Source organism: Pseudomonas frederiksbergensis (assembly GCF_003732705.1).
In the GTDB taxonomy this organism is placed as follows: Bacteria; Pseudomonadota; Gammaproteobacteria; order Pseudomonadales; family Pseudomonadaceae; genus Aquipseudomonas; species Aquipseudomonas frederiksbergensis_F.
This window is the reverse complement of record NZ_MOBR01000007.1, coordinates 114312-171982: the sequence shown is the minus strand read 5'-3', so window position 1 is coordinate 171982 and position 57671 is coordinate 114312. Positions and strand designations below refer to the sequence as shown.

50 protein-coding genes and 1 pseudogene (2 of these 51 cut by a window edge) are annotated in these 57671 nt (G+C 61.7%); 14 read left to right on the top strand and 37 right to left on the bottom strand.

The features are described from left to right. Positions 1-142, top strand: partial view of a curlin gene (locus BK667_RS08595; RefSeq protein WP_123597343.1) — the end only. It extends 1307 nt beyond the left edge of the window; the window shows 142 of its 1449 coding nt (coding positions 1308-1449); its start codon lies beyond the left edge, outside the window; the stop codon is at positions 140-142. 1376 nt (positions 143-1518) lie between these two features. On the opposite strand, the gene BK667_RS08590 is transcribed toward BK667_RS08595, so the two are convergent. The 20 genes from BK667_RS08590 to BK667_RS08495 all read right to left on the bottom strand — a co-directional run bounded on the left by BK667_RS08590 (position 1519) and on the right by BK667_RS08495 (position 24023). Beyond that, positions 1519-2379: a CsgG/HfaB family protein gene (locus tag BK667_RS08590; protein WP_123513776.1), complete on the bottom strand. Its 861-nt coding sequence runs from the start codon at positions 2377-2379 to the stop codon at positions 1519-1521. 30 nt (positions 2380-2409) lie between these two features. Then, a complete protein-coding gene (locus tag BK667_RS08585) occupies positions 2410-2829 on the bottom strand; it encodes a curli assembly protein CsgF (RefSeq protein WP_123513778.1) in 420 nt (139 codons plus the stop codon). Further along, entirely contained in the window at positions 2826-3215 is a 390-nt protein-coding gene (gene csgE, locus BK667_RS08580) for a curli production assembly/transport protein CsgE (RefSeq protein WP_123597342.1), read from the bottom strand. Before csgE ends, BK667_RS08585 begins: the two co-directional genes overlap by 4 nt. Beyond that, positions 3212-3751, bottom strand: a complete 540-nt coding sequence (locus BK667_RS08575) for a type II secretion system protein (protein WP_123513782.1) — start codon at positions 3749-3751, stop codon at positions 3212-3214. The genes csgE and BK667_RS08575 overlap by 4 nt, the downstream gene beginning before the upstream one ends. After that, positions 3726-4100, bottom strand: a complete 375-nt coding sequence (locus BK667_RS08570) for a type II secretion system protein (RefSeq protein ID WP_123513784.1) — start codon at positions 4098-4100, stop codon at positions 3726-3728. Before BK667_RS08570 ends, BK667_RS08575 begins: the two co-directional genes overlap by 26 nt. 4 nt (positions 4101-4104) lie before the next feature. Continuing rightward, positions 4105-4578 carry a type II secretion system protein gene (locus tag BK667_RS08565; protein ID WP_123513786.1) on the bottom strand — a complete coding sequence of 158 codons (474 nt, stop codon included), beginning with the start codon at positions 4576-4578 and terminating at the stop codon, positions 4105-4107. Positions 4579-4580: 2 nt separating this feature from the next. Next, on the bottom strand, positions 4581-6413 hold the full coding sequence (locus BK667_RS08560; protein ID WP_123597341.1) for a secretin GspD/PilQ domain-containing protein: 1833 nt from the start codon (positions 6411-6413) through the stop codon (positions 4581-4583). Beyond that, entirely contained in the window at positions 6410-6916 is a 507-nt protein-coding gene (locus BK667_RS08555) for a hypothetical protein (protein WP_123597340.1), read from the bottom strand. The genes BK667_RS08560 and BK667_RS08555 overlap by 4 nt, the downstream gene beginning before the upstream one ends. Further along, positions 6916-7464, bottom strand: coding sequence for a type IV pilus inner membrane component PilO (locus tag BK667_RS08550; protein WP_123597339.1), 549 nt, complete (start codon positions 7462-7464; stop codon positions 6916-6918). Before BK667_RS08550 ends, BK667_RS08555 begins: the two co-directional genes overlap by 1 nt. Next, on the bottom strand, positions 7451-7996 hold the full coding sequence (locus BK667_RS08545) for a PilN domain-containing protein (RefSeq protein ID WP_123513794.1): 546 nt from the start codon (positions 7994-7996) through the stop codon (positions 7451-7453). The genes BK667_RS08550 and BK667_RS08545 overlap by 14 nt, the downstream gene beginning before the upstream one ends. Position 7997: 1 nt before the next feature. After that, positions 7998-8801 carry a hypothetical protein gene (locus tag BK667_RS08540; RefSeq protein WP_123597338.1) on the bottom strand — a complete coding sequence of 268 codons (804 nt, stop codon included), beginning with the start codon at positions 8799-8801 and terminating at the stop codon, positions 7998-8000. Then, positions 8782-10488 carry a GspE/PulE family protein gene (locus tag BK667_RS08535; RefSeq protein ID WP_123597337.1) on the bottom strand — a complete coding sequence of 569 codons (1707 nt, stop codon included), beginning with the start codon at positions 10486-10488 and terminating at the stop codon, positions 8782-8784. The genes BK667_RS08540 and BK667_RS08535 overlap by 20 nt, the downstream gene beginning before the upstream one ends. Positions 10489-10572: 84 nt before the next feature. Beyond that, positions 10573-11103, bottom strand: coding sequence for a response regulator (locus BK667_RS08530; RefSeq protein WP_123513799.1), 531 nt, complete (start codon positions 11101-11103; stop codon positions 10573-10575). A 220-nt stretch (positions 11104-11323) separates the two neighbouring features. Then, complete coding sequence (locus BK667_RS08525) at positions 11324-12271, bottom strand: peptidylprolyl isomerase (protein ID WP_123597336.1); 948 nt, start codon at positions 12269-12271, stop codon at positions 11324-11326. Positions 12272-12286: 15 nt separating this feature from the next. Continuing rightward, positions 12287-13828, bottom strand: a complete 1542-nt coding sequence (locus tag BK667_RS08520) for a cytochrome c/ABC transporter substrate-binding protein (RefSeq protein ID WP_123597335.1) — start codon at positions 13826-13828, stop codon at positions 12287-12289. Between the two features lie 9 nt (positions 13829-13837). Further along, on the bottom strand, positions 13838-14458 hold the full coding sequence (locus BK667_RS08515) for an SCO family protein (RefSeq protein ID WP_123597334.1): 621 nt from the start codon (positions 14456-14458) through the stop codon (positions 13838-13840). Beyond that, entirely contained in the window at positions 14455-15108 is a 654-nt protein-coding gene (locus BK667_RS08510; protein WP_123597333.1) for an SCO family protein, read from the bottom strand. The genes BK667_RS08515 and BK667_RS08510 overlap by 4 nt, the downstream gene beginning before the upstream one ends. 13 nt (positions 15109-15121) lie before the next feature. Next, the gene (locus BK667_RS08505; protein ID WP_123597332.1) at positions 15122-17074 is read right to left on the bottom strand and encodes a YncE family protein; all 1953 of its coding nucleotides are present in this window, start codon (positions 17072-17074) and stop codon (positions 15122-15124) included. A gap of 351 nt (positions 17075-17425) precedes the next feature. After that, positions 17426-23209: a manganese-oxidizing multicopper oxidase MnxG gene (gene mnxG / locus BK667_RS08500; protein WP_123597331.1), complete on the bottom strand. Its 5784-nt coding sequence runs from the start codon at positions 23207-23209 to the stop codon at positions 17426-17428. A gap of 205 nt (positions 23210-23414) precedes the next feature. Next, positions 23415-24023, bottom strand: a complete 609-nt coding sequence (locus BK667_RS08495) for a lytic transglycosylase domain-containing protein (RefSeq protein WP_123513815.1) — start codon at positions 24021-24023, stop codon at positions 23415-23417. A 197-nt stretch (positions 24024-24220) separates the two neighbouring features. On the opposite strand from BK667_RS08495, the gene gspG reads away from it, so the two are divergent. The 3 genes and pseudogenes from gspG to BK667_RS33820 all read left to right on the top strand — a co-directional run. After that, positions 24221-24655 (top strand): type II secretion system major pseudopilin GspG, encoded by a 435-nt coding sequence (gene gspG / locus BK667_RS08490; RefSeq protein WP_123513817.1) that lies wholly within the window; start codon positions 24221-24223, stop codon positions 24653-24655. Between the two features lie 14 nt (positions 24656-24669). Beyond that, a complete protein-coding gene (locus tag BK667_RS08485) occupies positions 24670-25857 on the top strand; it encodes a type II secretion system F family protein (RefSeq protein ID WP_123597330.1) in 1188 nt (395 codons plus the stop codon). Between the two features lie 138 nt (positions 25858-25995). Next, positions 25996-26592: pseudogene (locus tag BK667_RS33820) on the top strand (hypothetical protein); the annotation flags it as partial. Between the two features lie 386 nt (positions 26593-26978). Here the strand turns inward: BK667_RS33820 and BK667_RS08470 are convergent. After that, positions 26979-27875: a LysR family transcriptional regulator gene (locus tag BK667_RS08470; protein ID WP_123597328.1), complete on the bottom strand. Its 897-nt coding sequence runs from the start codon at positions 27873-27875 to the stop codon at positions 26979-26981. 128 nt (positions 27876-28003) lie between these two features. Between BK667_RS08470 and BK667_RS08465 the strand changes: the two genes are divergently transcribed. Both BK667_RS08465 and BK667_RS08460 read left to right on the top strand, forming a co-directional pair. Further along, positions 28004-29023 carry an alpha/beta hydrolase gene (locus BK667_RS08465; protein ID WP_123597327.1) on the top strand — a complete coding sequence of 340 codons (1020 nt, stop codon included), beginning with the start codon at positions 28004-28006 and terminating at the stop codon, positions 29021-29023. 160 nt (positions 29024-29183) lie between these two features. Then, the gene (locus BK667_RS08460; protein ID WP_123597326.1) at positions 29184-30611 is read left to right on the top strand and encodes a mechanosensitive ion channel family protein; all 1428 of its coding nucleotides are present in this window, start codon (positions 29184-29186) and stop codon (positions 30609-30611) included. Between the two features lie 228 nt (positions 30612-30839). On the opposite strand, the gene ycaC is transcribed toward BK667_RS08460, so the two are convergent. From ycaC to BK667_RS08440, 4 genes are all read right to left on the bottom strand, one after another. After that, positions 30840-31466, bottom strand: a complete 627-nt coding sequence (ycaC, locus tag BK667_RS08455; RefSeq protein ID WP_123513827.1) for an isochorismate family cysteine hydrolase YcaC — start codon at positions 31464-31466, stop codon at positions 30840-30842. A gap of 69 nt (positions 31467-31535) precedes the next feature. Beyond that, complete coding sequence (locus BK667_RS08450) at positions 31536-33374, bottom strand: amidohydrolase (protein ID WP_123513829.1); 1839 nt, start codon at positions 33372-33374, stop codon at positions 31536-31538. Continuing rightward, positions 33374-33988: an antibiotic biosynthesis monooxygenase gene (locus BK667_RS08445; protein WP_123597325.1), complete on the bottom strand. Its 615-nt coding sequence runs from the start codon at positions 33986-33988 to the stop codon at positions 33374-33376. Before BK667_RS08445 ends, BK667_RS08450 begins: the two co-directional genes overlap by 1 nt. Further along, positions 33981-34397: a DoxX family protein gene (locus BK667_RS08440; RefSeq protein WP_123513850.1), complete on the bottom strand. Its 417-nt coding sequence runs from the start codon at positions 34395-34397 to the stop codon at positions 33981-33983. The genes BK667_RS08445 and BK667_RS08440 overlap by 8 nt, the downstream gene beginning before the upstream one ends. Before the next feature lie 235 nt (positions 34398-34632). Between BK667_RS08440 and trxA the strand changes: the two genes are divergently transcribed. Next, positions 34633-34965 (top strand): thioredoxin, encoded by a 333-nt coding sequence (gene trxA, locus BK667_RS08435; protein WP_123597324.1) that lies wholly within the window; start codon positions 34633-34635, stop codon positions 34963-34965. Between the two features lie 538 nt (positions 34966-35503). Here trxA and BK667_RS08425 read toward each other — a convergent pair. Together BK667_RS08425 and BK667_RS08415 are read right to left on the bottom strand one after the other, a co-directional pair. After that, complete coding sequence (locus tag BK667_RS08425) at positions 35504-36427, bottom strand: LysR family transcriptional regulator (protein ID WP_123597323.1); 924 nt, start codon at positions 36425-36427, stop codon at positions 35504-35506. Between the two features lie 206 nt (positions 36428-36633). Further along, entirely contained in the window at positions 36634-37617 is a 984-nt protein-coding gene (locus BK667_RS08415; RefSeq protein ID WP_123597409.1) for an MBL fold metallo-hydrolase, read from the bottom strand. A gap of 278 nt (positions 37618-37895) precedes the next feature. Between BK667_RS08415 and BK667_RS08410 the strand changes: the two genes are divergently transcribed. Further along, the gene (locus BK667_RS08410) at positions 37896-38357 is read left to right on the top strand and encodes a helix-turn-helix domain-containing protein (protein WP_123597321.1); all 462 of its coding nucleotides are present in this window, start codon (positions 37896-37898) and stop codon (positions 38355-38357) included. A 364-nt stretch (positions 38358-38721) separates the two neighbouring features. Here BK667_RS08410 and BK667_RS08400 read toward each other — a convergent pair whose 3' ends face one another. Both BK667_RS08400 and BK667_RS08395 read right to left on the bottom strand, forming a co-directional pair. Further along, a complete protein-coding gene (locus BK667_RS08400) occupies positions 38722-39546 on the bottom strand; it encodes an alpha/beta fold hydrolase (protein ID WP_123513837.1) in 825 nt (274 codons plus the stop codon). 28 nt (positions 39547-39574) lie between these two features. Further along, on the bottom strand, positions 39575-40150 hold the full coding sequence (locus tag BK667_RS08395) for a flavodoxin family protein (RefSeq protein ID WP_123513839.1): 576 nt from the start codon (positions 40148-40150) through the stop codon (positions 39575-39577). A gap of 320 nt (positions 40151-40470) precedes the next feature. Between BK667_RS08395 and BK667_RS08390 the strand changes: the two genes are divergently transcribed. Then, a complete protein-coding gene (locus BK667_RS08390; RefSeq protein WP_123597320.1) occupies positions 40471-43308 on the top strand; it encodes an ATP-binding protein in 2838 nt (945 codons plus the stop codon). Here BK667_RS08390 and BK667_RS08385 read toward each other — a convergent pair. Continuing rightward, the gene (locus BK667_RS08385) at positions 43273-44742 is read right to left on the bottom strand and encodes an ATP-binding protein (protein ID WP_123597319.1); all 1470 of its coding nucleotides are present in this window, start codon (positions 44740-44742) and stop codon (positions 43273-43275) included. The two genes, BK667_RS08390 and BK667_RS08385, sit on opposite strands and share 36 nt — an antisense overlap. A gap of 186 nt (positions 44743-44928) precedes the next feature. Next, positions 44929-45879 carry a GlxA family transcriptional regulator gene (locus tag BK667_RS08380; RefSeq protein WP_123597318.1) on the bottom strand — a complete coding sequence of 317 codons (951 nt, stop codon included), beginning with the start codon at positions 45877-45879 and terminating at the stop codon, positions 44929-44931. Positions 45880-46192: 313 nt separating this feature from the next. Between BK667_RS08380 and BK667_RS08375 the strand changes: the two genes are divergently transcribed. Next, positions 46193-46915: a pirin family protein gene (locus BK667_RS08375; RefSeq protein WP_123597317.1), complete on the top strand. Its 723-nt coding sequence runs from the start codon at positions 46193-46195 to the stop codon at positions 46913-46915. A 138-nt stretch (positions 46916-47053) separates the two neighbouring features. Here the strand turns inward: BK667_RS08375 and BK667_RS08365 are convergent, their stop codons facing one another. Beyond that, positions 47054-47929 (bottom strand): LysR family transcriptional regulator, encoded by an 876-nt coding sequence (locus BK667_RS08365; RefSeq protein WP_123597316.1) that lies wholly within the window; start codon positions 47927-47929, stop codon positions 47054-47056. A 113-nt stretch (positions 47930-48042) separates the two neighbouring features. Here BK667_RS08365 and BK667_RS08360 point away from each other — a divergent pair, with 113 nt between their 5' ends. Both BK667_RS08360 and BK667_RS08355 read left to right on the top strand, forming a co-directional pair. Continuing rightward, positions 48043-49266 carry a YbfB/YjiJ family MFS transporter gene (locus BK667_RS08360; protein ID WP_123597315.1) on the top strand — a complete coding sequence of 408 codons (1224 nt, stop codon included), beginning with the start codon at positions 48043-48045 and terminating at the stop codon, positions 49264-49266. A gap of 102 nt (positions 49267-49368) precedes the next feature. Next, complete coding sequence (locus BK667_RS08355) at positions 49369-50370, top strand: NAD(P)H-quinone oxidoreductase (RefSeq protein WP_123597314.1); 1002 nt, start codon at positions 49369-49371, stop codon at positions 50368-50370. Here the strand turns inward: BK667_RS08355 and deoC are convergent. Continuing rightward, positions 50364-51047 carry a deoxyribose-phosphate aldolase gene (gene deoC, locus BK667_RS08350; RefSeq protein ID WP_123597313.1) on the bottom strand — a complete coding sequence of 228 codons (684 nt, stop codon included), beginning with the start codon at positions 51045-51047 and terminating at the stop codon, positions 50364-50366. The genes BK667_RS08355 and deoC overlap by 7 nt on opposite strands. A 127-nt stretch (positions 51048-51174) precedes the next feature. On the opposite strand from deoC, the gene deoR reads away from it, so the two are divergent. Next, on the top strand, positions 51175-51939 hold the full coding sequence (deoR, locus tag BK667_RS08345) for a DNA-binding transcriptional repressor DeoR (protein WP_123512927.1): 765 nt from the start codon (positions 51175-51177) through the stop codon (positions 51937-51939). Here the strand turns inward: deoR and BK667_RS08340 are convergent. From BK667_RS08340 to rbsK, 3 genes are read right to left on the bottom strand one after another with little or no spacing between them, the layout of a single operon-like run. Next, a complete protein-coding gene (locus BK667_RS08340) occupies positions 51932-52990 on the bottom strand; it encodes an aldose 1-epimerase family protein (RefSeq protein ID WP_123597312.1) in 1059 nt (352 codons plus the stop codon). The genes deoR and BK667_RS08340 overlap by 8 nt on opposite strands. After that, complete coding sequence (gene fucP / locus BK667_RS08335; protein ID WP_123512923.1) at positions 52987-54318, bottom strand: L-fucose:H+ symporter permease; 1332 nt, start codon at positions 54316-54318, stop codon at positions 52987-52989. Before fucP ends, BK667_RS08340 begins: the two co-directional genes overlap by 4 nt. Positions 54319-54339: 21 nt before the next feature. Further along, positions 54340-55269, bottom strand: coding sequence for a ribokinase (gene rbsK / locus BK667_RS08330; RefSeq protein WP_123597311.1), 930 nt, complete (start codon positions 55267-55269; stop codon positions 54340-54342). Positions 55270-55619: 350 nt separating this feature from the next. Between rbsK and BK667_RS08325 the strand changes: the two genes are divergently transcribed. Next, positions 55620-56570, top strand: coding sequence for an alpha/beta hydrolase (locus BK667_RS08325; RefSeq protein ID WP_123512919.1), 951 nt, complete (start codon positions 55620-55622; stop codon positions 56568-56570). A 3-nt stretch (positions 56571-56573) separates the two neighbouring features. On the opposite strand, the gene BK667_RS08320 is transcribed toward BK667_RS08325, so the two are convergent. After that, a protein-coding gene (locus BK667_RS08320; RefSeq protein WP_123597310.1) for an ABC transporter ATP-binding protein crosses the window boundary here: on the bottom strand, positions 56574-57671 show its 3' portion. The gene runs 714 nt beyond the window's last position; 1098 of the gene's 1812 nt are visible here — the last part of the coding sequence; its start codon lies off the right edge, out of view — the gene reads right to left on this strand; the stop codon is at positions 56574-56576.

Genomic DNA, 57671 nt, shown 5'->3' with positions numbered 1-57671 from the left:
GCAGGCTGACACGATGAACGTGGCCTATGTCACCCAGGGCGGGACCGGGAACATTGCCAATGTCGATCAGAGCGGGATGACGCAAATGGCGACGGTGCAGCAGTTTGGGTCGGCTAACCAGGCGACGGTGTTGCAGCAATAATCGCGGGGCATGAAAAAGCCGCGACCCGGGGTGGGGTCGCGGCTTTTTGCTGCGTGATGGATAGGTTGGGGCGGCGGATTCGGGCGCGGGGCTGATCGCTGATTTTGATGGCGGCTGTCAGGGCCTCTTCGCGGGCAAGCCTCGCTCCTACAGGGATTGGTGGTGAACACAGGTTTTATGTACAACGCCCCCCCTGTAGGAGCAAAGCTTGCTCGCGAAGAACGATAACGCGGTCCATCTGACTGCACGCTTATTGTAGCGAGGGAGCTTGCTCCCGCTGGGCTGCGCAGCAGACCCAAACCCCGCAACCACATTTCCACTGATGCATCGCAGTCTGATCGTTCCCACGCTCTGCGTGGGAATGCCGCCAGGGACGCTCCGCGTTCCGCTTTCGGGTGTGACGCAGAGCGTCACGGGATGCATTCCCACGCGAAGCATGGGAACGATCGGGGGGTATTTATCCGGCGCATGCATCCGCAAGAAACTGGTCAGCTGTCAGGCCGCCTTCGCGGGCAAGCCTCGCTCCTACAGGGGGGCGTTGTACATAAAATCTGCGTTCACCACCGATCCTTGTAGGAGCAAAGCTTGCTCGCGAAGAACGATGACGCGGTCCATCTGACTGCACGCTTATTGTGGCGAGGGAGCTTGCTTCCGCTGGGCTGCGCAGCAGACCCAAAACCCGCAACCACATTTCCACTGATGCACCGCAGTCTGATCGTTTCCACGCTCTGCGTGGGAATGCCGCCAGGGACGCTCCGCGTTCCGCTTGCGGGTGTGACGCAGAGCGTCACGGGATGCATTCCCACGCGGAGCATGGGAACGATCGGGGGGTATTTATCCGGCGCATGCATCCGCAAGAAACTGGTCGGCTGTCAGGCCGCCTTCGCGGGCAAGCCTCGCTCCTACAGGGGGGGCGTTGTACATAAAATCTGCGTTCACCACCGATCCTTGTAGGAGCAAAGCTTGCTCGCGAAGAACGATGACGCGGTCCATCTGACTGCACGCTTATTGTGGCGAGGGAGCTTGCTCCCGCTGGGCTGCGCAGCAGACCCAAAACCCCGCACCACATTTCCACTGATGCACCGCAGTCTGATCGTTCCCACGCTCTGCGTGGGAATGCCGCCAGGGACGCTCCGCGTTCCGCTTTCGGGTGTGACGCAGAGCGTCACGGGATGCATTCCCACGCGGAGCATGGGAACGATCGGGGGGTATTTATCCGGCGCATGCATCCGCAAGAAACTGGTCGGCTGTCAGGCCGCCTTCGCGGGCAGGCTCGCTCCCACAATGGGTCTGAGTACATTCGCTGGAGATGGGCTGCCTGACACTCAGCCTTCGCGAGCAAGCCCGCTCCCACAGGGGATTGCGGGCGGTCGCGGTTATTCGCTTTCGGGATCCACTTTGTTCTGGCTCAAATACCGCCCCAGCGTCTCGTCCTGCACGGGCGTGGAGTTGTCTCCCGCCACTTGCCACAAATGCCGCTCGATCCCCTGGGCCAACAGATGCCCAACGGCTGATTCAATCGCCGACAGCACACACAACTGCGCTGGTTCGTTGGTGGTGTAGCCCACTTCGGCCTCAAGCAATTTCTTGAACTCGATAAACTTGAACACCCCGGCACTGCGGCCCACCGAGTAGATGGTCTTGCTGGTCATGACATTCGCCAGCACCTGTCCACTGCGCACGTCCACCGCCCGCAGGTTCACTGAGACCTGGTCCACCCGATATTCCCGGGAGAGGTCGATCCCCAGATACCGCGCCCCTTCCCCGCCACTGCGCACGTTGGTGTCGTAGGCGATGATCCCGCCTTCAAGCATCAGGTTCGCCGCTTGCAACGGTGGAAGTTCGCCCTGGATGTTCACCGGTGTATTGGGCTTTTTCTGCGAGGCGCGGATGATTTTGCGTTCGGTCAGCAGGTTCTGCAGCCCTTCACGTTCGAGCACCACAAACCAGCCGCTGGCCTGCAGCGCATCCATCAACATGCTCGCGGCACCTTGGGTCACGCTGGTGGAAAACGAGCTGGCCGGGGTCGGTTTATATTGCCCGGTCTGGTCCCGGAAGCCGTATACAACGGCCATCAACCGGCCTTTGGGCCGTGGCATTTTCAGCAAGTCGTAATAGGTCGACGCCCGTGGTGTGAGGGTCGGTGATTCGGTGTCCTGTTCGGCCGGCATGGTGTCGCGCAGACTGCAACCTTGTAATGCCGCCAACATCAGCCCTAGCACAATTATATTTTTCATGTCCTTTACTCCCCGTCAGCCCGAATCCCGTCATGGGTTGAGGCCATTCACTTTGATTTCCGACACTTCACCACTCGCTCGGTCGGTCACTTCAATGCTCAGTGCGCCGGAGTCGTCGATGACGTTGACGATAAAACTGTCGGTGGACAGGCTCCCCGTATTGCCGGTGGAGATGTTGTCCAGCAACTGCCCCAGCAACCGCGACTGCAATTGACTGGTGAAGCGTTCAAGGGCCGAGGTACCTGGCACCGCAGCGCGGTTTTTCAGGTCGGGGTCGTCGAAGTCGTTTTGCGCCTGGGCGTTGTTGAGCAGCCAGGTGCCGTTCAATGGGTTGCCGCCGAACGACGGGTTGATCGGTGTGTAGACCAGCTCTGTGGCGTGGACCAGGCCGCAACTGCCCAACCCGAGGAGCCAAATGCCGGTGCGCTGTGAGAACGTTTTCTTGTTCATAATTCGTCCTTCTCCAGGTCGGTGGTGTCCTGCAATAACGTTTCCAGCTTGCGCTGGACGATCTGCACCCGGACCCAGTCGGCGGCGTCGTACGCGGCGTCCTTGAGTTCCACGGTGTTCGGCGGCAGGAAGCGCCGGTAAACCAGGCGTTGTTGATATTCCACGGTCACCAGGCTGCCCCAGCGGGCCGAGGGTCGTTCGCGCACCACCAGGTTGAAATCCATCGGACTGGTGGCGCGCAGGCGTTCACTGAACGAGTAATAAAAGTCGTGGCCGATGTGGGAAATCGTGTCGTCGACAATGAAACCCATCATTTCGTCCTCTTCGCCGGCCGAAGCCAAAGGGGCCGTCAAGATCAGCAGGAGCGCCAGGCAATATCTGTTCATGGCGTCAACGCCTGAGGTATCGAAGACTGGGATTTTGGCGGACCGGAGGTGCCATCCAAAAACGCCTTCTCCGCCACGAATTGCCAGTCCTTGTAGCTCGCCATGCCGACGAAATCGGACCATTGGCTGGGGAAATCCGTCTGCTTCAGCGGTGTGTCGGTGGACGGGCAGTAGAGGCCGGTGATGCGCCCGTCAAAACCGCGCATTAGCGTCCATTCGCCGCCACCGATCGGGTCCGGGTAGAGCTGGCGCAGATGATGTTTGGGCGAGGGAAAACGCTCGTCCTGCAACAGGTCCGCCAGGTCTTTGGGGTACTGCGCCAGCCCCGGCGAACTGCGGTAATAGCTGCGCAGTGCCTGGGCGTATTGGGTGCCGACCCACAACAACTGACGTTCGCGATCCCGCCGCGAAGCGGTGGACCACAACTCCCCGGCGCTGGCCAGGCCCATACCCATCAGCACGATCAGGAACAGCACGCCCAGGTAGGTGAAACCGCCTTCGCTGGCGGGCCTACCACTCGGAATAAAGGCTGCCATCACGCGCCCTCCCGGTAGCACCGCTTTTGATATCGGCCACCGCGCCCGGCACACCGTCCGGCGGCGCGACCAGCACCCAGAGGTCTTTGCGTTCGGCAATCGGGTCGGTCGGCGGGTTGCGCAAATAACGCTGCTCAACCAATTGTTCGATGGAATCGGGGTAGCGCCCGGTGTCGCCGTAATAGTGATCCAGCGCCTCGCGCATCGCCGACAGACTCTGGCGCAGGGTGGTCTCTTTCGAGACTTCCAGGCTGGTGAAATAGCGTGGCAAAGCGATGGTCATCAGGGTCGCGATGATGGCCATGACCACCATCAGTTCCAGCAGGGTAAAACCTTTTTCCCGGCGCATAGGTTCACCACTCGCGGTAGGCAATGCCATTGAGACCCTTGCCCCGGGCTTTGGAGTAGACGTCAAACACGTCTTCGCCTTCCCGTGGGTTTTGAGCCGTACTGTCGTAGGAGCGCAGGCCCCAGCCGCCTTCATCGTTACGCTTGACCGGCAACAACGGGTCATGGGGCACCCGGCGCAGAAAGTAGAACTTGGCGCCCTTGGCGCTGCGCACGTCGCGCACACCTTCCACCAGCACTTGCAGGTTCGGCGGGTAGCCGCTGCTGTTCAGCGACTTCTCGATATACCCGGCGTCAAAGGCGCGCTTGTAGGCGTCGATGGCATCGCGAATCTGATACAGCGCCGCACGCATGTCCTGCTCCTTGCCACGCCGCACCACGGTTTCGGTCAGGGGCGCGGCCATGCCGGCCAACAGGCCGATCAGGGCCAGCGTCACCACGACTTCAATCAAGGTAAAACCGCGTTGGGAGGCGTTCATGATCAAGGCTTCTCGACGACAACGTGGGCGGACGACGCAACCGGTGTGGTCATGACGTCGGTACGAATCGCCGATTCCATGCCACGGTCAGGCGCCTGGATGTGCATGCTGGTTTCGGTGCCCGTCTGGAATTCCATGTCCGACGGGCTCTGGTACGGCAGGTTGCGCACGATCCGTGGAGTGATCGACAACACCAGTTCGGTCTTGCCGACGGTGTCCTTGTTGCTGCCGAACAAGCGGCCCAATCCAGGGATGTCGCCAAGGCCCGGAATCTTGTTGCCGGTGGCGCCATGGTCGTTACGCACCAGACCCGCCAGGATCTGGGTTTCGCCGTCGTGCAGGCGCAACGTGGTCTGCGCATTACGGGTGTCGACCTGAACCGGAATCGTGCCCTGACGGGTCGGTTCCAGCGGCGTGGCGTTACTCACTTCCAGGGCAATCTTGATCGCCACTTCGTTGTTCAAGTGCACGATCGGCTGCACTTCCAGTTTCAAACCGACATCGAGGTAAGTGACGCTTTCAGTAATCACCGGACCTTGGGTGGACGGCACCGACGTGGCGCTGATGATCGGCACACGCTGACCGATGTGGATGCGCGCCTGTTCGCGGTTGCTGACGCGGATCACCGGACTGGCCAGGGTGTTGATGTCGTTGTCCTGGGCGTTGATCTTGGCTTGGGGCGACGGCGCAATGGAGATCCGGCTGGAGTTGATGCCTTTGAGTTGATCAAGGATCGTCACCGCCGAACCGTCGCCGTTGACCACGCCGAAAGTGCTCGGCCATTGCAGGCCCAGGTCGAGAATCCGCTGGGTGGCGACTTCCATCACTTCCACTTCCAGCACCACTTCGGGGTCGGACTGATCTTGCGATTGCAGCAACTTCTCGGCCATGCGCACCGCGTCTTCGGTGTCGCGCATGGTCAAGGTGTTGAGGCGCTCATCGACGAACACGTCGCGGGTCTTGAGCATGGTTTTGATCATGTTCAGCGCGGTGTTGGCATCGACGCTGGTCAGGTAGAAGGTGCGCATCACCAGCTCCTGGTAATCCTTGACCTTCTGCGGCGAGTCCGGGTAGATCAGAACGGTGTTTTCGTTGACGATTTTCTGGTGCAACTGGTTCTGTTGCAGCAGCAGCTCCACGGCGTCTTCGATGCGCACGTCACGCACGAAGATCGTGGCTTTCATGTCCGGGCGCAGGTCCTTGTCGAAGATGAAATTCAGCCCGGCGACCTGGGACAGCACTTCGAAAATGGTTTTCAGGTTGGCGTCGCGAAACTCCAGGGTCACCGGCCGATCCAGACGCGTGCGCAGCTGCGGATACGGCACCACGTTGCGGCTCTGGACCAGGCGGATACTGCCTTGCAGTTCCAGGGCGCCTTCATTTTTCGGGTCGAGTTCGAGCATCTGTTTGACCTGACGGTCAGCGCCGTAGATGTCGCCACGGCGCAGGTCGCCCCGGGCCAGTTCGAGTTTGTCGTCCTGGCTGCGCAGGTAGTCGAGTTGCTTCAGGGAATCCTGCGCGCGGCGGTTGCTCGGTTCGATGATCAGCACCCGGCCGTAGGCCAGGCGTGCCGCTGGAACGTCCCGACGTGCTCGGTCGGCGTCACCGGCGGTCAGCAATGAGGTCACCGCTTTGGCCCGCCCGATGTTGAGCAGCAAGTGCAATTGGGTGTCCCGAGGGTTCTCCCGCAGGCCTTCCTGGATTCGCGCCAACCCGGCCTCGTACTGCCCTTGTTCGATCAGGTCGGACGCTTCTTGGTTGGCGACTTGCGCCGAACTGCACGCGGCCAGCACTGTGCTCAGGCACAGGCTCATCAGCAAACGGGATCTGTTCATTGCGTGCTCCCCACAGACAAGGTCTGGGACAAATGCAGAGGCAGGTAGACCAGGCTCAATTCCACATCGGAAATGCCCTCGATCCGCCAGGTGTCGTCGATCACATCCCCTTTGCGTACGACGTATATTTTTTCGCCGTTCTGCAAAAACACTTGCAGGTCGGATTGGTTATGCAGCCTGCCGACAAACTGGAAAGGCATTGCGGGGGCGCTTGGGGTTTGCACCACCGGGGTCAGGTTGACGGTTTGTTCGTTGACGCTGGCCAGGGTCGGTTCGGTCTTCCAACTGCGGGTGGCGAACAGGTCGCCGGACGGGCTCAAGTCCTTGATCGGCGCCGCTTTGAGGCTGGCGGTGGCGACCGGTGTTTTACCTTTGGCCGGCGTGGCCACGGACGCGACGCTGATCTCGCCGTCTTCCGGTTGTTTCAAGTAATCGGGCAACCAGGCCAGCGCCGCTGCCACGCCGAAGAACGCCACCCAACCCACTACGCGTTTGGTATTCATCACGACCTCGACAGGTAAAGGGTCATGCGGATCCGCCCGGTCAGGTCGGTGTCGGCGATCTTCTTGCGCTGGAACTCCACGTCCTCTACCACCACCGCCGGCAACTGGCCGAGCAAGGCATGGAGGAAGCGCCGCAGTTGCGGATAGCTGCCACGCACCGGCAGCAGGATTTGGTAACGGGCCAGATGGGTCTTGGGGTCGATGCCTAGGGAGTATTCGCCCCGGGCCAACGTGATGTGCTCCAGCGCAGCCAAGGCGTAGATCTTGTCGATGGCCACCGTGGCTTGAGGCTGGGACGGCAACTTGCTGCGAAAGTCGTCGAGCTGGCGTTGCGGCACCACCGGTGGCGCGACGCTGCCGTCTTCCACCTTGGCCAGGTACTCGCCGGCTTCGCGGGTTTGCTGGCTGAGGGTTTGCAGCGACTGCCAGTCCGGCACCAGTCCGGCCAGGGCATACATCAGTGCTACCGATACCATCGCCATCCCGGCCAGGCCCGGAAGACCGAGGCCTTGCAGGTATTCGTGCACGATCAGTCTAGGGATTCGCATCGCCAATCTCCCACGTCGCCGACAGGTTGAATTGCACCGGGTGTTCCGGCACGTTGGCGACGATTTCGTGGCTGAGCAGTGACACGTCCGACAGCTCGTCGCTGGCTTCCAGACGTTGGTGAAATTCGAGCATCGCTTCCAGGTCCCGCGCTTCGGCGCTGATCCGCACCTGACCTTTGCGGGCGTCCGGGGTCAGGGTCAGCAAGGCAATATCATCCCGAGGCATGGCTTCGAGCATGGCGAACAAACGTTCCCAGGGCCGACGCAGTTGCTGGGACACCTTGCGCATTTCGGCGAGGTTTTGCGCTTGTTCGCGGGTTTCGGCCGGGGTCAGGCCGACCTTGCCGCCCGTGTCGCCGGTGAGTTCGCGCTGGGCGTGTTGCAAGTGGCCCTGCTGTTGCGAGGATTGCTGGTCGAGGTGCTGCTGGGCGAAAAAGCACGCCAGGGTCAGTGCCACGCCAACGGTCAACAGACTCCAGCCCAAAGGACCGGAGCGGCGGCGTGGCTGGAAGTCGAGCGTCAAGGCGCGCATGTCAGGCCACCGCCCGGGACATCACGTACAGGCAATCCCGTACGCTGGTCCGGTCCTCTTCAAGGGTTCTCAGATGCACACCGGGAACATCGGGCTGCGAGTCGATCCGCGCCGGTGCATGCAGGTAGACGTTCAACGGCCGTTCGCTGGTGGACGCCTGCAATTGGCCTTCGCGACCAATCAACGCGGTCAGTGCCGCATCGCTGTCGCTGCTGCCCACCGAACGCACCGAAGTCCAGCGCCCTTCCCGGGCCAGCAGCAACACGCTGCGCACCGGTTCGGCGACCACAAACAGGAAGTCCCCGGCGTCGAAGCTTTTATCGAAGTGGTTGAACGCCGCCATCAGGTACGGCTGCACCGAACGCAAGCGCAAACCGCGACCGCTGACCAGGCTGCGCAAGCGTTCCAGCAAATCCTGGGGCAAAGCCGAAGCGATCCGGTCGTAGCCCGCCGGCTCCGCCGACAGCACCAGGCGCCAGGGTTGGCTCGGTACGCCGTAGAGGTCTTCGAAACACAGCTGGGCGAAGCCGAGCAATTCATCGGGGCTGCTGATCTGGTCGCTCCAGGGCACCAGGCAAAAGCGGCTGAAGTGCCCGGAGATGACCACGCTCAATTCAGCACCGGCGCGAGCATGTTCGCCGAGCAAACGGTCGAGGGTTTCCAGGGCAACGGCCCAGGCGTGGAAGCCTTCGTCGATAAAACCGACGCTGCCCAGCCAACGGGTTTCGCTGCCCTGGCGCTGGCCGAGGCCGACGCCACTGGCGCCGAGCACGGCCACATAACGATCACGAGACAAAAGTGACACGATTGATCTCCTCGAGCGTAGTCCGCCCCGCTTGCACCAGGTCCAGTGCCGATTCGCGCAACAGGCGCAAGCCACGTTTGCAGGCGTGGGCCTTGATTTTCGAAATGGGTTGGCGCTCGACGATCATTTGCCGCAGCTCGTCGTCCAGGTGCAGCAGCTCGGCAATCGCCGTACGCCCGCGATAACCGGTGCCCCGGCAATGGCCGCAGCCCTTGCCGTGCACGAAGTGGTAGTGGCCGACGTGTTGCGGATCGAGGCCGGAGGCTTGCAGTTCTTCCTCGGTCGGCTGGTGCGGTGCGCTGCAACTGGCGCACACCAGACGGATCAGCCGCTGGGCCAACACCGCGTTGAGCGCCGAGACCAGGCTGTAAGGGTCGATTTCCATCTGCGTAAAGCGGCCGATCACATCGAAGACGTTGTTGGCGTGGATGGTGGTGAACACCAAATGCCCGGTGAGTGCCGACTGCACGGCGATTTGCGCAGTGTCGGGGTCGCGGATTTCACCGACCATGATCTTGTCCGGGTCATGGCGCAGGATCGAGCGCAAGCCACGGGCGAAGGTCAGGCCTTTCTTTTCATTCACAGGAATTTGCAGCACGCCCGGCAGTTGATATTCCACCGGGTCTTCAATGGTGATGATCTTGTCCACGCCGTGGTTGATCTCGGTGATCATCGCGTAGAGGGTGGTGGTCTTGCCGCTGCCGGTGGGACCGGTCACCAACACCATGCCGTAGGGTTCGGCGGCGAGGCGGCGCAGTTGCTTGAGGGTTTCTTCTTCAAAGCCCAGGGCCTGCAATTGCACACCGCTGACTTTGTCCGCCAGGTCCTGTTTGTCCAGTACCCGCAGCACCGCGTCTTCGCCAAAAATGCTCGGCATGATCGACACCCGAAAGTCGATCTGCCGACCGCTGATGCCGATTTTGAAGCGCCCGTCCTGAGGCACGCGTTTTTCGCCGATGTCCAGTTCGGCCATGACTTTGACCCGGGAAATCACCTGTTCGGCGAACTCGTTGCCCTGGATCTTGCTGATGTTATTCAGCACGCCGTCGATGCGGTACTTGATCACCAGGCCGCTGCCGGTGGTGCCCAAGTGGATGTCGCTGGCGTGCATTTTCAGCGCGTCGTAGAGGGTCGAGTTGACCAGTTTGACCACCACGCTGGCGTCTTCGCTGATGCTGGTCAGGGACAGGCTTTGCAGGTTGTCGATTTCGACGCCGGCATCGGCCTGGGCGTTGAGCGACTCCACGGCATGGAAGCTTTCTTCATGGCGCGCCAGGTAGGCTTTCAGGTCGTCGGCGTGCACCAGATAGAGCGGCGCGCCGTGCAGGCAATCGTCGATCCAGGCCAGGCGCGACGTATCGAACGGGTCGGCGAACACACCGATGACTTCGTCGGCATGACGCAGCAGGATGAATTCGCGCTTGATGCATTGGGCCAAGGTGACCCGGTCGAATACCGGGGTAGCCTGGAACAGCGTGTCGGTGTCGAGCACCGGGTAATGCAGGGTGGCGCCGAGGCACTGGATAAACGGCATGGGGGCCAGTTCGCACAACACCCCGAGGGCGTCCAGTACCCGTTCGCCGGAACTGGCGGCCCGGATTCGTGCCTGGGCCAATTGCTCACTGGAAAAGCGTGACGGTACAGACTCCAACGGTGCCGGTTCGACGGCAAGTGATAGACGTTCCATGGCTTGCTCTCCAACGCCGGGGGCTTAAAGCCCTGTCGGCGCGGCAGGCCATTGCGGCGGGAGCCGGAACGTCGTGTCGCGCCACTACTCCCCGGTGAGCAATTGTTCGTCGTCCGGTGCCAGCGAGGCCGATGTTCGTCGGCGATCCGCCAGCACCCAACTACCGTCGTACAACTGCAGCGGGAAACTCTCGGTCCTGCTTTGGCGTCGTTCGACAAAACCTTCGGAGGTGCTCACGCCTGCTTTGGCTTCGCGCTCCATCCCCAGAAGGTCGCAGACTGCACGGGCCAATTCCGCCAACGGAAACGGTTTGAACAGGATATGGCTGACACCTAACTGTCGGGCCCGCTCACAGACTTCAGCGGTTGGGTGCCCGGTGATCAGCACAAAATGACACTTCCTGTTCTGGCGGACGGCATCGAGCACCTCAAAGCCTTCCATATCCGGCAAGCGGTAATCGAACACCATCACATCAGGTGCAAAACGTTCGGCTTCGCCGATTGCCATGGCACCGTCGTGAGCAATCCGGACTTCCAGCTCTTGCGCCTGAAGGTAATCCTTGAGGTTTTCGGCAAGCAGCTGTTCGTCTTCGACAACCAATATTTTGTTTAACAAGGTCGACTCCTTGAAACCGCAGGTCCGAGTACCGAGCCTGGTGGAGTGTGCCTTACAAGGGCTAACGCACACTTCATGCCAGGCCGAGCGCCGGTATTTTTATCTCTTCATGTCCTTGAATTTGAAGACAATGCCATGTCGTCCAGAATCCCCTCCCCCCAAAGGCGGGGAAGCGCATGGATTGGCATTGAAGCTTTTCCCCAGTATTGGGGGGGAACGTTCAATCATCGTCAATCCGCTCGATTCGATTACTGGATCGAAGTCGCGCCAGAACGTCTCGACGAGCCTGGGCCTTTTGCTGTCGGGCAAGGTACGCCCTGACTGTTTGAAGCCCCTGCTCCTCTGTGACATCGGCCGCCTCCTGGTGGTTCTGTAAATAAATCAAATGCCAGCCGACCTGCGTGCGCACCGGTTCACTAAGCTGACCCGGCTTCAGGGCGAACGCCGCCGCTTCGAATTCAGGCATCATGCGCCCACGCATGAAATAGCCCAAGTCCCCGCCAGCACTGGCTGAAACGTCTTCGGAACCGCTGCGGGCGACGCTGGCAAAGTCCGCGCCCCCGACGATTTGTACCCGTAACTCATCTAAGCGTAGTCGCGCGGCTTCGACTGTGGCGGCATCGGCGCCTTGGGGCACTTTGATCAGGATGTGCCGTGCCTGGATTTGCTCGGGGCTGCTCAGCTCGGCGCGGTGCTCTTCAAAAAAGGCTTTGACCTGTTTTTCGTCCGGCTCGGCGACGCGGGTGAGGTCGGCGAATACCTCTTGGGCGGCCAGTTCGCGGCGGGTGTATTCGGCAAAACCCGCCTCATCGAAACCGGCGTCTTGCAGCTTGCGGGCGAACACCTCGGCGCCACCGATGGCCTGACGGGTCAGCGCCACTTGGCTTTGCACCGTGACATCGCTGATCACCACCCCGCGCTTGAGCGCTTCCTGCCACAACAACTCTTTGTCGATCAGTGCATCGAGGGCGGCCTGACGCAGTTGCTTGTAGGCCTTGGGATTGCGAATGCTGGCCACCGCCCGGCCCTGGTCCTCCAGGAATTCGGCGAAATAGCGCTCCAGGCGAAACTCGGAAATCTGCGCGCCATTGACCCGCGCCGCGGCCGGCTCGTTATTACTGAAGGCCATGGGAACCCAAAGCATCAGCAGCAACAGTAGCGTCTTCATGATCGAAGCCTCCAGTCAGGGAGTAGCGGCAATGGGTTTATAGGGCGCGACCAGATAAAAGCGTTGGTCGGTCAGGTCCACAGTGACGATATGCGCGCCGCTCAGGCCCAGTCGGCGCCCGGGGCCGAAGCTGATCAGCGGGGTCAGTCCGGTGTCGAAGTCGTGCAGGCCTTCGAGGGCGCTGATAAGTTTTTCGCGGCTGGCATCGCGACCGGCCTGCTTCATGCCTTCGCTGAACAGCAGCATCGAACTGAACGCGCCCACTTGCAGCACCGCGTGTTCACCGCCGAGGCCTTGATGTTCACGCAACACGGTCAGGGCGATACGCCCGGCCTGGGTCCAGTCGCTGGGCACGAACGGGTAGGCAAGGAATACCCGCCGGGAAAACCCGCTGGGCACTTGCAGTAAATCCCCCGCCACCTGATTCGACGCGGCGAACAGGTAAGGCACCTGCCCCGCCGTCTGCAAGCGCTCGGCCAGGCGACTGAAGCCGCCGCTGCTGCCCAGGTAAAACACCGAACGCGAGCCCAGTGGCAACTCGTCCTGGGCCGAGTCGTAGGCTTGCAGTCGCACGTCCTGCCAGGCGTGATCATGCAAGTATTGGCCGAGGTTCTGCGCCGCCAGTCGTTGGCCGGGGTCATCCGGGTAGGCAATCAGCGTCGGCCCTGGCAGCACCCGCAGGCTGTCGGTGGCGTAGTTGGCCAGGGCGATCAATTGATCGCGCAAGCCTGGCAACGGTTCGAAAATCTGCCGGCTGGCCTGAGCCGGGCCGAGCAGCGACAGCGGCCCGATCAGCGGCACCCCGGCCCGTTCCAGGCGTGCGGCCAGTTCGGTGTCCAGCGCCGGAACCAGCGGTGCGATCAGGGCGAAGACTTGCTCCTGGTCGATCAACCGATCCAGGGCTTGCTCGGCACTGGCACGGTCCGGGCCGGGATCGAGAATCGTCAGGCGCAAAGTGCGGCCATGAATCCCGCCTGCCTCGTTGATCCGCGCCACGCTGCCCTGGAGCACCGCCGCCACCGTTGCGCCTTCATCGCTCAACGGTCCCTGGCTCGGCAACAAGGTGCCCAGGTGCAAGCTGTCGGCGCTCAAGCCTGGATCGCGGTCTTCGCCCAGGCGCTTGAGGTAAGCGCTGAGGTCCCGCTGATCCTTCATCGACAGCACGAACCGCGGCATCGCCGGGTCGAGTTGATTGTTGCCGGGGTCGCGGCCTTCCTGAATCGCCCGGGCCAGCGTGCCCTCGGTGTAGGCCGGGTAATCGCGGCCGTTGATCTGCTGCTGACCATAGCGGCTGCTGAGCCGCGACCAGTTCAGGTCCGGCGGTCGCACCCCGCCCTCCGCTCGACCCTGGCCGTCGGCGCCGTGGCAATTGGCGCACGGCAGGCTGCTGGCCGGCAGCACAATGTCTGCCGCGCCGACCCGGGCCATCACCGGTTCACCACTGCCCGACAACCCTTCGCGGTACAGGCGCTTGCCCGCACTTTCGCTGGGGCTCAGCGGCAACGCACTAGAGCTCAGGCTAAGGCTGGCGAGAAGGATCAGGAGGGCAATGTTCATGGCCCGGACTCAGCGACCGACCACAGGCATTGTCAGCAACTGCAAGCGCTGGGCAATCGCGGCAGCCGGGGCATCGGGGCGGATCTTGCTCCAGCGTTTGTTGGCCACGTCACCCACAATCAATTGCGTGGAATGTTGCTCGGGGGTCGGCACGATCTGGCCGATGCGGCCCAGGACCAGCTCCATTTGCGCCTTGTCGCCGGTTAAAAAAAGCCAGTGCGGGCCATCGACGCCCTGCTTCAAGGTGTAAGCCTTGAGTACCGCCGGGGTGTCCCGCAGCGGATCACTGGTAAGGGAAATAAAGGTGATGCCGTCAGCCTTGTCGCCCAGCACTTCGCGCACTTCCTTGAGCTTGCGGGTGATCAGCGGGCAGGCATCGGTGCAGCTGGTGAAAATCACATTCAGCAGCACCACACGGTTTTGCAGGGCATCGCTATAGAAACGCAGGGTGTTGCCGTTCTGGTCCTGCAATGGCGTATCGGTGAACCAGGTTTTCGCGTCGCGAGTGCCGGTTGCCGGTGCAGCGGCGGCCGTTATCGGCGTTGGCTCTTCGTGCTGTTCGTGGGAAAACGCAAAAAAACTGATCACACAAAAGCACATGGTCAGGAAGATCAAAATCAGGGCTTTCATGGCTGCGTCTCCATGGCGATTGCGGTGTGTTTGGCGTGGGCATTGCGTTGGCCGCTGAGTTTTTCCACTTCACGGGTCAGCACCGTCGGGTCGGTGAAGCCGTAATAACGGGTCCAGTGGCGGCTGTTGCCGTCGCCGACCATGATCAGCGGTGCGTGGTTCTTGAAATCGCCGCTGAAAGTACCGAGGCCCTTGAGGGTTTCGGTCACCGATTGCGGGCTGCCGGTGAGCCAGCTCCAGCCCGGACCGTTCTGGAAACTGCGGGCGTATTCGTTCAAGCGTTTGGGGTCATCGCGCTGGGGATCGATGCTGATCGACACCAGTTGCACCTCTTTGCCAACCCGCGCGCCGAGTTGTTTCTGCACCTTGCCCATGATCGACGACACCACCGGGCACACCGTGGTGCAGCTGGTGTAGATGAAGCCCATGACCACGATTTTGTTGGTCACCAGGTCTTTTTCCAGGCGTACCGGTTTGCCGTTCTGGTCCACCAGCGCGACGTCAGCGAATTTCACCTGGGCGCTTTCCTGGGTCTTGGCCGGTGGCGCGTTGTGCCCGGTATGTTCATCCGCCGAGTGCGCCAGGGCCTGGCCGATGCCGGTGGCCAACAGGCAGAACGTCAACAAGCCACGGTGTGCGAATCGGTTCATGTCGGTTTCCTCTTCAGTGGGCATCGCCGGGCAGTACCCGAACGCTGGCAAAGGTCGTGTCATCGAAATTCGCGCCCAGGGAGGCCGCGCGTACGTGCAGGTACCAGGCGCCGCTCTGGTCGAGGGTCACCGGCGCTTCATACACACCGTTGCCGACATCCAGCGCCGCGACTTCCTGGGCCCGGGACGTCGGGGCGAGGAAGTAGCGCACCTGTACATCCTTGACCCCGCTGCGTTGGGTTTTCTGCTTGCCCTCAACGATGCGAAAACGCACGACATACGGGTCGCCCAGGTCGGCCGTTGATTTGTCGAGCATGAATTCCACCTTCGGCACGCCGGGGTGCCGGGCGAGGTTTTTGTCCGGCTCCACCAGGGCGCTGAAGCAGTGAATGATGTTCGGTTGGTTGAGCAGGAACGCCACGTCGAAGCGCCCGGCCTGGGGCAGTTTGATCCGCGCGCTGTACAGCCCTGGCTCGACTTCCCGCAGGCTGCGGTCGATGACCATCGCCGCCCGCGCCACTTGCCCGCGATTGGGGTAGCCGGACATCGGCGCGTTCATGCCTTCGGCGTAGAAGTAGGTGGTGTTGTCCACCGGGTTGACCACGAACACGGCGTTGTCGTCCCGGGACACTGCCAGGCTCGACGCCAGCGGCAAATCACCGGCCAGGCGTGGTGCCTGGGGCCCGGCTTCGAAACCCTGGCTGATCGGCGTGCGACCTTCGCCCAGAGACGCCAGATTGATCATGGTCACCTTGGCCGAGGCGAGTCCGCGCACATAGGCGTAGGCCTTGGTGAACACCACTTGATAGGGCTCGGCGGAAACATCGATGCTGTGGATCCGCGAATGGGTGGCGGCGTCGATGATTTCGGCGCGGTTCTCCAATGTGTTGAGCACTACGCCGAAGCGGCCGTCGGCGCTGAAATCCATCGGGCCCAGGCCTTGGCTTAGCTTGATCACCCGCCGTACTGCCAGGCTGGCGGTATCCACCACCGTCACGCTGCCGTCCTGGCCGTCGGTGACGTACACCGCTTGGGACAGGGGTGAGTACGCCACCGACAACGGGTGTGAGCCGGTCTTGAGTTGTTGGCTGATGGTCAGGCTGGCGATGTCGATGATGCTCAGGGTGCCGTCGTCGCGGTTGGTGACGAAGGCATGGCGGCTGTCCTTGCTGAAGGCGATTTCATGGTGACCACGGCCGGTGGTGAGGTGTTTCAGGGTTTTGAGGCTGCGGCTGTCGATCACCGTGACGCCGGACTGTTCGGCCTTTTGCCCATTGTTACCGACCCACAGCAGACGCTCGTCCGGTTGCAGGGCCACGCGCACCGGGTTGTTGCCTGCGGCGACCGAGTCGATCTGTTTGAATTGCTCGCTGTCGATGACCGCCACTTCGCCGGCGGTGGGCATCGAGATGAACACGCGTTTGTTGTCTTTGGTGGTGACCCAATCCATTGGCGGTTGCTTGAGATCGATCCGGGCCATGGTGCTGGTGATGCCGCCGACCGACACCGATGGATCGACCACTGAGACGCTGGCATCGCGGTTCATCACCAGCAGGAAATAGCTGTTCAAGTCGAGCATGGGACGTGCGCCGATACTGGATTTGAGAAACACCCCGACTCGGGATTTGCAGCTCTGTTCACGGCCCTGGGCCTGGTCGGCGGCGAGGGTTTCCGGGTCAAGCCAGGCGCCGGGATTTACCCCCGACAGCGGCTGGCCCGAGTTGCTGTCGGTAACCCGGAATTGCACATCGGCAAACCCGCCTTCACGCAGCACACCGTCCTCGGCCAGTGCTTGCACCTTGAAGTCCACCACCACCCCGTCACGGGCCAGTTGTTGCCCGCTCCAGGTGTCCGGCAAAGCGACCTCACTGAGCAGCGTCGGCGGCGCCGTGCGCCAGATGCCCAGCCACAGCAGCACCACCGCGACAACCAGCGCACACCCGGCGATTCTTATTGTTCTGTTCATACCGCCTCTCCCTTACCGTCTCTGCCACGCCATCCCCCTGTAGGAGCGAGGCTTGCCCGCGAAAGCGTCATCTGCCACACCGCCTACACCGAGTCGTTCCCTTCACCTGTAGGAGCGAGGCTTGCCCGCGAAGGCGTCATCTGCCACACCGCCTACACCGAGTCGTTCCCTTCGCGGGCAAGCCTCGCTCCTACAGAAACGGCGCCCCTTGTGGGAGCGAGCCTGCCCGCGAAGGCGTCATCTGCAACACCGCCTACACCGAGTCGTTCCCTTCGCGGGCAAGCCTCGCTCCTACAGGTCTACGGCGCCTGTGGGAGCAAAGCTTGCTCGCGATGGCTTCATCCGCCACACCTATGGGGCCGGCGCCGGTTCGGGTTCATTGGTCACCCGCAGCAATCCCCACAACCCGGCGGTGTTGCCATAGGCGGCGTAGTCGTGGAACAGGTAGTCGCCCGGTATCGCATTGCTGCCCCCGGCGCTCGGGTGCATGAAGCTGAAGTGCGCCGCCGGCAGGATGCTTTCGTGGGCGCCGATGTACATCGACATCGGGTTGTAGCCGAACCGCACCGAACCCACACCCGGCGTACTCATTGGATAACCACCGGTATCGCTCTTCTCCGACTGGAACGGGTTGACCGACCACACATGCCCATCAAGCTGGAAGGTCGAGCCACGGCTACCCCCGGTCGGCATCAGGATGTGCGTGCGGAACGGTTGCCCCGGTTTCACATACAGCACCGGCGTCTGTGGATCGCCGCCCACCAGCGCATTGCTGTAGGCCATGTGCGCGTTGGGCACGTCGCCATAGCCGTTGCCGTCGGCGTGACCGAACGGCGCGTCCGGCGCCAGGCCGAAGCGGTACCACATCGGCTCGGTCTTGTAGTTGATCGCCATGCTCGAGTTGTCCTGGGGATCGGTCGGCACACCGCTGCCTTCAGAGGCGATGCCTTCCACCGGCCGACCGTTGGCCCAGCGCATGTTCAACGCCTTCTGCCAGACCATCGCAAAGTCGCGATAGGTCGTCTGTCCAGGGGCAGTGACTGTCGCCGACACTTTGCGCGTGTCGTCAACCCAAGTGGCGCCGATCGGCAGGATACTCATTGCACCACCCAAGCCTTTCTGCGGCTGCTTGATGACGTCCGCCGGGGTGAAATTCAACCCACCGAACTCCACCGCCGTGGCGTTGATGTTGTCGACACTGCGGCCCAGTTGCGAGATCGGTTTGCCTTCGCGTTCCAGGTGCCCGGCGTAGTACTGATAGGTCCGGGTCGGGTACGCACCGGTGTTACCCGCCCTTGGCGGCACGGTCTGGATCGGGTTGGCGCCGACGTTGGTGCCGTCGGATTTGGTGATGTCATAAGCCAGTAGTTGCGCATGCAGACCCACCGTGCTGGACGGCCGCATCAGGTTGTTGCTGAAGGTCGTCGAACCTTCGCCACCGTTGCGATCACGCTTGACCATGCCTTGCATCACCGCCGTCTGAGTCAGGTCCGGCATGACACTGGGCAGGCGGTTTTCCAGGGTAATGTTGATGCAGTCACCCGCAGCGGCGCGCAGCACCAGCGGTTCCACAGGCACACCGGGTTTCAACTTGCCGGTGACCGGGTCGAGGTCAGACTTGCGCACATAGAGGATCGCCGTCGGGTCATGCAACGGCCCGCTTTGCCCGCCGATGGTGAAGGTTTCGCCATCCTCAGGATCGGTCACGGTGACCTGGGGAATGCTCACCGCCCGCGAGTTGTAGACCAACGTGCCACCCGCCGGATTCAACGGCCCGCCAACGTGCTGACCGAGCCCCGCCGGGTCGCCGATAGTCAGGCCCAGCGGGTTACCGAGGATGTCATTGGCCAGCGCCGCGACCACCTCATAGTTGCGCTGCATGGTAGGCCGGGTGCCGATGCCATTGGGGTTGGCGCCGATCCGTGGGCAACTGCCGTCGAACGCCACGGTGTTGCGCATGCCCGCCGGTTTCGGGTTGTTCGGCAGGGCGAACAGGTCGTTGCGCTGGGCCGTGTAGTTGCGCATCACGCCCCAGATTCCGCTCCAGTAGCCTTCCAGGGAGGCGTCCATCGAGTACAAATAATCCCCGGTGGTCGCCGCCGAACTGGAGAGCATCGAGACCGGTGCAATAAAACCCATCTGCTCGGAGATCCCGATCATCTGCGACGAGCGCCAGCCGGAGTTGGAGCTGTTGCCGAAACCGGAACCGCTTTGCAGCCACTTCACGCCGTGCAGGGTCACGTTGTGCTCTTCTTCATGACCGCCGGCATGCACCCGCAGCCGCACGTTGTCACCGGTGTAGGTGCGCAGCATCGGGGTGAATGGGTCGCCCGGTTCGGCGCCGCCCTTGTTGATGTGCGGCGGGAACAGCGTGGTGCCGCCCGTTGGGCCGGTGGCTGCAGTGACCAGATTCGGCGCCAGGTTCATCGCCGGGATCGCGCGGTCGGTGCGGCTTTGCATGGCGTACGCGAGGTCGCCGCCGAGGCCGTCGGCCTGCATGCCGCGCTTACCGTCCGGGCCGACCTTGTTCGGGTCGTACACCCGCAGGGCCAGAGGTTCGTTGCGGTAATTGACCACGAACATGCCGGGATCATCCACCGAGATGGCTTGCGGGCATGGTCGGCTTGGGCAGCCGGGCGTCAGTCCACCACGGGCTTCGACCACCTGCTCAAGCAGGGTCGCGGCTTCCTTGCGCACCGGAGGGTTGATCGCGTAGCGGAAGCTGTCCGCAGTGGCCGGGAACGCTTGTGGATTAGGGACCCCATTCGGGCCGGCGCCGACGTACACCCCGGCTTCATAGGCGTGCTGGAAGTCGCTGTATTCGAGGAAGAACTCACGGAAGCTGTCGTTCTTGCCGTCGCCGTCCAGATCGCCGGTGGACACCACCGCTTGCCACGAGGTCGGCCCGCCATCCTGCCGCGCGCCGCTGTACAACGGCTCGCCGGTTTCGGCGTGGAACCAGGTGGAACCGGCCGGCTCGGCCAGCACCGTGGCGTACAAGCCAATCTGTTGGTGCGTCGATGGACCCAGGTGGTCGTGGGTGAAAATGGTCCCCAGGCCACGGTCGACGCCTTTGCTGTTCACCACCGGATCGACAAACCAGCGCTGCATCGCCGTGCGCGCGCCCAGCCAATCCGCGCGGCCATACTGGCCGAAGAACGGGTGAGTCTTGGCTTTCGGGCAGGCCGGTGTGCCATCGCGCGGATCGGTGCCTTGGCACTGGTTGAACTCGCGAATCGCGTGGATGCGCTCTTGCACGGCGCCGGGTGAGAGCACGCCGTCTTCATAGTTCCAGCCGTTGGCCGAACCGTCGGCGGCGGTCAGGTCCCACTTCGGCAGGTGAATGTGCTGGCCGATCACGTCGGTCGGCGTGCGCACCTGATAGTCGTCCATTTCATAGGTGGCCGGCACCAGGTTGGTTTGCTGGTATTGCACGCAGTCGAAGGTGTTCATGCGCATCACCAGAGGCTCTGGCGGACGCTGTTTGGTGATCACCGGCCAGGCGTCTTCCCACAGGGCGAGGATGCGCGCTTGCGGGAAGTGGTAGCCGACCTTGTTGTACACCGCGTCGAACTGGATGTTCGCGGCTTTGTAGATGCGCGGACGGTCAGCGGTGAAGGTCGAGGAACCGGTGAAGGACATGCCATCGGCCCGCTCACCACTGTTGAATTCACCGGTGCCGGCGCTGGCGGTCAAGCGTTTTTGCCGGTCGTCCATGCACGGTTCGTAGTACGGCGCACCGGCAATCGGCAACGCGCCGTTGGTGCGGAACGCCTTGGCCACGATTTGATTACCGGGCAGCAGCGCAAAGCTTGGGTGATCCTTTTTCGCGTGGAAGGCCATGGCCGCTTGTTCGACTTCGGTGCCCTCTTCCGGCATGTAGATCGGTTTGGCCCGGGTCACTTCCTTGGAGAAATCCAGGGACGTGGTCACGGTGTGCGCCAGGCCACCGGAGGAGAAACCGTCCAGGGAATGCCGGCCCAGACCGCCATCCCAACCGCCGGATTGCGCCGGGTCGAGGTTAGCCCACAAGGCCTTGCCGCTGGCCTTCAAGGATTGCGCCTTGGCGGCGTCGAGCATGTCCAGCGGTGGTGTTGGCGGACGTTGGCCCACCGAACTTTCCATGCCGCCGATCCAGAACGGATAGCCGGGGTTTTTCAGGCTGCCGTCGGCATTACGATTGGCTTCGCTGCGATCCACCAGGGCCAGGGAACCGATGGCTTGAGCGCCACCGCCCTGATGTTCGCCGTCATCATCGGCCACCAGGGTTTCACCGATTTTCGGCACCACGGCGACTTTGCCCGGCATCGGCGCCATGGCTTTGCCCGGCAGCGGTACGACCGCAGGGATCGGCGTCCCGGCGACAATCTCGCCATCAGGCAAGGCCCGGGCACCTGCGGCCGGTTTGCCGCTGCGCAAGGCGTAGGGTTCGCTGTGATAACCGTCGGCGCCCTGCTGGGACACTTCGAGTTTGGTGCCTTCCTCAAACACATCGTGCACCCGCCACATGCTCCACATGCCCTGGGCAAAATGCGGATAGAAGTGGCAGTGATAAATCGCATCGCCGGCCACGCGGTTGCGGTTGCCCGACCCGCCGTTGGCGATTTCGTAGGTGTAGCCGGCGCCCGGGCCGATGCCCTGGGCGTCCACGTAGTCAGAATTATCGTCGTTCGGGTTGAACAGCCACTGATGGCCGTGCAGGTGAAAAATATGCTGTTCGTGGCCGTTATGGGTGTTGCGGAATTTGACGAAGTCACCGATATAGCTGTGGTTGACGTTGGCCGGCTCGGACGGATACAGCGCCATGGTCGCCTTGACCCCGACCTGATCGGCGCGGGGCGTTTCGCCGGGACGAATGTTTTCCAGGCCGACGTTGGCCGGCACGTCCACCAGCATCGCCACGTCACCGACGGTGTGGGAACTGAGGAAGAATTCTTCATAGGCGCAGGACAGGCAATCGTGCATCGGCCCGACGCCCAAGCGGTTGGCCACCACTTCAGCGCCCATGCCGCCGGAGCCGTAGTTGATCATGAACGAATCCCGGGTCGGCTCCAGCACATGGGCCATCACCGGATCGGCCCAATACGCGGGGAACGCTTGGGTGGCGGCGGTTTCATCCTGAAACTGCGAGGCAAAATCGCGGAACGGCTCCAGCCGATTGGGGATCGCCGGGTTGCGTTTGCCGACGGCTTCCAGCGGATAGGTCGAGGGCGGGAAGCTGCCGTCGGCGTTGCTGCCCATCACGATCGCATCGCTTTCGCTGGAAATGATTTCATTGCCATCGACCATGCCAATGATCGGCGTGCCGGCCTTGCCTTCACGGATCCACGGCTCGCGCTGCGGGTAGCGCGCCTGGTAGTCGACAATCGGCTGACCGGTCGGCGTGCGACCGGTGCTGGCCAGGCGCATTTCTTCTTCGGTGACGGTGTTGCGATAGGTGCGGCCGCCCTTGGGCACCACCACCACTTCGCCGAACAGACCGTTGGCGACGTTGCCCGCGTCACCCTCACCACCGAAGGTCGCGCCGCGACTGCTGGCGGCGAATGCGCCTTCGCGCTCGGCGTACAAGGTGTAGGAACGGGTGGCGCCGGGGGCAATCAGGGAGTTGGCGTTGCGCCCGGTGTAGGACGCGATGTCATCTATGCTGTTGACCGCCTGCAAGCCGTTGACCTGGAAGCCGACATGACGGTCGGTGACTTGCTCGTCAACTTTGAAATCGTCGTTATTGCCGACTGTACCCTCCTCCTCTTCCCCGCTTTCGTGACTGCCGGGGTTGGCCTGATAGGCCAGCAGGTTTTGCAGGTTGACGGTCAGGCAGTCACCGGCGGCGACGCGCAATACCAGCGGCCGTGGACGCTTGTCGGGACGCAGCGACACCTTGCCCGGCACCGCCGAACCACCCAGCGCCAGGGAGCGGTCGTGATCATCGACCACATCGCGGCGCAGGGCGAACATCATGCCGTTGGCGTTCTGTGCGCCGAGGCGGTTGAACATCAGCGGCTGATCAAACGCCACGACGTTCGCCACCAGATTGCGCTCGCAACGCACGGCCGCTTCGGCCATCTCGATGCCCAGCACCGATGCTGCCAGCAGCAGCCAACTTAACAAGGACGGAATGTGGTGTATGCCGGTCATGATCACGGGCCTCGCTGTGGGTGCTCACAGGAATAGTTCTCGACAACTCCGGTTGAGCAATCCGCATGCCATAAAAAATTATTCGGTTTATCAGTCAGTTAGAGAAACGAGTTGATAAGCCGGGGGAAATTCCCCACCCATTCCCCACATTCCGGGCATACCCGGTTTGCCCCACATTTGGGGCAACGTGCCCCACGTCCGTCGATCACAACGGCGCATCCACGGCCAGGCCCTGCAAGCGTCGGTATTGGCGCAAGACACTGGGCACATAGCGCTGGGTTTCGGCGAATGGCGGGATCACCCCGCCACGGCTGAGCACCGCTTGGGGTCCTGCGTTGTAGGCCGCGACGGCGAGGCTGATGTCGTTGTCGAACAAGGTCATCAAACGCTTGAGATAACGGGCGCCGCCCTGGATGTTGGCCTTGGGGTCATAGACGTCGGTCACCCCCAGCTCCCGGGCGGTGTCGGGCATCAATTGCATCAGCCCGCCAGCGCCTTTGGCGGACGTCGCTTCGGCGTTGTAGCGCGACTCCTCCCGGATCACTGCGTGCAGCAACGCAGCGGGCAATTGATTGGCCGTGGCCGCTGCCGACACCAGCGCGGCGTAGGGCTGGTTGGCGATCATCTGCGGTTGCTGATCCACGCTCAGCTGGGCGGTTTCGGGCTCGTGAATCACCCGTTCATAGTGCCGTCCGGGACGGTGGACATTGGACAAAACGTAGCTGCCCTTGGTGTCCATGGAAACGAAGACATCGGCCTGGGCGATGCCGCTCAGCAGCAGCGTGCCGAGCAGTCCTGCGGTGAGAGTTTTCATGTTTCATACCTCCCCTGGCCGGCCCCGAAAAACGGGGCTTATGCCCCAATGGCCGGTAGTCAATCAGCCATACGCAAGCACTGTGCCGTCGGCGCAAAGTCCCGGATCACAAGGGGTTCAGCGGTATCTCAAAACGTGAGCATGGCAATTGCATAAGCCTTGATAGCAACCCTGCTGCCCACTGGATTGAGGTCATCATGAATCAGCGTCCGTGTTCCGCCCCGCGCGCCCAAAGCGGGTTCACTTTGCTCGAACTGTTAGTGGTGTTGGTGGTGCTGGGGTTGTTGGCCGGCATCGTCGCGCCGAAGTATTTCGCCCAACTCGGGCGCTCGGAAGTGAAGGTCGCCAAGGCGCAGATCGAAGGCCTGAGCAAGGCACTGGATCTGTACCGGTTGGAGGTCGGCCACTACCCGTCCACCGAGCAGGGTTTGCAGGCACTGGTCACCGCGCCCAGCGATGAAACCCGCTGGACCGGTCCTTACTTGCAAAAAAAACTGCCGATGGACCCATGGGGTCGCGCCTACACCTACCGCTACCCCGGCGAAAACAGCGAGTACGACTTGCTGTCGATGGGCAAGGACGGGCAACCCGGCGGCGAAGGCGAAAACGCTGAAGTCACTAACTGGCAATGACCGGAGCGACGCCCATGCGCTTTCATCTCAAGGCTGTCGGCAAGGCTGGTGTGGTGTCGATGACCGTCGAAGCCCCCGGCCACAGCGAAGCCCGACGCATCGTCGAAGACCAGGGCTTGCGCGTGGTCAGCCTGCAAGCCGAACGGCACTGGCGGGCCCTGCGCCTGCGCCAGCGCGAGACGTTCAACCTGGTGCTGTTCAGCCAGGAGCTGACCACCTTGCTGAATGCCGGCCTGCCGCTGATCGATGCGCTGGAAAGCCTGGCGGAAAAAGAAACCGCGCCCCAGGCCCGCAAAACCCTGAGCGAACTGGTGCGCCTGCTGTATGAGGGCAAATCGTTCTCCCAGGCGCTGGGCCAGTTGTCGGCGGTGTTCCCGCCGCTCTATGTGGCGCTGGTGCAGTCCAGCGAAAAGACCGGTGCGGTGGGTGAGGCTCTCGGGCGTTACGTCAGCTATCGCCAGCGCATGGACGAGGTTCGACAGAAGATCATCAGCGCCTCGATCTACCCGATGCTGTTGCTGATTGTCGGCGGCGGCGTGGTGTTGTTTCTGATGGGCTACGTAGTGCCGCGCTTCAGCCTGGTGTTCGAAGGCCTGGGCTCGAACCTGCCGTGGATGTCGCAGATCCTGATGAGCAGCGGCATGTTCCTCCACACGCACCAGGTTGAGTTTTTCGGCGCGCTGGCAGCGATCATCGTCGCCCTCACCTTCCTCCAACGCCAACCGGCCTTTCGTCGAGGCGTGGACCGCTTGATCGAAAAACTCCCGGCGGTGCATCAACGGATCGTCATGTACGAACTGGCGCGGTTCTACCGCTCCCTGGGGATTCTGTTGCAGGGCGGCATCCCCCTCGTCACTGCCATGGGCATGGTCCGCGGCCTGCTCACCGTCGCTTCGCGCACACGCCTGGACCAAGCCTGCGAACGGGTGCGCGAGGGTCAGTCGTTATCGACCGCGCTGGAACTCAACCACTTGGTGACCCCAGTGTCCTTGCGCTTGCTGCGCGCAGGCGAGCAGTCCGGCAACCTCGGGCAAATGATGGAACGCAGCGCCGACTTCTACGACGAAGAAATCAGCCGCTGGCTCGAGTGGTTCGTGCGCTTGTTCGAACCGCTGCTGATGACCTTCATCGGCCTGCTGATCGGGGTCATTGTGATTCTGATGTACATGCCGATTTTCGAGCTGGCGTCGAGTATTCACTGACCCTCTGGAACGGCACTTCATCGGTCATTGCCGTTACGAATGAATAAATTCGGACGTTGATGTGTTTACCCACTGAATGAGGCAGCACGTTGCATTGTTCATCAACGTTCCAATCTGAATAAGAAGACGGAGAACGACATGCACATCAACAAGCTTTTACTGGCAATAGCGATCGGCGCAGTTCTGTCGGCGTCCACCGTTCTGATTCCGGACAGCCTGTCCGGTGTATCGAGCGCACAGGCCAAGGACGGTGGGAGTGGCGGCGGTGGTGGCGGCTCTGGTGGAGGGGGCGGCGGCGGTTCCGGTGGTGGGGGTGGTGGTTCTGGTGGCGGCGGTTCGGGCGGCGGCGGTTCGGGCGGCGGCGGTGGCTCGGGTGGTGGCGGTGGCAATGGCGGCAGTCACGGTGGCGGTGGCAGCAGCGGCAACGGTGGTGGCGGCAACAGCGGCAACGGTGGAAACAGCAGCGGCCACAGCGGCAGCGACCATGGCTCAGGGCATACCGGAGACGCCTCAAACTCCGGACGCAACGGCACCCATGCTGAGCGCGGGGATGATCATGGCGTGCATCGCGCCGGCGAAGTGGGTGATGACCATGGCGTGCATCGCGCCGGTGAACTAGGCGATGACCATGGCGTGCATCGCGCCGGTGAACTGGGCGATGACCGCGGCGTGCATCGCGCCGGCGAACTGGGCGATGACCATGGCGTACATCGCGCGGGCGAACTGGGCGATGACCATGGCGTCCATCGTGCCGGTGAACTGGGCGACAACCGTGGCGTACATGCTGTCGGCCAAGTAGCCGATGACCACGGCGTTCACGTCGGCGGCGAACCCGGGGATGACAAACGGGCGAACTAACAACAAACAACACAAATCCCCTGTGGGAGCGGGCTTGCTCGCGAAAGCGGTGGGTCATTGAGCAGAGATGTTGACTGACCCGCCGCTTTCGCGAGCAAGCTCGCTCCCACAAGGGTTGGTGGTGTACGCAAATAATGAGTACGGCGCCAAAACAGTGTGGGAGCGAGCCTGCTCGCGAAGGCGGTGTGTCATTGAGCAGAGATGTTGACTGACCCGCCGCTTTCGCGAGCAAGCTCGCTCCCACAGGGGGATGGTGTCCGGCGTTATAACGTGCCCTCCCGCTGATTCAACCGCTCACGCAAAAACTCGATAAACGCCTGCACCGGCCGCGACCCTTGGCGATGCTGCGGGTATACCGCCGACAACGTCAGCGGCTCTGGCCGATACTCGTCCAGCACCGGCACCAGACGCCCGTCCTTCAACGCCGCGCCGACAATAAACGTCGGCAAATACGTAATCCCCATCCCGGCAATCGCCGCATCCTTGAGCAATTCCCCGTTATTCACCCGCATCCGCCCGGTCACGTTGACGGTCAGCGGCTTGCTCGGCCCGTCAAATCGCCACTGCACCTGACGCCCATGGCCGTAAGGCAGACAGTCGTGGTTGAGCAGGTCTTCGGGTTTGGCCGGGGTGCCGCGCTCGGCCAGGTAGGCCGGGCTGGCGCAGTACACCCGCTGGATCGAGGCGATACGCCGGGCGATCAGGGTCGAGTCTTCCAGCACGCCGATGCGCAGCGCCAGGTCGTAGCCCTCACCGAGCAAATCCACTGGACGGTCGCTGAGGTCGACTTCCACCGTGACGTCGCGATAACGCTGCAAAAACACCGGCAGCAGACAGCCCAAATGCGCGAGTGCGAACGACAACGGCGCGCTCAGGCGAATGGTGCCGCGGGGTTCGGTGGTCTGGCCGGCAATGCCCTGCTCCACTTGCTCGACTTCGCTGAGCAGGCGCAAGGCTGATTCGTAATAACTCTGGCCCAGCGGCGTCACGTCCAGGCGCCGGGTCGAGCGATTGAGCAAACGTACGCCGAGGCGCTCTTCGAGTTGCATCAATCGGCGGCTGACGAACTGCTTGGACAGGCCCAGTTGATCAGCCGCTGCGGTGAAGCTGCCGGAGTCCATGACCTGGCAAAAAATACGCATATCTTCGAACGGGTTCATTGTCACGCCCTGGTTGACAGTCAAACACTTTATAGCCGCTTTTTCCGATTCTGGCACCCCATTAATCTGTGTCCATGGTGCTCATGAAGCCCAGACCACCCAATACACAATTAAAAAGGATTTACGCCATGAACCTCGTTAAAAAGACCCTGACCGCTTCCCTCCTCGCCCTCGCCGTTGGCAATGCGTTCGCCGCAGGCAGCCCAGGCGTCGAACACACCACCCAGGCCTTCCTCGAAGCCCTCGCCGCTGGCGGTGGCAAACCCCTCGAACAAATGAGCCCCAAGGACGCCCGTGCGGTGCTGACCGGTGCGCAAAACTCGGTGAAAGTGGACTTGTCGGGTGTGGACGTCAGCGACCGTGCGATCAAGGTCGGCGAGCAAACCATCAACCTGAAAATCGTGCGTCCGGCCAAGGTCAAGGGTGAGTTGCCGGTGTTCATGTTCTTCCACGGGGGCGGCTGGGTGCTGGGGGATTACCCGACTCACCAACGTTTGATCCATGACCTGGTGGTGGGCTCTAGCGCAGTCGCAGTGTATGTCGATTACACACCATCGCCGGAAGCGCAGTACCCGACCGCGATCAACCAGGCTTACGCCGCGACCCGTTGGGTGGCTGAGCATGGCAAGGAGATCGGCGTCGATGGCAAACGCCTGGCGGTGGCCGGCAACAGCGTCGGCGGCAACATGGCGGCGGTCGTGGCGTTGATGGCCAAGGAACAGAAAACCCCGGCGCTGCGCTTCCAGTTGCTGATGTGGCCGGTGACCAACGCGCAGTTCGATACCGGCTCGTACCAGCAATTTGCCGAAGGGCATTTCTTGACCAAGGGCATGATGAATTGGTTCTGGGACAACTACACCAAAGACGCCGGTCAGCGCGCACAGATTCACGCCTCGCCGTTGCAGGCCAGTGCCGAACAACTTAAAGGTTTGCCGGCAGCCCTGGTGCAGACCGCCGAGTTCGACGTGTTGCGTGACGAAGGCGAGGCGTATGCCCGTCATCTGGATGCGGCGGGTGTGCCGGTGACGGCGGTGCGTTACAACGGGATGATTCATGACTTTGGCTTGCTCAATCCGCTGAGTCAGATTCCTGAAGTGAAAGCGGCGGTGCGCCAGGCGGCGTTGGAGCTGAAGACGCATCTGAACTGAGTCCTGCCCTCCTCACACAACATCCGTGTGAGGAGGGGCTTTTCGTAGGAGCCAGGCTTGCCGGCGAAGGCGTACTTGAGGGCGCTTTCGCCGGCAAGCCTGGCTCCTACAAAAAGCAATCTCCCCATGACAACAAAAATGAACATCCCGGAGTTCTCCCATGTCCCTCATCTACGACCATCCCCTGTCCTGGAGCGCCCTGCTGCTGGTGATCGACGCCCTGCTCTGGCATCTCGCCCCGCTGCAGCATCGCGTCACCCGCATCGGTTTGCGCCTGGCGCTGTTCCTGATGTTCAGCGCGGTGATCATCAACGCGGGTGTCAGCCCGTTGCAGGCGCCGCTGTTTGCCGATGACCGCGTGGCGCAACTGGGGGCCACGGCGTTGGGGATTGTCTGGTGGCTGTACGCCGCGCGGGTGCTCACCGAAGTCATCGGCCTGGTACTGATGCGCCGCATCGGTCATAGCGGGCGATTGTTGCAGGACGTCATCGGTGCACTGGTGTTTCTGGTGGCCATCGTCGCGGCGGCCGGTTACGTGCTGGAGTTGCCAGTCAAAGGTTTGCTGGCGACGTCCGGCGTAGTGGCGATCGTGGTCGGCCTGGCGTTGCAGAGCACCTTGAGCGATGTGTTTTCCGGGATCGTGCTCAACACCACCAAGCCGTATCAGGTGGATGATTTCGTGGTGATCGACGGCGTGGAAGGCAAGGTGCTGGACATCGACTGGCGCGCCACACATTTGCTCACCAGCGCCGGCACCACGGCGGTGGTGCCAAACTCGGTGGCGGCCAAGGCGAAGATCGTCAACCTGAGCCGGCCGAACAACATGCACGGGGTGTCGATCAGCATTCAAGTGCCCAACCATATTCGGCCGCGTCGGGTGCTGGATGCGCTGGATCGTACGCTTCAGGGCAGCAGCACGTTGTTGCTCAACCCGGCGCCGAAAGCGGTACTCAAAGAGGCCGGCGAAACCATGTCCGAATACGTGGCCAGCGGTTTTATCGCCGAGTTGGGCAAGAAAGGCGAAGTGCGCAATCAACTCTTCGACCTGGCCCATCGGCACCTGGAAGCGGCTGGGATTTCCCGGCAACTGGATGGCGTGATCGAGCCTTCGACCCGGGCGCGAGCGCTGCTGGACGAGGTGAAAATCTTCCGTTCCCTGGACGAGGATGAACGTGATCGACTGGCTCAAGCGATGGTCCCGCAGCAGTACGCGGCAGGTCAGGTTGTACTGGATTTGAATGAAGTGCCCGACAGCCTGTTCGTGATCGCCACTGGCGTGGTCAGCGCCACCGTACCCGACGGTACCGGGCAAACCGAAGCCGGGCGCATGGGGCCGAGCGAAGTCATGGGCGAACAGAGCATCCTCACCGACACACCGTCACAGGCCTGCTTTACGGCGCTGACGTCGTGCATTATTTACCGGATCGACAAGTCCCTGACCCGCGACTGCATGGCGCAGCGGGGTGAGGTTGGGCGGGCGTTGAACAAGTTGCAGGCAGTGCGGCAGCAGAACAGTCGGTTGGCGTTGATGGCCATGCCGGTGCCGATCAAGAAAGGAGGATTTCTGGGGTGGCTGCAGAAGCGGTGAGGTTTTTTTGTGGTGGGGCTGGTTTTATGTAAGGCAGTTGGATCGCCCCCTCACCCCAGCCCTCTCCCCAGAGGGGAGAGGGAGCTGACCCGAGTTGTTCTTTCGTGCTACATCGACCTGAAAAATCGAGTCGAACTCAGGTTTTGAACGACATGCGGTCGGCTCCCTTTCCCCCTCTCCCCTCTGGGGAGAGGGTTGGGGTGAGGGGTCGTTCTAACAGAAAAACACTTATTTGGCAGTCAACACCGAATAGCTGTTCATCAGATTGCGATAGTTCGGAATGCGCGGCGACAGCAGGTTCGCCAGGCCTTCCATATCGTTGCGCCAATCGCCTTGCAGCTCGCAGGCCACCGAGAACCAGTTCACCAGTTGTGCACCGGCCGCCGACATGCGCGCCCAAGCAGCTTGTTGCACGGTTTCGTTGAAAGTACCCGAAGCGTCGGTGACGACAAACACTTCGAAGCCTTCAGCCAGGGCCGACAAGGTCGGGAAGGTCACGCAAACGTCAGTCACCACACCGGCAATGATCAGTTGCTTACGGCCAGTGGCTTTGACGGCTTTGACGAAGTCTTCGTTGTCCCAGGCATTGATCTGGCCTGGGCGCGGGATGTACGGCGCGTCCGGGAACAGTTCTTTCAACTCCGGCACCATCGGGCCGTTCGGGCCGTTTTCGAAACTGGTGGTGAGGATGGTCGGCAGTTTGAAGAACTTGGCCAGGTCCGCGAGGGCCAGCACGTTGTTCTTGAATTCGTTGGGCGAGAAATCCTGCACCAACGAGATCAGGCCGGTCTGGTGGTCAACCAACAGCACAACGGCATCGTCTTTGTTCAGGCGTTTGTACGGAACGTTGCTCATGTGAAACTCCTCGGTAGATGGATGGTGCTTAGGGCGCCGGCGCGTTGGGCCGGCGCTTTTTTATGGGCGTTAGAACGCAAAACACGAGCAGCCAAAGGCGCCCCAGAAACCCGCGAAATCGCTGACCGGCGCATTCGACAGACGCGCCTTTTCGTGGCTGTGCGAGTGAACGCCGCACGGCCCGCTGCAATGGTGGACCTGAGCCTGCATCGGCGAAGTCGGGCGCCAATGGCCAGGGACTTTCACCACCGGCGACCAGTCCGGCAGCACCGGCACGCTGGCCGGGCCGAGTTTTTCGAAGTCACCGGCGGCGTACACCACCTTGCCGCCGACCACCGTCAATACCGACTCGATCCACTTGATCGCTTCTTCATCGACGCTGAAAAAATCGGCGCTAAGGGCCGCGACATCGGCCAATTGTCCGACCTTGATCTGGCCTTTCTTGCCCTGTTCGGACGAGAACCAGGCACTGCCGTGGGTGAACAGTTCCAGCGCGGTCAGCCGCGACAGGCCTTCAGCGTGCAGCTCCAGACCACCGACGGTACGGCCGCTGACCATCCAGTACAGCGAAGTCCATGGATTGTAGCTGGACACCCGGGTGGCGTCGGTGCCGGCGCCGACCGGTATGCCTTCGGCCAACATACGCTTGATCGGCGGCGTGGCTTCGGCGGCTTTGGCACCGTAGCGCTCGACGAAATACTCGCCCTGGAACGCCATCCGGTCCTGGATCGCAATGCCCCCGCCCAGCGCCCTCACCCGCTCGATGTTCTGCGGGGTGATGGTTTCGGCGTGGTCGAAAAACCATGGCAAACCGTTGAACGGAATGTCGCGGTTGACCTTCTCGAACACGTCGAGCATGCGACTGATGGATTCGTTGTAGGTGGCGTGCAGACGGAACGGCCAGCGCTGTTCCACCAAGTGGCGAACCACCGGTTCCAGCTCGGCTTCCATGGTTTGCGGCAGGTCCGGGCGTGGCTCCAGGAAGTCCTCGAAATCCGCCGCCGAGAACACCAGCATCTCGCCGGCGCCGTTGTGCCGCAGGTAGTCGTCGCCCTGATGCAGGGTCACGCTCGACGTCCAGTTCTTGAAGTCGCTGAGTTCTTCCTTCGGCTTCTGGGTGAACAGGTTGTAGGCGATGCGAATCGTCAGTTGCTCATCCTTGGCCAACTGCTCGATCACCTGATAATCATCCGGGTAATTCTGGAAACCACCGCCGGCATCGATGGCGCTGGTCAAGCCCAGGCGATTGAGTTCGCGCATGAACTGGCGGGTCGAGTTGACCTGATATTCCAGCGGCAGCTTCGGCCCTTTGGCCAACGTCGAGTAGAGGATCATCGCGTTCGGGCGTGCGACCAGCATGCCGGTCGGGTTGCCGTTGGCATCACGGACAATTTCGCCGCCCGGCGGGTTCGGCGTGTCGCGGGTGTAACCGGCCACGCGCAGTGCCGCGCGGTTGAGCAAGGCGCGGTCGTAGAGGTGCAGCACGAACACCGGTGTGTCCGGCGCGGCCTGGTTGAGTTCTTCCAGGGTCGGCATGCGTTTTTCGGCGAACTGGAATTCGTTCCAGCCACCCACCACCCGTACCCATTGCGGGGTGGGTGTGCGGTCGGCCTGGTCCTTGAGCATGCGCAACGCATCGACCAGTGACGGCACGCCTTCCCAGCGCAGTTCGAGGTTGTAGTTCAGGCCGCCACGGATCAGGTGCAAGTGCGAGTCGTTGAGGCCGGGAATGACGCAGCGGCCCTTGAGGTCGATGACCTGGGTGCCCGAGCCACGCAGGGCCATGGCTTCGCCGTCATTACCGACCGCGACAAAGCGACCGTCCTTGATCGCCACCGCGCTGGCCAGCGGGTTTTCACGGTCAACGGTATGGAATTGGCCATTGAACAGAATCAGATCGGCGTTCATCACGTTTCCTTAGGCTGTGTGGAATGGGACAACCAGGGCGCGAACAATCGGGTCGCCCTGGGCATGAACAGGTACACCACCGACACTACGATGGTCACGGTGATCAGGAACGTGGCAACCACGTAATTGGACAGGATGGGGTTGAGCTTGAGCAGCGGCCCCCAGAGCAGTGGCACCAGCAGGGTGTGCGGCAAAATCACCAGCAACGTCACCACGGCCTGCTTCCAGCGCGGCGGCGGTGGCGACGCAGCGTCGACCGTTGGCGAGAACCAGAATTCATTGACCGGGTTGACCTCGGTCTGATCGCCGTCCGCCAGCATTGGCGTGGCTTCGTTGACCAGTTCGAGCCGTTGTGACGAATCGAGCCAGTGTTGCATCGCGTCGGTGGAACAGAAGCGCAGCACGCAGGTGTACATGTCGAGGCCGGCATTTTTGCCGCGCATCACGTCCACACCCAAGTGCCCTTCCTGCTGCCCGGCGATGGTGACAATGTTGCGCAACCAGGCTTCGTAGGGCACCTCGAAACCGGCCTTGACCCGGTGCTTGATGATCAGGGTCACGATCTCATCGAAACCCGGGCGCGTGGTTGCAGCGGTGTTGGAAGACTCAGGCATAACGCAGAACTCCGGCGAATCGGTCATTGAGCGCCAGCCGTCCCGGCCCGGCGATAAGGATGCTGGTGAACACAATCAACAGCAGCCAGCCGAACTGCCCTTCGAACAGGCTCCATTGCGGATGCACAACCACCAACGCCACCAGCAGCAGAAACAGAATAGGCAAACACGCCAAACGCACCAGCACCCCGGCGACGATCAGCAGCGGGCACAACACCTCGGCGAAAATCGCCAGGATCAACGTGAGATTGGCGCCGAGGTGGAACGGGTCTTCGATGTTCTGCACTTCGGTGCTGTAGTGCAGCAGCTTGGGCAAACCGTGTACCCACAACAGAAACAACCCGCCACTGACCCGCAGAAACAGCAGCCCCAAGTCCCGAGCCCGTTCATCCCATCCCGATGCGTTCATGGCCAGTGCGCTCCCTTGAAAAATCACCGGCATAGCTTCGCCGGCACTTGACCTGATAGTGCCGGGGTGGGGACGAGGAAAATTGGATGTACGTGCTCTTTTTACAGAGCTGACTATTACGGATTATCTATTTCGAAATCGACTAAAGGACTGTCAGATCTGACAGTTGGCGGGTGAATAGAGGGGGGGAATGATGGAGATGTGATACCCACTTCGCGACTGAAAGGAGTCCGCCATGACCAATGTTATAAACGTCAGTGATGCGTCGTTTGAAAATGACGTTCTGAAATCCGCAAAACCAGTCCTCGTTCATTTTTGGGCTGAGTGGAGTACCCCCTGCAAAATGATCGCGCCTAGCATTGAGCAACTGGCTGATGAATATTATGGGCGTGTGCTAATTGCCAAAATGAACATAGATGAAAACCCGAATACCGGTGTCAGCTTTGGAATACGCGACGTACCCACCCTACTGGTAATCAAAAATGGAGAACTGGTAGCGAAACAGGTTGGAGCCGCTCCAAAAAACAGGTTATCGGCATTAATCGACGCCAACATTCAAAACGATTGAAAAGATAAAGGCACCACCAGACTCTACGTCAACCGAACGGGCTTGGCATAGATAGACAACTTGAACACTGAGCCCCTTGTGGGAGCGGGCTTGCTCGCGAAGGCGGTGTGTCAGTCGACATCAATATTGACTGTTACCCCGCCTTCGCGAGCAAGCTTTGCTCCTACAGGTAGGGGGTCAGTGATCGTTCCCACGCTCTGCGTGGGAATGCAGTCCGGGACGCTCCGCGTCCCATCAAGAGCCGAACGCGGAGCGTCCGTTGAGGCATTCCCACGCGGGAGCGTGGGAACGATCCATCACAGACTTTGTAGGAGCAAAGCTTGCTCGCGATAGCGGTGGGTCAGTCAATATTGATGGTGACTGACACTGCGTCTTCGCGAGCAAGCTTCGCTCCTACAGGTAGGGGGGTCAGTGATCGTTCCCACGCTCTGCGTGGGAATGCAGTCCGGGACGCTCCGCGTCCCATCAAGAGCCGAACGCAGAGCGTCCGTGTAGGCATTCCCACGCGGGAGCGTGGGAACGATCAGGTCTGTGGGGGTTACGCGGTCGGGATGTTGAGGGGTTCGGACATGAATTGGCTGATGCGTGAGCGCAGCCATTTCTCCGCCGGGTCGTTGTCGTGTACGCCGCTCCAGGCCATGGACAGTTGCGCGGCTTCGATCGGGAATGGTGGGTCTTCGGCGCGCAGCGCGCAGCCTTCGACCAGGGCGCAAGCAGCGTAGTCCGGGACGGTGGCGATCATTTCGGTGCCAGCGAGCAGTGCGCGCAAGCCGCTGAATTGCGGCACGCCCAGAACCACGCGGCGGCTGCGGCCGATCTTGGCCAGGTCGAGATCGATGTTGCCGCTCAGATCGCCCGAGAACGACACCATCGCATGGGGCCGTTCGCAGTATTCGTCCAGGGTCAGCGGGCCGGGTCGTTTGTCCCCGCGCAGGACCTTGCAGGGAATGTCCCGCAGTTTCTTGCGCTTGGCATTGGCCGGCAGGTCGGTGGTGTAGCTGACGCCGACGGAGATTTCCCCGGACGCCAGCAGCGCCGGCATCAGCAGGTAATTGGCCCGGCGCACCACGACAATGATCCCCGGCGCTTCTTCCCGCAGTTGACTCAGCAACGGTGGAAACAGACCGAACTCGGCATCGTCCGATAACCCGATACGAAACACATCGCAGCTACTGGCCGGTTCGAATTCCTTGGCGCGGCTGACTGCGCCGGAGATCACATCCATCGCCGGTTGCAGTTCCTTGAGAATCGCTAGCGCCCGCGCCGTCGGTTCCATGCCACGACCGTTGCGCAGCAACAACGGGTCGTCGAACAGATCGCGCAAACGCCCCAGCGCCGCACTCACCGCCGGTTGGCCCATGAAGAGTTTTTCGGCGACCCGGGTCAGGTTCTTTTCGAACATCAGGGCTTCGAAAATCACCAGCAGGTTCATGTCCACTCGGCGCAGATCGTTTCGGTTCATCAGCATGGGTCCTTTGTGTTTTGAGCCAGGCCAGCCGGGCACTGCAAAACCCTGTGGCGAGGGGGCTTGCCCCCGTTCCACTGCGCAGCACTGGCAGAAATTTCAGCAGTACTGGAGATTATGGGGGCCGCTTCGCAGCCCAACGGGGGCAAGCCCCCTCGCCACAGGTTTGAGTTGTTCCTGACATTAAGCACTGTGCCGGGACTTTACTCGATCAACGGCACTTTCGCCGCTCGTTTGTACGGGCCGTACTCGACCGGCACCCATTCAAAATGCTTGCCCTCGGCGGCGATGTGGCCGATGCCGGGGAACGGCAAGTGCGCGGCGGTGACCCAGGTCTTGCTGGTCGCGGCATTGGTGAACACCTGATTGCGGCTCTTGATCGCCTGCTGGCTGTTGACGTCAAACCCGATCGACACTTCAGGATGGAGGAATTGCACCGCCAGGTTATGCACCAGATCGCCCATGAACAGAATGCTCTGCCCTGCGGAGGTGAAGCGGTAGGTGGTGCTGCCCGGCGTGTGCCCGGCTTCCAGTGTGGCCTCGACACCCGGCACTGGCGACTGGCCGGCGTCGAAGGTTTTGAAGCGGCCAGCCGCGACGTACGGCGCGGTGGAATCCTGGGCAATTTTGAAATACGGCCTGGCGCCTTCGGGGGCTTTGGCAAGGGCTTGCGGGTCGAGCCAGTAAGCTGCTTCGGCCTTGGCGGCGTAGACCGTGGCATTGGCGAAGACCGGTTTTTGCTGGGCGTCGACCAGGCCACACACATGGTCGAGGTGCAGGTGAGTGAGCAGGACGGTATCAACCTGATCCGGCTGATAACCGGCGGCTTTCATGTTGTCCGAGAGCATGCCGGCGGTGGCGCCGATGCACTGCCCTGCCCCGGTGTCCACCAGGATCAGTTGTTTGCCGGTGTTGACCAGAAAGGCGTTGAACGCGGTTTGCACGCCCGGCGTTTCAATCGAACGACGGGCCAATAGCGCGCGGATCTGGCTCTGGGTCAGGCCCTTGAGCAGTTTTGGCGACAGGTCGTTGTAGCCATCAAACAATGCCGTGACTTCGTAATCGCCCACCGCCAAGCGGAAGTAGCCCGGCGCCTGCGTGCCGACCTGTGCCGGTGCCGCCGCCCGGGTAATACCGGAGGCCAGCGCAACCGCCAGCCCGAGAGTGCAAACCAGAGAATGCTTCATGCCTTCACCTTTGATGTCCTGAAGAAAGCGGCCCGCCAAGGTCCGCCATACGTAACCCATCTTGCACCGCTCCCGGTACCGCCCGATTGCAGCGATGTGCTGAGTTAGCGCGGTTTCTTCGCCACGAACCGGGCGCGGAATTAACAACGTTTAACTCGCCTGCCAGCCCCTCGCGCCCAAGAATGAAACCCTCTGCGCAGACCTGTTTTCTTCAAAAGGGAAGGTGCTGACCCACCGTGCTGTGCGCCCGCGCATTCCCACCGACACGGATATTTGTCATGGCCCACGTTCAGTTCCACGCCGTCAGGGCGTCCGCCACGCCAGTGCAAAAAACCACTACCGGTGGCCTCGCCCCCTGGCGCGAAAACCTGGTCAAGCAACTGATCCTCGAAGGTCTGAGCGACACCTTGGAAGTGACCGAACTGGCCCGGGCCTGCGCCCTGTCCCGCAGTCATTTCTCCCGGGCGTTCAAGTGCAGCACCGGGTTGTCGCCACAGGACTGGATTCGTTGCCAGCGGATAGCGAAAGCCAAGCAACTGATCCAGGACACCGACCAGACCCTGACGCAGATTAGCCTGGAATGTGGTTTCTGCGACCAGGCGCATTTCTGCCATATCTTCACCCGCAGCGAAGGGATTACGCCGTTTGCGTGGCGGTGTAAGGTGGTTCGCGCCGTGCCATTCAACAGCAAAAGATCGCAGCCTTGCGCAGCGCCTACCGGGTTATGTGCACACCCGTAAATCCCTGCGGAGGCAGGTTGGCAATGCCAGGCATCTGAACACCGCGATTCCTTGTGGGAGCGGGCTTGCTCGCGAAGGCGGCGTCACATTCAACACCTTGGTTGACTGACAGTCCGCTTTCGCGAGCAAGCCCGCTCCCACAGGTTTTTCGGTGTTAATCAGCTCTTCAAAAACACCAGCAGATCCATGTTGCGCGCTCAATCCCATGTGGAAGCGGGTTGATAATGCCAGGCATCTGAACAACACAATCCCCCTGTGGGAGCGAGCCTGCTCGCGAAGGCGGCGGATCAGTCAGTGTGATGTTGGCTGAACCACCGCTTTCGCGAGCAGGCTCGCTCCCACAGTTTTGGTTATGTGATTCTGATCAGGCTTTGAGGAACGCCAACAGGTCTTCGTTGAGCTGATCCTTATGGGTATCCGTCAGGCCATGGGGGGCGCCCGGATAGACCTTCAGCGTCGAGCCCTTCACCAGTCGGGCCGAAGCGATCCCCGCTGCTTCAATCGGCACTACCTGATCCGCATCGCCATGCACCACTAGCGTCGGCACGTCGAACTTCTTCAAATCCTCGGTGAAGTCGGTTTCCGAGAATGCCTTGATGCAGTCATAGGCGTTTTTGTGGCCGGAGGTCATGCCTTGCAGCCAGAACCAGTCGATCATGCCCTGGGACGGTTTGGCGTCCGGTTTGTTGAAGCCGAAGAACGGGCCGGCGGCGAGGTCTTTGTACAGCTGCGAACGGTCCACCAGCGAGGCCTGGCGAATGCCGTCAAACACTTCCAGTGGCAGGCCACCGGGGTTGGCTTCGGTCTTGAGCATCAGCGGCGGCACCGAGGAAATCAGCCCGGCTTTCGCAACACGGCCAGTGCCGTGACGACCGATGTAACGCGCCACTTCGCCGCCGCCGGTGGAGAAGCCGAACAGCACGGCATCTTTCAGGTCCAGCAACTCGATCAATTGCGCCAGGTCATCAGCGTAGGTGTCCATGTCGTTGCCCGACCACGGCTGGCTGGAACGGCCATGACCACGACGGTCGTGGGCGATGACCCGGTAGCCTTTGGAGGCGAGGAAGATCATCTGCGCTTCCCAGCTGTCGGCGTTCAGCGGCCAGCCATGACTGAAGACGATGGGTTGCCCGGTGCCCCAGTCCTTGTAGTAAATCTCGGTGCCGTCTCGGGTGGTGAAAGTGCTCATGTGGCGTGCTCCTTTTTGGGGTGATGTTTCAAATCGGTGTGTGATGCAGACGTTCGGCCAGACGCGCGACCCGCTCACCCAGGTGCGCAGCGGTGCAGCGATCTTCGGGCGGTGGCGCGTCGTCGGGGGACTGTTCAACGTTCGACTGGGCCATGGCACCGAGGGAACTGCCGAGCCGATTGAGTTGGCCATCGAACAGGCCGGTGCTGCTGCGCGCCGGCAACAGGTCGAGGCCGACCCAGATCATCGAATGCTGGGCGGCGAACACGGCCATTTGCAGCAAGGTGTTGAGTTTGTCGCCGCACAGGCAACCGGAATTGGTGAACCCGGCGGCGAGCTTGTCGCGCCAGGGCTGGGCGAGATAGAACGCGGAGGTGGCTTCCATGAATTGCTTGAAGGACGCCGAGGCGCTGCCCATGTAAGTCGGGGCGCCGAAGATGATCGCGTCGGCCCGGTGCAGGTGCTCCCACTGGGTGTCCACGTCCTCCACCGCAATCAGCCGACAGGTGCTGCCCAAGTGCCGTTCCACGCCCATCGCCACGGCTTCGGCCATGACCCGGGTGTGCCCGTAGCCACTGTGATAGACCACCACCACATCGCTCATTCCGGCATCCTCCAGAAGTGTCCATTCCTTTTACAGCGCGAAGACAAAGGTCTTCGTTGGACTTGAAGCCCCAGAGTTTTGGGCGTAGACCAGACTCTCGACGAGTTAAACGTTGTTAATTTTCAAAACTGCGCTCAGTGCCCCGTAGCGCTTTTTGTCACACTTGCGCTCAATCATTACGCAGCGGCGACCGACACCGGGAACGCCACAGTCGCGGTGAACACCTGACAGTCAGTCGAGCCCTCGTTGCGCTGACCCGCAATCCTGAGGAATATGCTCGGAAAACCGCGAACTAGACGGATGCAAGCAGGAGCGACACCTTGACCCTTTCCCCCGAACAGGCCGTGCTTTTCGGCCCCTACCGGATTTATCCCGGACAACGTCTGATCCTGGAAGGCGACCAGCCTTTGCGCCTGGGCCGGCGCGCCATGGACATTCTGTTGATCCTGTTGGAACACGCCGGGAACGTGGTCAGCAAACAGCAATTGATTGCGCGGGTGTGGCCAAAAAGTGTCGTCGAAGACATCAACCTGCGGGTGCACATGGCCGCGCTGCGCAAGGCACTGGGCGACGGTCAGGCGGGCCAGCGCTACATCATCACCGTGGCGCAGCGCGGTTACAGTTTTGTCGCGCCGTTCTCCCGGGAGGCCGCCGGGGCGCATCCCGACAACACGGTTCACGAACCCCGTCGGCATAACCTGCCGGTACGGCGCACCCGCATGATCGGGCGCCAGCATTTGGTGGACAGCGTGGTGACGCACCTGGCCCGCCAGCGTTTCATCACCCTGGTCGGCCCTGGCGGCATCGGCAAGACCACCGTGGCCCTGCGGGTGGCCGAACAATTGATCGGTCATTACCGCGACGGCATTCGGTTGCTGGACCTGGCGCCGATCAATGATCCAGGGATGATCACCGCGCACCTGGCGACGCTGCTGGACCTGGCCTTGCACGATGACGAGCCGATGAACGGCCTGGCCGCCTTCCTGCGCGAGCGCCAGATGCTGTTGGTGATCGACAATTGCGAACACCTGCTCGACACGGTTGCACTGCTCTGCGAAAGCATCCTGCGTGGTGCGCCCCAGGTGCATATCCTGGCCACCAGCCGCGAGAGCCTGCGGGCCGAAGGCGAGTTCGTGCAACGCCTGGAATCCCTGGACTGCCCGCCGCCCATTGCCGTGCTCGACCGTACCCAGGCCCTGAGTTTTTCCGCGCTGCAATTGTTCGTCGAGCGGGCGATGGCCAGCCACGACAGTTTTGAACTGAGCGATGCAGAGCTGCCCCTGGCGATTGAAATCTGTCAGCGTCTGGACGGCATTCCGCTAGCCATCGAACTGGCGGCAGCGCAAGTCGCCGACCTCGGCATCTGTGCTTTGCACACGCAACTGCAAGGCAGTTTTCGCCTGCTGACCCAAGGCAGCCAAGCAACGTTGGGCCGTCATCAAACCCTGCGCGCGACCCTGGACTGGAGCTTCGAACTGCTCAGTGCCTGCGAGCAAACCTGCCTGCGCCGCTTGGGCATATTCCGCGGCAGTTTCACCCTGGAATCCGCGGCGGCGGTGATCGTCGGCGAACACATCGCGCCGAGCGTGGTATTTGCCTCGATCACGCAACTGGTGGCCAAGTCGCTGCTGAACGTGGAAGTCGGCGACGAAGAGGTGTTCTATCGCCTGCTCGATACCACCCGCGGCTATGCCCTGGAAAAACTTCACCTGGCTGGCGAACTGTCGGACACCCGGCAACGCCATGCCGAGCGCTGTCTGGCGTTGATGCATCAGGCGCAGAACGACTGGGAACAAACCCCGACGCATCTATGGATCGAGCGTTATGCCCGGGGCCTGGAAGACATACGCGTCGCCCTCGAATGGGGCTTGCATGCCAACGGACCGCAGGCGCTGGCCATTCGTTTGGCCGCCACCTCGACACCGCTGTGGCAGGAGCTGTCATTGCTCAAGGAGCACGGGATTTATGTGCGCCGGGCCCTGGCGTTGTTGGCGGCCACCCCGCAGCCCTGCCCTCGCCTGACCATGTCCCTCAAGCTTGCGCTGGGCAGTTCTTGCTACCACGCTCAGGGTGGCACCGCCGAAACCGTCGACGCCTTCGTCAGCGCCAGGACCCTGGCCGAACGCTGCGACGATGTCGCCGGTCAGTTGCGGGCGGTGTCCGGGCACATGGCGGTCAATCTCTGTAGCGGCAACTATCAAATGGCCCTGGAGCAAACCCGACAATTCGACCGACTGGGGCAGCACGGCGACGCGGTGCTGGCGCTGAGCGCTCATCGTCTGCGCGTCCTGGCCCTGCACTTTTGCGGGAATCAGCAACAGGCGCGGGAAGATGCCGAACAGGTCATCCAGCGCATGGCCCAGAGCGGCCATCTCAACCGGTTCACCCGCGGCTTTGGCGTGCAGTACGACCAGAGCGTCGCGTCGTTGACCATTCTGGCGCGAATCCTCTGGTTGCAAGGCCAGCCGGAACAAGCCTGGCGCACCGCTCGCCAGGCGCTGGATATCGCGATGCAGATCAACCACGGCACGTCCATCTGCTACACCCTGGCGTTGTCCGGTTGCCTGATTGCCCAGTACAACGGCGACCTCGCCACCGCCCGCGATCTGGTGCGGCTGTTGCTGGAGCAAGCGCAGAAGCATTCGGTGTTGCTGTTTTACAACTGGGCCCGGCAGTACGCGCAGGTGATCGATGGCGTCGAGGGACCTTCGCAGCCGGGTGTCGGGTTGGTGAAAGAGATCATGGTGACGCTGGACGGTGGCTTTGTTGATGAAGGGTTGCTGGAGCGTGCCGAGAGCGGTGCGGCGGGCTGGAGTGCGGCGGAGATTCTTCGGGTTCGGGGGGAGGCTTTATTGGCCGAGGAGAGTTTGCTGGAGGTGGGTTGTCTGGATGGGCGTCTTCGCGAGCAGGCTCGCTCCCACAGGGGGGAAGCGGTGTTGTTGAGGGCGTTGACGGTGGCGCGGGAGCAAGGGGCGTTGGCTTGGGAGTTGCGCAGTGCGACTTCGCTGGCGCGGCTTTGGCAGGGTCAGGGGCAGGTGCGGCGGGCTTATGAGTTGCTGGCGCCGGTCTATGGGCGGTTCATGGAAGGGTTTGCGACGCCGGACCTGCTGAAAGTCCGGCGTTTACTCGATGAGCTCAGCGGGCAATTGCACGCCTGAGATCCAGCGCGCACGGCTGTTGTACTGGGCGTGGCTCAGCTCCAGGGCGCGCAGATGGCCGCTGCTTTCGAGTTTCTCCAGGGCATAGGCGCGCGTGGTGTTGAGGAAGCGATAACGCGGTGTGCCGTTGACCTGCTCGACGGACAGCAGCGATTTGCGCGCCAGCCGTTCGACCATCGCCAACAGGTGCATGGGCGGCAGCACCGCGCAACTGATCACGCCAATCGCCGCATCCAGGGTGAAGGCCATTTTGAACACCGCCAGATGCTGTAACACCATTTGCTCCAGCGGGCTCAGGCGTTCGTAGCTCCAATCCAGCGCGGCTTCGAGGGTCTGGTGGCGCGGCACCGCAGTGCGTCGGCCTTGGGTCAGCAACTGGAAGCAGTTGTCCAGTTGCGCTTGCAGCCCCACCAGCGCCAAGGCATCGATTTGCGCCGCCGCCAGTTCGATGGCCAGGGGCAAACCGTCGAGGCGCCGACAGATGTCGCGCACGGCTTTGAGGTCTTGTTCGCGCAGGCTGAAACCTTGCTGGCGCGCGCGGGCGCGACTGACAAACAGCTGCACCGCCGGATAGCCCATGGCTTCGGCCACGCTGTACAACGCCGAGGCCGGCGGCACCGTCAGGGGTGGCAGGCGCAGCACGGTTTCGTCCAGGGCCAGCAGCGGCTCACGGCTGGTGGCCAGGATCGACAGACGTGGCGCGCTGGCCAGCCAGTCGTCCACCAGGGTGCGACAGCGTTCGAGCACATGCTCGCAGTTGTCGAGGACCAACAAGGCATGCCGTGAGGTCAGGTCCGTGTCGAATTGAAGGGTATTGGCCAGGTGATCGACCACTTGCGATGGATCGTTGATGCTCGCCAGGTCAATCAACCACACCCCATCGCGGTAGTGCTGCAACAGCAACTCGGCCACGCGCAACGCCACGGTGGTCTTGCCGACTCCGGCCGGCCCGACCAGGGTCATGAACCGTCGAACCGGTAACTGGCGCACGATGCTTCCAACGATTGAGTCGCGACCGGTGACCGGCGTCAGTCGCGCGGGCAGATTGTGTTGGGGCGAGTGCACGCAATCGATGAACACCGATGTGTCCTCCAACGTGCGCTGCACCGGGGCGATGAAGCTGTAGCCGCGCTGGGGAATGTTGACGATGTAGCGCTCACCGTTCTGCCCATCGCACAGGGCCCGACGCAAGGCAGCGATATGCACCCGCAGGTTGATATCTTCGACTACCGATGTCGGCCAGACCCGGGCGATCAATTCGTCCTTACTGACCACATCGCCGGCACGCTCGACCAGCACCTGCAAAATGTCCAGCGCCCGCCCGCCCATGCGCAGCGGCCGATCACCTTCAAGGATCAGCCGTTGGCCGGGATGGAACGCGTAGGGGCCGAACCGCAGCACCGCATCGCGGGTTAACTCTCTGAGGCTGTTCATGCACGTTCACGTGCTGAAGACCTGGCCGGGCTCAAGGTAATGAAAAATCCGTTGCGCACGTCCATCCAGGCTCCCGCACCTCCATTGCAAAACATTCACGGCTATCTTGGCAGGCATCGATGACCGTACAACGACCGCGCGGGGAGCACGACGGACATCACGGTGCGCAATTCGGCCACGAAGGCTCTAGCTGAACTGTTCGCGGTACTGTGCGGGGGTCAGGCCGAGTTTTTCACTGAACAGGAATCGCATATGGCGCACGCTGCCGAAGCCGCTTTTGTAGGCCACGGTCTTGAGCGGTGCGTCGCAGGTTTCCAGCAATTGCCGGGCACGGTCGATGCGCGCACTTTGCAGGAACTCCATGGGCGTCATGTCCACTTCCCGGGCAAACAGCCGGGCGAAGTGTCGCGAACTCATGTTCGCCAGGCTCGCCATGCGTTCGATGCTGAAGGCTTCATCGAGGTGTTCGAGCACGTAGTTCTGCACCCGGGTGATCGGCGTTTCTTGAGGGGCGACGGCGATCATCAACGGACTGAACTGAGCCTGTCCGCCCTGGCGTTTCATCACCACCATCAACACTTTGGCCACATCCTGGGCGACTTTTTTTCCGTGGTCCTGAGCGACCACCGCCAACGCCAGGTCGATGCCGGCGGTGACGCCGCCGGAGGTAATCAGGTTGCGGTCCTCGACGTAAATCTGATCCGTTTCCACCGTGGCGTTGGGGAACCCTTTGATCAGCCGTTCGGTGTAATGCCAGTGGGTGGTGACGCGATAGCCGTCCAGCAGGCCGGCATACCCAAGCACGAAGGCGCCCGTGCAGATCGAGCCATACCGCTCAGCGCGGGTGACGGCGCCCCGCAGCCATGTCAGCAAGGGTTGTGGTTTGTCGTCATAGGCGCCGGGGCCGCCGGGGATCAGCAACAGGTCGTAGTGTTCGCTGGCCTGATCGATATGCAGGTCGGCCTGGACGCTGACGCCATTGGAGGCGCGCAACAGTCCGTGCTCTGTACCGATCATCGACAGCACATAGTGATCGGCAGGTTCCAGATAACGGTTGGCGATGGAAAACACCTCCATCGGCCCGGCCATGTCGAGCAGGAGAAAGTTGGGGAACAGCACCATTGCCACGGTTTTCATGGGTTCAACATCATCAAGGGCCGAGAAGAATCCCTGTAGGAGCAAAGCTTGCTCGCGAAAGCGGTCCGAGCGTCGACATCATCGCTGAATGTAAGACCGTTATCGCGAGCAAGCTTTGCTCCTACAGGAGTTGTGTAGTGGGCATTATGGCCAAGTGTGGCGATTGTGTCGGGTGAGATTACGTGAACCGCCCCACAAAACTGTCAACCTGAAAGGGACAGTATTTCAATTTTCATCTACTTTTTGCATCCCACGGTAAACATTAACCTTCTCCTCACTCGGACGAATTCACGTCCTGACAGGAGATTTCATCATGCTGACCCTTCGCAAAGCTTCGGATCGCGGCGCGGCCAATCACGGTTGGTTGAAGTCGTTCCACACCTTTTCCTTCGCCAACTATCGCAACCCCAAAGAACAGGGTTTTTCCGACCTGTTGGTGATCAACGATGACCGCGTGGCAGCCGGCAAAGGCTTTGGCCAGCACCCGCACCGGGACATGGAGATTTTCTCCTATGTGCTCGAAGGCGCCCTGGAACACAAGGACACCCTGGGCACCGGTTCGGTGATCCGCCCCGGCGATGTGCAGCTGATGAGCGCCGGCAGCGGCGTGGCGCACAGCGAGTACAACCACTCGGCCACCCGTGGCGTGCACTTTCTGCAAATCTGGATCGTGCCTGAGGTCAGCGGCGCCAAACCGCGTTATCAGCAAGAGCACTTCAGCCCCCAGAAAAAACGTGGGCGTCTGGCGCTGATCATCTCCCCGGACGGGGCCAAGGGTTCGCTGTCGGTGCGCCAGGATGCGCGGGTGTATGCCGGGCTGTTTGACGGTAAGGAAAGCGCGACCCTGGAACTGGCGGCCAACCGTTATGCCTATGTGCATGTGGCTCGCGGCAGTGTTGAACTCAACGGCGTGCAATTGCAGGAAGGCGATGGTGTGCGGGTTCGGGATGAGCAGCTGTTGAGCTTGAGCAATGGCGTGGATGCCGAAGTGCTGGTGTTTGACTTGCGGCCGCAGGAACTGCCGGAAATGCCATAACTGGGCAAACACAAAACTTGAGGCCTGAGGTCCTCTCCTGTGGGAGCGGGCTTGCTCGCGAAGGCGGTGTCTCAGTCAACCTTGATGTTGGCTGACACACCGCCTTCGCGAGCAAGCCCGCTCCCACATTGGACGGCGTTATGCAGAGGTATCGGCAAACACTTCGACGATTTCATCAATCACCACCCTCACCCGCGCCGTATGCCGCAGATCCGCATGGGTCACCAGCCATACATCGTAAGGCACCGGTCGCGTGCGTTCCGGCCACAGCCGCACCAACCCGTCCCGCTCGCCCATGTACACCGGAATCTCGCCAACCCCGATCCCTGCGGCGATGGATCGACGCACCAGCAAGCCCGAGCCCAAACTCGACACGATCCGCCCACGGGTCAGCGGTTCCGACACCAGCGTCATCTCCTTGTTGCCCGCCAGATACGGCTGATACACCACCACATCATGCCCTTCAAACGCCGAACCCGACTCCGGCACGCCGTGGGCATCGACATAGCCTTGGGAAGCGAACAGGCCCACCGGCCAGCGAGCGATGCGCCGGGCGATCAGGTCGGGGTTGTCCGGCCGGGCATTGCGCACCGCGATGTCCGCTTCGCGCTTGGCCAGGCTGATCATCTGCGTGGAGGCGTCCAGTTGCACCTGCACATCCGGGTGCTTGCCATGCAAACGGGCAATCGCCGGGATCAGGAAATCGATGGCCAGGGAATCCGTGGTACTGACTCGCACGGTGCCGGTCAGCCGATCATCCAGGCCCTGGATTTGCCGTTGCATCTCCAGCGCCGACACTTCCATTTTTTCCACGGCCAGCAACGCCGCTTCGCCCACTGCCGTCAGCGCATAGCCTTCGGAGGTGCGCAAAAACAGCGTCGCACTCAGGGACTTTTCCAGCGCCGTGACCCGTCGCCCGACCGTGGCCTGATCGACCCCCAGCACCCGCGCAGCGCCCCGCAGCGTCGATTCGCGGCACACCGCCAGAAACACCCGCGCGTCATCCCAATTCATGCTGTTTTCCTTCTGCTGCATATTCGCATCACTGTAGCGCGAATTCGCTGCATTACTGCATCAATAAACCTCGATAGTCTGGAGGCCAGAGATAACCCCACAGGAACGTTCTCATGCACAGCACATCGACCACCCCGCGCAGCGCCATCTGGCTGCCGATCTTCGCCGGCCTCTGTGCCAGCCTGGTCAGCATTGGCCTGGCGCGTTTTGCCTACACGCCGTTGATCCCGTCGCTGATCCAGGCGCAGTGGTTTTCCGCCAGTGACGTGGTGTACCTCGGCGCCGCCAACCTCGTCGGTTACCTGATCGGCGCACTGATCGGTCATCCACTGGCCCGCCGCGTGGGCAACAGCACTGCCCTGCGCCTGATGATGCTCGCCGTGACACTGTCGTTTTTCGCCTGTGGCTTTCCGTTGTCGGTGAGCTGGTTCTTCGGCTGGCGCTTGCTGTCAGGCGTGGCCGGTGGCGCGATCATGGTGTTGGTGGCGGCGACCGTGTTGCCCCATGTGCCGGTGTCCCGTCGAGGCCTGGCCAGCGGTGCGATTTTCCTCGGCATCGGTCTGGGCATTGCCGGCTCGGGGACGATTGTTCCGCCGCTGCTGAACCTGGGTTTGCAAAACACCTGGTTCGGCCTGGGCTTGCTGGCCCTGGTATTGACCGCCGCGAGCTGGTTTGGCTGGCCGACCTCGACCCCACAGCACTCCGCACCGGTGAATAGCGGCAGCGAAACATCGCCCACGCCGCCGGGCCTGTACCTGCTGTTTGCGCAGTACGCCTTCATGGCCGCAGGGCTGGTGCCGGCGATGGTGTTCCTGGTGGACTTCGTCGCTCGCGGCCTCGGCGCCGGGGCACATGTGGGTGCGCTGATCTGGGTCATGTATGGCCTGGGGGCGATTGTCGGGCCGGTGAGCTACGGTTTTCTGGCCGACAAACTCGGCGCGCGGTTGAGCATTCGGATTGTGCTGGTGGTGCAGGCGATTGCCTTGGGGTTGCTGGCGGTTTCCAGTTCGTTTATGGCCCTGGCGTTGCTGGCGGTGATCCTCGGTTCGTTCCCGCCGGGCATCGTGCCGCTGGCGCTGGCCCGGGTGCATGAACTCGTTCCCAATCACCATCAACAGCAAATCGCCTGGAGCCGTGCCACCGTTTCGTTCGCTACGTTTCAGGCGCTGACCGGGTTTGCTTATTCGGCGATATTCAATGCCAGCGGCGGGCACCACGCGTTGTTGTTTGTGCTGGCGGCTGGGGCCATTGTTGTTGCATTGGTTTTGGAGTTGGCAAAACACCTTGTGGGAGCGAGCCTGCTCGCGAATAGGCCGGCACATCCAGCAAAAAGGTGACTGACACACCGCTTTCGCGAGCAAGCCCGCTCCCATACTGAATTATTCGTCCGCTCAGGCGATCCCATTTACAGATCCCTTTTCACCACAGGAACCCAAAAAATGAACCTGCCGCAAACCATGACCCTGATTGAAATCACCCAACCCGGCGGCCCCGAGGTCCTGCAACCGAAGGACGTGCCCATGCCCACGGTCGCCGCCGGTGAAGTGTTGATCCGCGTGTACGCCGCCGGGGTCAATCGCCCGGACGTGATCCAGCGCGCCGGCAAGTACCCGATGAAACCCGGCATGAGCCCGATCCCCGGCCTGGAAGTGGCCGGCGAAGTCGTGGCCATCGGCAAAGGGGTCAGTGAGTTTGTGTTGGGCGACAAAGTCTGTGCCCTGACCAACGGCGGTGGCTACGCGCAATATTGCGTCGCCCCGGCCAGCCAGACGTTGCCGATTCCCGATGACATGGACTGGATTCAAGCCGCCGCCATCCCGGAAACCTTCTTCACGGTCTGGGCCAACCTGTTCGAAATGGGCGGCGCCAGCAAAGGCCAGCGCGCGTTGATTCACGGCGGCACCAGTGGCATCGGTACCACCGCGCTGATGCTCTGCCGCGAGTTCGGCGTCGAGGCGTACGCCACTGCCGGCAGCGAAGAAAAGTGCGACGCGATTCGTAAACTCGGGGCCAAGGCGATCAACTACCGCGATCAAGACTTTGCTCAGGTCATTGCCGAAAAAACCGGCGGCAAAGGCGTCAACGTGATCCTCGACATCATGGGCGGCTCGTACTTCAACAACAACGTCGCCGCCCTGGCCATGGAGGGCCGGCTGGTGATGCTGGGCTTCCTCGGCGGCGCTCACGCCAAGGACGTCGACTTGCTGGCGATCATGGCCAAACGCGCGATCATCACTGGCTCACTGCTGCGCTCGCGAACCCACGAAGAAAAAGCCGCCATCGCCCAGGGGCTGTACGAATACGTCTGGCCGGTGTTGTCGGCCGGGCGTTGCCTGCCGATGATCGACAAGGTCTACCCTTTCAAAGACGCCGCACAGGCCCATGCACGGATGGAAGCCGGCGATCACATCGGCAAGATTGTGTTGAAAATGGATCAGTAACCCTCGCCCGCCGACTGCGCGCCACCGATGATCGCGATGCCGGAGCTGCTGCCCAATCGGGTAGCGCCGGCCTCGATCATCGCCACGGCGGTCGGGTAGTCCCGCACGCCGCCCGAGGCCTTGACGCCAATGTCCGGGCCCACGGTGCGGCGCATCAGCGCGACATCTTCGACGGTGGCGCCGCTGCGGCTGAAACCGGTGGATGTCTTGACGAACGCGACGTTCAGCTCACGGCAGATTTCGCAGGCCTTCACTTTTTCTGCGTCGGTGAGCAGGCAAGTTTCCAGGATCACTTTGAGCGGCACGCTGCCACAGGCCTGTTTGACCTGGGCGATGTCGTCCTGAACCTCGGCGAACAAGCCGTCCTTCAGCCAACCGATGTTCAACACCATGTCGATCTCGCCAGCGCCGGCGGCAATCGCCCGCTCGGCTTCGAAGGCCTTGGTGTCGCTCAAGCCAGCACCCAGCGGGAAGCCGATCACGGCGCAGACCTTGACGCTGTGCCCCGCCAATTGCTGCGCAGCAAGGGTCACCTGCCCGGAATTCACACACACCGAATAGAAGCCATGTTCCGCAGCTTCGCGGCACAGCGTGGCGATTTGTTCGCGGCTGGCGTCCGGCGCCAGCAAGGTGTGATCGATGAACTGCGCCAGTGCCTGGGGTGGGAGATGGGCCATCGCAAAAACTCCTGTTTGTATATTCAAATGCCCCTGCGCCACAATCGAGGATCATTTGCGCAAAAACGTTACAAAACTCACAATTAATGTTACTTAAATAACATCAACAATCAACCCCGGAATGCCTGTGGACAGTAAAAAAGCCGAGCGTCTCAAGCTGATTCAACAAGCCCTGCAAGACCAGAGCGCCATTCACCTGCGCGAAATGGCGGCGTTGCTGGACGTGTCGGAGATGACCCTGCGCCGCGACCTGACCAAGTACACCGACCACCTGCGCCTGCTCGGCGGCTACATCACCAAGATCCACGACGGCAACGAACCCGCCGATTACCGCGTGGCCGAACAGGACACCCGCCACGTCGAGGAAAAACGTCGCATCGGCAAACTCGCTGCGCGGTTTATCCAGCCCGGCGACACGGTGTTCTTCGACTGCGGCACCACCACGCCTTTCGTGGTGGATTTCATCCCCGATGAGCTCGAATTCACTGCCGTGTGCAACTCCCTGAACGTGCTGCTCAAACTCTCGCAAAAACCCAACTGCCACATCGTGGTCTGCGGCGGCACGTTCCACCGCAAGAACCAGGTGTTCGAGAACCAGACCGAATTCGGCATCCTCGACAGCGTGCGCCTGACCTGGGCGTTTGTGTCCGCCGCCGGGGTCAGCCAGGACTTCGGCGTGACCTGCTTCAATTTCAATGAAGTGGAGGTCAAGCAGAAGGTCCTGCGCCAGGCGCAACAGCGTTTACTGTTGGCCGACCACAGCAAGTTCGACACGGTGCGCACCGCGCATTTCGCCGCCCTTGAGGATTTCCAGTACGTGGTCAGCGACAAGAAAATCCCCAAGGCCTACCGCGATGCCATCGAGGCCAGCGGCGCGCAATTGATTATCTGATCAAGGCCTGTTGTTCGGCCTTATTCAGATAACCGGTGGTGACCTTGAACGCCGCCGTCTCCCCCGCCGCCAAAGCGCGCACGTGGCCTTTGGCGGACTCGGCGCGATAGCCTTCCGGTTCGCAGGTCGCGGGTAGCACGAACGCCGCCACTTGCTGATCGGTGTTGTGCAGGATCCAGCGCGCAGCGTGGTCGAACTGGTCGGGGCGATAGCGGGTGTAAAACGCAGTGCCGTCTGGATGACTCAGCAGGAAATGTGCATCACCGTTTGTATCGGCCTTTACGCCGTCGAAGAAAAACACGATCTCCGGGTCGTAGAGGTCCGGGCGGTCCAGGGTTTGAAACTGCTCCGGCTCCAGCGCCAACTGCTCCATGTAGTGACTCCAGGCCGGCGTCGGTTTGACGTGGGCCGGGACGCTGCTGCGCAAGCGTACTTTTTCAAATCCCAACGGCTCGATGAACCGTGCGCCTTCGACATAGGCGTAATTCATGTGGGCCATGTACATCAGGTCCATGGGTTTGCCGGCCAGGTTGGTCACGCTCATGGCGATGTCGAACAGACCGGAATCGGCGCGCAAGGTCACGCTCGGGCTGGCCAGGTAGCGATCACCAAACCCCTGGGCGTATTCGTACTCGCCACCGAGGCGCAGGAAGGGTCCGGCGCTGTCTTCACCGACTTCCAGCCACGCATGATCCATCGCCGCGCAGGGCATTTCGCCGTGCAATGGATGATCGTCCTCGGGGGTCGGGCAGCCGTTACGCAACAGTCCACTGTGGAACATGAAACAGCCGTAGGTGCCGATCACGGTAGGACTCGGTCTGGGCTGGCTGAACAGGTTGCTCATGGTCAGGTCGCAGCCGTCGAACACCGCGTCCCAGATCATTTGGCCCTGATATGGCAGCACCACCAGTTTTCCACGGCTGTTGGTCATTTCCAGCGCCAATACACCGCTGGGATAAATGCTGGCGCTAACCCTGAATTGCTCTGATTCCAAAAGAGTCTTCGGCGCTTCGCCAAACAGCGCCGGATAAAGGTTGATCCGCGTACTCATGAGGTCACCGCCGCACCCACCGGCGCCCGTTCGCTGGCGGAATTTCGCAGGCAACGCACGGCGTAGGCGACGATCACGATGAAGCACAGCAACGGCACGGTGTAGGCCAGTTGCATGTTGCCGCCGCTGTAATCCGACAGCAGGCCCTGGAAGATTGGAATCACCCCGCCACCGACAATGCTCATCACCAGCAGCGAACCGCCGACGCCGGTGTCTTCACCGAGGCCATCGATGGTCAGGCCATAAATGGTCGGCCAGCACGGGCCGAGGAACACGCTGACACCGACCGCCGCATACACTGCGGTGATGTTCGGCACCAGAATCGTGTAGGCCAGCAACACGATGCACAGCACGCCGTACACCGCCAGCACCTTGGCCGGGTGCAGTTTGCGCATCAGCACGTTGGCGATCATTTTGCCGATGAAGTATGCGGCGAACGTCGTCAGCAAAAACCACGAGGCACTGCGCTCATTCATCCCGCCCAATTGCATGGCCAGGCGAATGGTGAAACTCCACACCCCAACCTGCGCGCCGACGTAGAGAAACTGCGCCAACACGCCGAAGGTGAAACGCTTGTTACCCCACAACCGCGACAGGCTCTGGCCGAGGCTGGCGGTTTTCTTGCTGGCGGTTTGCACGCCTTTGCACTTTGGAAACCGGGTGATGGCGATCAGGATGAACATCAGCACCAACACCGCGATCATCCATTTATACGGCAGCAACGTGGACTGGATCATTTGCAGTTGCTGCACCGCCGCGTCCGAGGCGCTCATTTGCGTGAGCTGCTCGCGGGTGGCGTCGGTGTCCTTGAACATCACGAAACTGCCGACGTAGACCCCAGCCATCGCGCCGAACGGGTGGAAGGTCTGAGAGATGTTCAGGCGACGGGTGCCAGTTTCACGAGGCCCCATCAGGGTCGAATAGGTGTTGCACGCGGTTTCGAGAAACGACAGCCCCGCCGCGATCACGAACAGCGCCAGCAGGAACATGCCGTACTTGGCGGTGGACGCTGCCGGGAAGAACAGCAGGCAACCCAACATGTAGAGCATCAGGCCGATGAGGATGGTGGTCTTGTAGCTGAAACGCCGAACCACCAGGGCCGCCGGGATCGCCACGAAGAAGTAGCCGAGGTAAAACGCCGACTGCACGAAGGCAGTCTGGAAATCGCTGAGCAGAAAGGCTTTCTTGAAATGCGCGATGAGCACGTCGTTCATGCTCGCGGCCGCCGCCCACAGCGCGAAAATGCTGCACAGCAAGATGAAGGCGAACCAGGGCGTGCGGTTCAGGTAGAAACCATCGGGCGTCTGTTGGAGCGGAGGCTTTGTCATTGTTGTTCTCCGGGTGGGTTTTTAAAGGGTGTCGAATTGGCGCTGGAATTCAGCGAACGCTGTGGCGTCCGGGTAGGAGGTCTGGGTGCCCAGGCCCGTGACTGAGCAGGCGGAATAGGCCACGGCCTGGGTCATGGCGGCGCGGATGTCGCGGTCGCGGCTCCAGTGCTGGATGAAGCAGCCGATGAACGCGTCGCCGGCGCCGGTGGTGTCGCGGGCGTTGACGCGCAGGCCGGGAATCTGGAATTCGCCCTCCTCGCCTACGTACAGCGCGCCTTGTTGGCCGAGGGTCACGATCACATGGCGGATGCCGCTGGCGACGAGGGTTTTTGCGGCGTTGAGCGCCGACTCGGGGGAGTCGACGGTCTGGCCGCTGATCAACGCCAGTTCGGACTCGTTGGGCACAAGGAAATCCAGTTGCGCCAGGTGTTCACGGCTCAGGCCGGACAAGGCTGGCGCCGGGTTGAGCAGCACCGGAATGTTGTGTTCGCGACCGAAGGTGATGGCGTGGTAGACGGTTTCCACATTGATTTCGAGTTGCAGCACGATCAGGGAGCATTCACGCAGGGCTGACGCAGCGGCGTCGATGTCTGCCGGGGCGAGATGAGCGTTGGCGCCTTTGACGATGAGGATGCTGTTGTGGGAATCGGCCTGGACGAAGATCGGCGCCACCCCACTGGACACGCCGGGCACGCGTTGTACGAAACGGGTGTCGATGCCAAAGCGCTGGAAATTGGCCAGAGTGTTGTCGGCAAACATGTCATCACCAACCTTGGTCAGCATCAGCACATCCGCCCCGAGCTTGGCCGCGGCGACCGCCTGGTTGGCGCCCTTGCCACCGCAACCGAGGGCAAACCCCGGCGCTTCCAGCGTCTCGCCCTGGGCCGGCATGCGGTCGATGTAGGTGATCAGATCCACCATATTGCTGCCGATGACTGCGATCTTGCTCATTGCTATCCCACCTTGATACGGCTTGCCAGACTGATGTCGGCGCTGTTGTTTTGTTATTTAAATAACATTTGATGTGATTATTCAATCTTTTTTATTGGATTGGCGAACAGGCAAAGACGAGCGGCTTTGCGCAAGCCTCGCTCCTACACGGATCATGATCGTTCCCACGCTCCGCGTGGGAATGCAGCCCGGGACGCTCCGCGTCCCATTGGAACGCAGAGCGTCCCTAGAGGCATTCCCACGCAGAGCGTGGGAACGATCCTGCAACACACACGGCTGTCGAAATAATTCCCGTCCCTGGCGCGCATCTGTTAAAACCCGTGCTTTCCCCTGTTCGACTGGACCGCTGCATGTTTTCTACCCTCATGAGCCGCTTGGGCCGGCGCTGGCTGCCGTTGCTGTGCATGGCGTTGTTGATCGTCGGTTTGCCGGTGGGTTGCGGGGTGCTCAAGTACAAAGAGCGCGAGTTGTTGTTTCGGATCGAACCGGGCACGGCGAGCTGGTATCGCGGCTTGCCGCAGGACGTTCAGGAGTTCGACATCAAGCCTGCCAGCTTCAAGGGCGGACAAAATCTGCATGCCTGGTGGTGGCCGGCCGCGCGCCGCGACGCACCGTCGATTCTTTATCTGCACGGTGTGCGCTGGAACCTCACCGGTCAGGCGTTCCGTATCGAGCAATTGCGGGCCATGGGTTATTCGGTGCTGGCCATCGACTATCGCGGCTTTGGCCAGAGCAAGGGTGATCTGCCGTCGGAAGCCAGTGTCTATGAAGACGCCCGCGTCGCCTGGGAGCGCTTCACGGCGATGCAACCCGATGCCAACAAACGCCTGATCTACGGCCATTCCCTGGGCGGCGCGGTGGCCATCGATCTCGCGGCCGACCTGGCCGCGCAGGCTAAAAAGGACCACGTCGCGGTGCCGGTTCGCGGGCTGGTGATCGAATCCACCTTCACCACGCTGGGGGATGCCGTCGCGCAAGTGGCCGACGAAAACCTGCCGGTGAAATCCCTGCCGGTGCGCTGGCTGCTGTCGCAGAAATTCGATTCCATCGACAAAATCACCGACATCGACATGCCATTGCTGGTGGTCCATGGTCTGGCCGATGCGTTCATGCCGTCGCGCTTCAGCCAGCAGTTGTTCAATGCCGCCAACGAACCCAAGCGCTTGTTGCTGATCCCCGGCGGCACCCATAACAACAGCATGAGTCTGGGCGGCAGTCAGTATCGCCAGGCCATCGAACACCTGATGAAAGCCAAGCCTGCACAGGTTGCAGCGGTGAATCGCAGCTCGCCGCAGACGTGAAGTCTAGCGATAACCCTGGGCCTGCAAATCGAACAGCTGCGCATAACGCCCACCCGCCGCCACCAGACTGTCGTGATCGCCTCGCTCCAGAATCGTCCCTTGATCCAGCACGATGATGTGGTCGGCGTTGCGCACACTGGAAAAACGGTGGGAGATCAGCAAGGTCATGCGGGCCTGGGTGTGCTCGCTGAAATGCTCGAACACCGCCGCTTCCGCCGCCGGATCGAGGGCTGAGGTCGGTTCGTCGAGAATCAGGATGTCAGCGTCGCGGCGCATATAAGCGCGAGACAAGGCGATCTTCTGCCATTGCCCGCCCGACAACTCCTGACCACCGGCAAACCAGCGCCCCAGCTGCGTGGCATAACCTCGATCCAGCCCTTCGATAAACGGCGCGGCCATGCCTTCGGCGGCGGCGGCTTTCCAGCGTTGTTCATCGTCGAATGCCAGGGTGTCGCCGACGCCGATGTTCTCGCCCACGGAGAACTGGTAGCGAATGTAGTCCTGGAAAATCACGCCGATACGCCGTCGCAACGCATCCTCTTCCCAGGTTTGCAGGTCGCTGCCGTCCAGCAGAATCCGGCCCTGATCTGGGCGATAGAGCCGGGTCAGCAATTTGATCAGCGTGGTCTTGCCCGAACCGTTCTCCCCCACCAGCGCCACGCTGCGACCGGGCACCAGGTGCAGGTCGATGCCTTCCAGCGCCGCACGGCTGGCCCCCGGATAACGAAACCCGACATTCTCGAAACGCAGCCCATCGCCAGGCATTGCGCCGACGGTCAGGCTGCCGTTATCGCTCACCACTGGTTCGGCCAAATATTCGTAAAGGGCCGACAGGTACAGGCCGTCTTCGTATAAACCGCTGATCGCACTGAGGCTACTGCTGACGGCGGTTTGCCCCTGCTTGAACAGCACCAGATACATGGTCATTTGTCCGAGGCTGATCTGACCGTGAACCGTGTCCACCACCACCCACGCATAGGCCAGGTAAAACGCCCCGGTGCCCAGCAAACCAAGAACAAAACCCCAGCCATCCCGACGCAGGGTCAGGCGCCGGTCTTCGGCGTAGAGCCGCTTGAACGTGTCGCGATAACGCTGCAACAG

What these genes read in the sequence shown, in the direction of transcription:
- BK667_RS08325 (WP_123512919.1), top strand. Translation starts at nt 55,620, where the DNA reads ATGTTTTCTACCCTCATGAGCCGCTTGGGCCGGCGCTGGCTGCCGTTG.
- BK667_RS08570 (WP_123513784.1), bottom strand. Translation starts at nt 4,100, where the DNA reads ATGCGCCGGGAAAAAGGTTTTACCCTGCTGGAACTGATGGTGGTCATG.
- BK667_RS08575 (WP_123513782.1), bottom strand. Translation starts at nt 3,751, where the DNA reads ATGGCAGCCTTTATTCCGAGTGGTAGGCCCGCCAGCGAAGGCGGTTTC.
- BK667_RS08440 (WP_123513850.1), bottom strand. Translation starts at nt 34,397, where the DNA reads ATGAACGCATCGGGATGGGATGAACGGGCTCGGGACTTGGGGCTGCTG.
- csgE (WP_123597342.1), bottom strand. Translation starts at nt 3,215, where the DNA reads ATGAACAGATATTGCCTGGCGCTCCTGCTGATCTTGACGGCCCCTTTG.
- BK667_RS08355 (WP_123597314.1), top strand. Translation starts at nt 49,369, where the DNA reads ATGAACCTGCCGCAAACCATGACCCTGATTGAAATCACCCAACCCGGC.
- BK667_RS08520 (WP_123597335.1), bottom strand. Translation starts at nt 13,828, where the DNA reads ATGAACATTGCCCTCCTGATCCTTCTCGCCAGCCTTAGCCTGAGCTCT.
- ycaC (WP_123513827.1), bottom strand. Translation starts at nt 31,466, where the DNA reads ATGAGCAACGTTCCGTACAAACGCCTGAACAAAGACGATGCCGTTGTG.
- BK667_RS08410 (WP_123597321.1), top strand. Translation starts at nt 37,896, where the DNA reads ATGGCCCACGTTCAGTTCCACGCCGTCAGGGCGTCCGCCACGCCAGTG.
- BK667_RS08485 (WP_123597330.1), top strand. Translation starts at nt 24,670, where the DNA reads ATGCGCTTTCATCTCAAGGCTGTCGGCAAGGCTGGTGTGGTGTCGATG.
- fucP (WP_123512923.1), bottom strand. Translation starts at nt 54,318, where the DNA reads ATGACAAAGCCTCCGCTCCAACAGACGCCCGATGGTTTCTACCTGAAC.
- BK667_RS08590 (WP_123513776.1), bottom strand. Translation starts at nt 2,379, where the DNA reads ATGAAAAATATAATTGTGCTAGGGCTGATGTTGGCGGCATTACAAGGT.
- BK667_RS08555 (WP_123597340.1), bottom strand. Translation starts at nt 6,916, where the DNA reads ATGAATACCAAACGCGTAGTGGGTTGGGTGGCGTTCTTCGGCGTGGCA.
- BK667_RS08385 (WP_123597319.1), bottom strand. Translation starts at nt 44,742, where the DNA reads ATGAACAGCCTCAGAGAGTTAACCCGCGATGCGGTGCTGCGGTTCGGC.
- BK667_RS08510 (WP_123597333.1), bottom strand. Translation starts at nt 15,108, where the DNA reads ATGAACCGATTCGCACACCGTGGCTTGTTGACGTTCTGCCTGTTGGCC.
- BK667_RS08560 (WP_123597341.1), bottom strand. Translation starts at nt 6,413, where the DNA reads ATGAACAGATCCCGTTTGCTGATGAGCCTGTGCCTGAGCACAGTGCTG.
- BK667_RS08450 (WP_123513829.1), bottom strand. Translation starts at nt 33,374, where the DNA reads ATGAACGCCGATCTGATTCTGTTCAATGGCCAATTCCATACCGTTGAC.
- BK667_RS08565 (WP_123513786.1), bottom strand. Translation starts at nt 4,578, where the DNA reads ATGAACGCCTCCCAACGCGGTTTTACCTTGATTGAAGTCGTGGTGACG.
- BK667_RS08495 (WP_123513815.1), bottom strand. Translation starts at nt 24,023, where the DNA reads ATGAAAACTCTCACCGCAGGACTGCTCGGCACGCTGCTGCTGAGCGGC.
- BK667_RS08535 (WP_123597337.1), bottom strand. Translation starts at nt 10,488, where the DNA reads ATGGAACGTCTATCACTTGCCGTCGAACCGGCACCGTTGGAGTCTGTA.
- mnxG (WP_123597331.1), bottom strand. Translation starts at nt 23,209, where the DNA reads ATGACCGGCATACACCACATTCCGTCCTTGTTAAGTTGGCTGCTGCTG.
- rbsK (WP_123597311.1), bottom strand. Translation starts at nt 55,269, where the DNA reads ATGAGCAAGATCGCAGTCATCGGCAGCAATATGGTGGATCTGATCACC.
- BK667_RS08425 (WP_123597323.1), bottom strand. Translation starts at nt 36,427, where the DNA reads ATGAACCGAAACGATCTGCGCCGAGTGGACATGAACCTGCTGGTGATT.
- BK667_RS08395 (WP_123513839.1), bottom strand. Translation starts at nt 40,150, where the DNA reads ATGAGCGATGTGGTGGTGGTCTATCACAGTGGCTACGGGCACACCCGG.
- BK667_RS08505 (WP_123597332.1), bottom strand. Translation starts at nt 17,074, where the DNA reads ATGAACAGAACAATAAGAATCGCCGGGTGTGCGCTGGTTGTCGCGGTG.
- BK667_RS08550 (WP_123597339.1), bottom strand. Translation starts at nt 7,464, where the DNA reads ATGCGAATCCCTAGACTGATCGTGCACGAATACCTGCAAGGCCTCGGT.
- BK667_RS08375 (WP_123597317.1), top strand. Translation starts at nt 46,193, where the DNA reads ATGCTGACCCTTCGCAAAGCTTCGGATCGCGGCGCGGCCAATCACGGT.
- BK667_RS08585 (WP_123513778.1), bottom strand. Translation starts at nt 2,829, where the DNA reads ATGAACAAGAAAACGTTCTCACAGCGCACCGGCATTTGGCTCCTCGGG.
- BK667_RS08460 (WP_123597326.1), top strand. Translation starts at nt 29,184, where the DNA reads ATGTCCCTCATCTACGACCATCCCCTGTCCTGGAGCGCCCTGCTGCTG.
- deoC (WP_123597313.1), bottom strand. Translation starts at nt 51,047, where the DNA reads ATGGCCCATCTCCCACCCCAGGCACTGGCGCAGTTCATCGATCACACC.
- BK667_RS08400 (WP_123513837.1), bottom strand. Translation starts at nt 39,546, where the DNA reads ATGAGCACTTTCACCACCCGAGACGGCACCGAGATTTACTACAAGGAC.
- BK667_RS08360 (WP_123597315.1), top strand. Translation starts at nt 48,043, where the DNA reads ATGCACAGCACATCGACCACCCCGCGCAGCGCCATCTGGCTGCCGATC.
- BK667_RS08525 (WP_123597336.1), bottom strand. Translation starts at nt 12,271, where the DNA reads ATGAAGACGCTACTGTTGCTGCTGATGCTTTGGGTTCCCATGGCCTTC.
- BK667_RS08515 (WP_123597334.1), bottom strand. Translation starts at nt 14,458, where the DNA reads ATGAAAGCCCTGATTTTGATCTTCCTGACCATGTGCTTTTGTGTGATC.
- BK667_RS08545 (WP_123513794.1), bottom strand. Translation starts at nt 7,996, where the DNA reads ATGCGCGCCTTGACGCTCGACTTCCAGCCACGCCGCCGCTCCGGTCCT.
- BK667_RS08340 (WP_123597312.1), bottom strand. Translation starts at nt 52,990, where the DNA reads ATGAGTACGCGGATCAACCTTTATCCGGCGCTGTTTGGCGAAGCGCCG.
- BK667_RS08365 (WP_123597316.1), bottom strand. Translation starts at nt 47,929, where the DNA reads ATGAATTGGGATGACGCGCGGGTGTTTCTGGCGGTGTGCCGCGAATCG.
- BK667_RS08380 (WP_123597318.1), bottom strand. Translation starts at nt 45,879, where the DNA reads ATGAAAACCGTGGCAATGGTGCTGTTCCCCAACTTTCTCCTGCTCGAC.
- BK667_RS08465 (WP_123597327.1), top strand. Translation starts at nt 28,004, where the DNA reads ATGAACCTCGTTAAAAAGACCCTGACCGCTTCCCTCCTCGCCCTCGCC.
- BK667_RS08415 (WP_123597409.1), bottom strand. Translation starts at nt 37,617, where the DNA reads ATGAAGCATTCTCTGGTTTGCACTCTCGGGCTGGCGGTTGCGCTGGCC.
- BK667_RS08470 (WP_123597328.1), bottom strand. Translation starts at nt 27,875, where the DNA reads ATGAACCCGTTCGAAGATATGCGTATTTTTTGCCAGGTCATGGACTCC.
- BK667_RS08445 (WP_123597325.1), bottom strand. Translation starts at nt 33,988, where the DNA reads ATGCCTGAGTCTTCCAACACCGCTGCAACCACGCGCCCGGGTTTCGAT.
- gspG (WP_123513817.1), top strand. Translation starts at nt 24,221, where the DNA reads ATGAATCAGCGTCCGTGTTCCGCCCCGCGCGCCCAAAGCGGGTTCACT.
- trxA (WP_123597324.1), top strand. Translation starts at nt 34,633, where the DNA reads ATGACCAATGTTATAAACGTCAGTGATGCGTCGTTTGAAAATGACGTT.